The organism is Planctomycetaceae bacterium, assembly GCA_039680605.1.
Taxonomy (GTDB): domain Bacteria; phylum Planctomycetota; class Phycisphaerae; order SM23-33; family SM23-33; genus JAJFUU01.
Window position 1 is genome coordinate 1 of sequence record JBDKTA010000025.1, and the last position, 55,173, is coordinate 55,173.

Genomic DNA, 55,173 nt, shown 5'->3' on the forward strand with positions numbered 1-55,173 from the left:
AGCGGGGCGCATGGACAGTCTGTTTTTCAGATTAACGCCGACGGCGACGTTAGATGGTCTTGTTTTGAGCCATTTGCTTCTCTGCGTACTCTGCGATCTCTGCGGTTCATGCAGTTTTCGGGCTAGCGCATCCTCAGACGGCGTACTCCGCCGAGAGCTCGCGGGCCATGGCGACCCAGTCCCACATGCGCTTCACGTCGCCGCGGACGGTGTGCAGGTCCTTCATCACGACTTCGGGAATGCAGCCGTTGGCGTAGCAGCAGTCGAGCACCTTCTTGAGGTTGGCCCGCAGGATGCTCACGTCCCAGTTCGTCATCCCCATGTCGGCGGGGTTGGGCTTGTACGAGAAGATCGCGCGGCCGCCGAGTGCGGCGGCGCCGCGGAAGGCGTCGGCGCGGGGGCTCATGCTCAGACGCCGCAGGTCCGGAACGTGCTTGAAGATCACGTCCACCTTGTGATGCAGCGGCTCACAGCAGCCGTAGCACTTGAGCGTGAAGAGGTTCAGGAACGGCGCCTCGTACTGCAGGGCGAACTCCTCGTGCATCGCCGGCGAGACTTCCGAGAAGATCTGGGCGGCCGCATGGCCCCACTGATCCTTCATGCGCACGGTGCCGTTGAAGTCCTTCAGCGGCAGTTCGTCCGTCCAGCCTTCGCCGCCGGAGCCGACGAAGCGTGCGTCGTTGTTAAGCGTCATGACGCCCAGGGCCTCGCACTGCTTGAGGCGGTTGATCTCCCAGTCAGCGAAGCGCTTGAGCCAGGCATGCACCCACTGGGGCCGGTCAATCATGTCCAGCATGAGCTGCTCGATGCCGCGCACGGTGATGAACAAATCCAGCGGCGCGAACCAGTGTACCCACACGCCGTTCTTGTAGACTTCCAGGATGCCGTCGTAGAGCTCGGACAATTGCTCGAAGCGGCGGTTGGTCGTCTCCCAATCGACGGTCACGACCGGGTCGGGAATCATCGACGGGTCGGCGTCGTCGTGCAAAGCCTCGTGGAACTGCCGCGAACCGAACTGGTGGTCCGGCCGCGTGGACTTCTCGCTCAGGCCCATCGGCGTGCAGTCGATCTTGATGTCGCACTCGATCTTCGGCCGCCAGACGTGGTCGTCGCGCTGATGTTCCCAGTGATAGATCTGCCCGCGCAGGCCGGCCTCCTGCCCGCGGGCGAAATCGTCGGTGCATAGCAGCTCATAGCGGTTGCCGGTCTCGTGGCCGGTTCCGTCGTACAGCAACATCGGCGGGCGCGTCTTCTGCATCGCGTTGTGGCGCTTCCACAGATCGATGGTCTGCTGCTGGATCGGGTCGGCGGCGATCGCGGCCACCTGTGCGGCCAGGTCGCGAACGATCTTGCGGTCTTTGTCGGACATTGCCATGGCAGGCCTCCAAAGACAGGAACTTACCACAGAGGCACAGAGGGCGCGGAGTAAAAAACCACAAACGGAAGAATGGAATGATGGAATCTTGGAATGTTGAGTATGGAACGCCGGGGCAGGTGCCCGGTGCCATGGCGGCCGTTGTCCAGCCGCCATGTCCCCGCCTGCAAGCGAGGCAGCGCAGGGCAGGAAAGCTTCTTTTCGTAGGCCTGTGGTGCAGTTGGATGGTTTGACAATAGAGATGACCACAGGTCCAACCATCATCGGAGCAATCATCATGACGGCGGCATCGATATCCGCGGGCCAAATGGCCCTTGTCAAGACGGACCGGTTCTCGCTGCAGTTTTCGGCCGACGGCAGGCCGGCATCGCTCAAGACTGCCGATGGCAAAGAACTGCTGAACGTGGCCGACCCGGGTGCGGGGTTTGCCGCGTGCGGGGCCGGGGGGATGGTCATCCCGCTCAACCGCGTGCGCGTCGAGGGGCAGACGCTCATTGCTTCCAGCGACAACGCCACCCAGCAGGTCCATCTTGCCGTCAAGAGCGGCACGGGGCACATCGGGCTGCAGATCGTGCGGCTGATCGGGTTTGCCACCACCGGCGACCTGGCGCTGACGCTGGAGATGAAGTTCGTCGACGATTCCGTGCGGGCGCTGCCGTACGATCCGCTGACGCGCGTGACGAGCGAAGGCAAGACGCTCAAGGTCTCATGGCCGCACCTGTGGCAGCGGACCATCGGCGACGCGCCCGGGGGATTCTCGATCTACCTCTGCACCAGCGACGCCGGCGAGGACGACACGCTCCTGCACATCTGGGCCGACCAACCGCTGCCGCACCCGGCCGTTGAAGGCGCGTGGACCTACGATCGCGCCAAGCAATGGCTGGCCGCATGGCAGAAGCGGTTCGGCGACCGCACGCCCTGGCCGCAGTTCGCGGTCTTCTACCTCGAGCCGACCAAGCCCCAGGACCTCTACGACGGCGCCAAGTACGCCAAGGCCGCCGGCGTCAGCGCGGTCTACCTCATGCCCTGGAGCTGGCGGGGCGAGTACTGGCCCGACCACAAAACCACCGCCGGCATCAATACCGACATCTTCCCCGCCGGCGAGGCCGACCTGGAGGAATACTCCAACCACCTCGCCGCGATGGGCCTGGGCCTCGAGCTGCACTACGTCAGCGGCGGGATCGGCTTTCACAATCCCAGGTACGTCGGCACAAAGCCCGACCGGCGCCTGGCAAGCTGGGGAGGCGGCAAGCTGGCCGCGGCGGTCTCGGCAAGAGATCGCACGCTGAAGTTCCGCCCGGCCGCCGGCGTCGAGGCGCCCTTCGTGCTGTCCGACAAGGTCAACTGGGGCGCCTTCGACTACCGCCCCCCCGCCCTGCCGCACTGGATGGGGTGCAACATCGTGCGCATCGAGGACGAACTGGTGCAGGTCGGCTCGTTCGAGGATACGGATAAAGAAGTCTGGACGCTCAAAGACTGCCGCCGCGGGTTCGGCAGCACCACTGCCGCTGCCCACGGCGCCGGGGCGGATTCGGCCGGCCTGGTCGTCGCGTACGGGCAGAACCTCGTGCCCGAGAACAACTCGACGCTGCTGAGCGAGATCGCCGCGGACTACGCCGGCCTGCTCAATCGCTGCCGCATCACGCAGGCGATTCTCGACGGCATCGAGATCCACAACTTCTTCGGCGCCGGGCATGACGAGAAGTTCGCAGCCGAGGTCTACTCGCGGCTCGATCACCCCACCGTCTGCCACACCAGCAGCGGCCGCGCGCCGCGGGCGTGGCTGGAATACCGCTTCAATTCCACGCGGAAGCTGCAAGGCCCCTCGCGCGGCGGGCACGCGGACATCATCCTCGACCAGCCCTCGCGCCCGGCCAGCAGCATCCTCGACGCTCACCATCAGCTCAGCGCCGCAGCCGCACGCGGAACGCACGCCTTTGGCATCCGCTCCAGCGACCGCGGGCCGACGGTGGAAGCCCTCAAGACTCACGGCCGCACCGACGCGATTATTCAAGCAGTTAACGACTGGCGAGCTGTCAGCTATCTGCTCACCGACGTGCAGCGCGAGAAGTTCACAGCCGCCCCATCGACATCGAATCATTTCGACCCCGGCTGGGCGCAGGGCGATCAGGTTTACGTGCCGCGCAGAACCGCCGGCGGGTGGAAGATCGTCCCGCTGAAAGTACTCACGCGCAAGAGCGGCGACGTGAAATGGTTCCACGGCCAGGAGCACGGCGCCGTCGGTCCGCGGCAGTACATAAAGCCTGGCGAAAAGCTTTCGCTGGAGAATCCGTTCAAGGCTCAGGCGGCCCAGTTCGTCATCCGCGTGCTGTACGCGCACGATTACGACAGCGACAAGAACCTCTCGCTGCAGCCGACGATTACGGAGATCACCAATCCCTCCGACACGCTGATTCGCTCCAAAGGCGCGGGCCTGGAACTGACCCTGGACAACCAGCGGGCGGTCGACCGCTGGGAGGTCAGCCAGTTGCCCGCGTTCCATCGGCCGGTGGACATGCTGCACCGCCGCGCGATCGGCATGTATGTCACCGGCGACGCCGGCGGGGCGACGCTGCTCCTGCACGCCCTGCCCACCGGCGGGCACGGGCGCGACTGGGTCGTCAAGCTCGACTTCAAAGGCCGCCGCTACGTCGAGAGCCCCAGCGGCGAGGCCGCCTGGGCCAACGCCGATTGGGGTTGGCGGTACGCCTGCGCCAAGACGTTCGACTACGGCCGGGCACACGACTTCCTGTTGGGCTACGGCCACGTGCCGCCGCTGACCAAAGCCTCGGCGCTCGTTGAGGGAATTAAGGCCCTGGCCGAGATTCCCGCGATGCTGGAGAACCCCGTCATCCACACCGGCGCGGGCACGCTGACCATCAAGGGCCGCATCGCCAGCGGGCAGTATCTCGAATATACCGGCGCAGCGACGGCCGCCCTCTTCGACGCCAACTGGAACAAACTGGCCGAGCTGCCCGTCGAGGCCAGGCAATACGTGATGCCCTCCGGCGTCTCGGACGTCTGGGTCGCCTCTGCCGCAAAGACTCCCCAGCCCTGGCTGGAGGTGCAGTTCATGGCCGAGGGCGCAGCCATCCTCGTACCGGACAAGAGCAAGCTCTCGTCGCCTCGCGTCGTCAGACGCTGAAAGAACCGTATGCGAAGTGATCGGAATGTTTTTTCTGTCAACGCCGCGGGCGGCGTGGTGAAATCTTGCGCGGTCCGGTTCGGGGTCGGTGAACTGACCGGGCCGGAACACTCTTTCGGAGCAGCATCATGACAACTTCGAACTGTCCCCTGCTGGGGGTTGCCCCCATCGGGAAGTTCGTCTTCTCGCATGAAGACGCCATGGCGTACAAGGCCCGCATCGAGGCGCTGCTGACCCGGCTGGGCGTCAACTACGTCAACCTCGACGCGGCGCTGCCTGATGGAATGGTGCGCGACCAGCGGCACGTGGACGCGGCCGTCAATGAGCTGCGCGGCAAGAACATCGACGCGCTGTTCCTGCCCCACTGCAATTTCGGCACCGAGGGCGCCGCGGGCATGATCGCCCGCAAGCTGAATGTGCCCACGCTGCTGTGGGGTCCGCGCGACGAGGCGCCGCTGGCCGACGGCTCGCGCCTGCGCGATACGCTCTGCGGGCTTTTCGCCTCCAGCAAGGTCCTGCGAAAGCTCGGCGTCACGTTCACGTACATCGAGAACTGCCGCATGGAAGAGCCCGCCCTGGCGGAGGGCATCGTGCAGTTCATGGCCGCGGCGAACGTCGTCAAAGGCTGGCGGCGGATGCGCATCGGCATGGTCGGCAAGCGCATCGACTTCTTCTACACCTGCATCGTCAACGAGAGCGAACTGCTCGAGCGATTCGGCATCGAGATCGTGCCCATCGACCTGATCGACATCATCGCCGCCACCCGCACGCGTGCCGCGGGCGCCCGCAAGAGCTATCTCGACGAGATCGAACAGCTCAAGACGCAGCACCGCCTGGAACTGGAGGGCTTCGACGGCCCCGACGCGTTCATCAACGTGCTGGCCCTGCGCGACGAAATGCTGCACCGCGCAACCGACCTGGGCCTTACGGCATTCGCCATCGAGAGCTTCATGTCGATCTGCAACGAACTGGGCTCGATGATCGAGTTCGTCCACGGCGAATTGGCCCAGAGCGGGATCCCCTGCTCGACCGAGACCGACATCCACGGCGCGATCAGTTGCCAGTTGCTCCAGCACGCCGCAATGGGCGCCGAGCCGACGTTCCTGGCGGACCTGACGATCCGCCACCCCTCCCGCGACGACGCGGTGCTGCTGTGGCACTGCGGATTCCCGCTGAGCCTGGCGCACCCGCAAAGCCGCCGCAGCGTCGGCCCGCACTGGATCCTGCCGGGCATCGAGCCGGGCTCGTGCCACTGGCGCATGAAGGACGGCCCGCTGACCGTGTGCCGCTTCGACGGCGACACCGGCAGCTACCGCCTCTGCAGCGGCCAGGGCGAAACCTGCCAAGGCCCCGACACGCAGAACGTCTACGCGTGGATGAAGGTTGCCGATTGGCCCAAGTGGGAACGCACCTTCATCATGGGCCCGTACATCCACCACGTGGCGGCCGCCTACGGCCATCACGCCGCGGTGCTCAAAGAAGCCTCGCGATATATGAACGGGGTTGAATGGGAATCGCCCGAAGAATAGTTCACCGCAGAGTTCGCAGAGACCGCAGAGGAAGGGAAAAGGATGGATGGATGGATGGATGGGATAGATACCCGCGGTTGGTGCCGTTCATCCAGTCATCCAATCATCCTTCTTCCCTCTCTGCGGTCTCTGCGTCCTCTGCGGTGAATAAAACACAGGAAAAGACAACATGAACGCGACGATCAAGCTCACCGGCAACGCGACCAAGACCGCCAGCCAGATGTTGCTGGCTCACAACATCGAGGCGTGCATCGACACGATTCCCGGCCTGCTGAGCGACCGGCTGGACAATCCCAAGTTTGTCGGCCCGGCGCACCCGGTGACGGGGCTGGCGCCGCAGTGGGAAGGCGGCAGTTGCATGGCCGCCCTCAAGCACAAGCTCGTCAGCGGCGCGGGGATGATGGGAAGCTGGGCGCACTACCTCACCGGCGGGGCCTGCCTGACGCAGAACAAGCGCCAGGTGCGAGCCGGCGAGACGCTCGTCGTCGAGCTCTGGGCCCGCTGCATGGGCGAGCCAGTTACGATCTATACCAACCTCATGCCCATGCCCGCCGCCCGCAAGGTGTACGCTTCTGCCGAGATCGTCATCGACTGCCCGCAGTTCATGCGCTACACGGCGGAACTGACCGTGCCGGTCGACGACAACGACGCGTGCCTGGCCGTGGGGCTCAAGACCGAGGGGCATGTGTGGATCGACCAGATCCACCTGCGCCCTAAGGGGCAGGACCTGCTGAGCAAACCGGTGCTGGACATGATGGCCTCGATGCAGATCCCCGCCCTTCGGTTCCCCGGCGGGATCGTCTCGACCAACTACAACTGGCGGCACGGCACCGGCCCGGCGCACCTGCGGCCGACGGTTCAGGACGCGGCTTTTACGCGCGACTGGTTCATCTATTACGACTTCGGCACTGACGAATATCTGCAGCTTTGCCACGACCAGGGCATCACCCCCACGCTGACGGTGAACCTCGGAACGGGCAACGCCGACGAGGCCGGCGCGTGGGCGAAGTATGTCGCCGACTGGTACGCCGCCCGCGGGATCACGCCGCCGATGATCTACTGGCACATCGGCAACCATCCCTATGTCCAGACCATGGCGTACATGACGAGCAAGATGTACGCCCAGACGGTGCGGACATACGTGCCGGCGATCAAGGCCGCTTATCCCAACTCGCGCATCGTCGGCGTCGGGCCGGGCCTCTCGCATGACCCCAAGGAAGCCGCACCCGAGTGGACCGCCGCCGTGCTCGACGAAGTCGGGCCCATGCTCGACGTCATCCAGTGCCAGACCTACGCCGGACAAGGCCTCCAGCCCGAAGGCGTCAGCACGGACACGTGGGCGGCCGGCACCGTCGAGCCGCGCGAGCAGATGACGCGCGTCGTCGACAGCGTGGTGAACTTCGAGGCCGCGCTGGCCAACTACATCGCCGCCTGCCGGAATCGCGGGCTGAAGACCAACGTCGGCATCGCCGAGTGGAACTACTGGTGCCAGGCCAGCCACCGCGACGGGCATAACTTCGACGAACCGTATTATGTCGTCCACGCGATGTTCGTGGCGGGGATGCTGCACAACTTCGTGCGTCTCTCGCCGGACCTGGAAGTGGCGCACTTCTACAACCTGATCAACACGATGGGCATCATCGTCCACCGCGGCGCCGACGCGACAGAATACTGCCTCGGCGACGTCTTCCGCCTCTACCGCCCCGCCTTGCCCGGGTCCGTCCTGCCGCTGGAGATCGACTCGCCCGCCCTGGGCAACGCCCAGGCCGTCGACGCGGTGGCGCTGCAGAATGCCTCGGGCACATACCTCTTCGCCGTCAATCGCGATGACCGGCAAAGTGCGGAACTCGATCTTGGCGACATCCGCCCCAACGCCCCCGCCGACGCGGCCATGATGTGCGGAGACCTGCCCAGCGGCACTCTTGCGACAGTCCAGCCCCCGGCCCTCAAGGGCGGCACGATCACCCTGCCGCCGCTGTCACTGGTGCGGCTGCGGTGGTAGCCGCCAGCGGGCCGGTAGCTATTGAAGCCTCCGCGGAAGCTTCTGCTCCCGTCACCGCAGTATTGCGCCTTGGCGGGTCGATTGTCTTGACAGCCGATGTGGGGTTACCTATACTTCCTGGTCTGTGAATCGCCAGGCGGCCGGCGTCAGCACTGCCGACCGCCGCCTTTGTTCCAACCATACAAGGGAAACCCACGGTGGCAGAAAAGGCTCGCGTCAACAAAGACAAGAAGGCGGCAAAGTCCTCCAAAGCAGCCAAACCGGTCAAGAAGACCAAGCCTGCGGCGTTCGCGCCCGAGGCATCCAAGCCGGCGGCGTCTCCCAAGGTCAAGTGCCAGTTGAGCAAGGGCGAGTTGGCGGAGGTTCGCCAACTGTTACTCCAGAAGCGACAGTCACTTCTGGGCGATCTGAGCGGGATGGAAGCCACGGCCATGCGGTCTCGTCAAGGTCACGGCGAGCTTTCCCACATGCCCACGCACCTGGCCGATTTGGGCAGCGACAACTACGAGCAGGAGTTCACCCTCGGTCTGCTCGAAAGTGAGCGGGCGCTGCTGGTTGAGATTGACCAGGCCCTGGAACGCATCGACCGCGGAACCTACGGTATCTGCCTGGGTACCGGCGAAGCCATCGGCAAGAGCCGCCTCATGGCCAGACCTTGGGCCAAGTACACCATCGAATACGCCCGCCTGATCGAAAAAGGCCTGGCCAAGCCCGTCGAAGAAATGGCCGCACAGGCCGACGGCGAAGACGAGAACGTCAAGGCTCGTCCCGCCGATGAAGAAGACGTCGACGAGGATGAAGACGAAGAAGATGAAGCCGCTGACGACGAAGACGACGAGAAGGAACGCGACGACGCCCTTGACGACGAGTAGGTGACGGTGAGCCCCGCCAAACAGCGCCCGCCGACCGCGGCCGATCCGCAGCATCGCGCCGATACTGAGCCGGCTGTGAAAAGCCCCTTGGCGGTGATTCTGTTTCTGCTGGTGGCCGCCGCCGGCTTAGCCAGCGATCTGGGGTCCAAACACTACGTCTTCCAGCAACTGCTGGACGATCCTGACCTGGCTGTCAAAGCCGACCGGATCTACGCCCGCCTGCAGGAAGACCACCCCGGCCGTCCCGCTGAACAACTCTCCAAAGAGGTCCTCGATATTCTCTCGCCCCGCACGCAAACCGTCGCCGGAACGCGACTGACGATCTCCACCAATCCCGGCGTGGTGTTCGGTCTGCCCATGCCACGGCTGGTAGTGGCTGCGGTGACGATCCTGACCTCCGGGTTGATTTTCTACTTCTTCGCCGCTTCGGACCGCAAGGCCTGGTGGACGCACGTGGCGATGGCCCTGCTGCTGGGCGGGGCGCTGGGCAATCTGTATGACCGCCTGTTCAGTTGCGTGGCGATCCCCGACGCCTCCATGCCGCCCATACGCTACCACGTGCGGGACTTCGTCGACTGGGGGCAACTGGGCTACCCCTACGTCTTCAACATCGCCGACGCCCTGCTGGTGGCCGGCGTGGCCATGCTGATCCTGCACTGGTTCGCCTCCGCCCGAAGGGAATCCAAGAAACAAAAGAAGTAGTGGATGGATGGATGGATGGATGGATGGAGCGGTTTTCCGTCCTCGTCGTCGTCCTCGTCCTCCTCGTCGTCGGTTTTTTCTTTCTAGTGCCCCGCGCGGTATGCTCGTACTAATGTCATGAAAGTCTTTCTAGCCGGCATCATCCAGGGTTCGCTCGTCGAGGCCGACATCCACTGCCAGGATTGGCGCGTACCCATCAAAGCGGCGCTGGACCGCTGCCTTGCGGGGGCGGAAGTCTATTGCCACTACACGCAGCACCCCCAGAGCATCCGCTACGAGCTGCCCGAAATCCGCCGCACGCTGGCCGAGGGTATCGCCCTGGCGGCCGCGTGCGATCTGCTTGTCGCCTATCTGCCCAGTGCCTCGATGGGCACGGCCATCGAGATGCACGCCGCCGCCGCCAGCGGGGCTGTCGTGCTGACCATCACGCCCCTGGTGGCCAACTGGGTCGTGCGGGCCTACAGCGACCGCATCTTCCCCGACGTGGCGGCCTTTGAAAGCTTCCTGGCTTCGCCCGAGATGACCGCGCTGCTTGAAAGGCGAAAATGATGCCCGCCAGTATTCTCGACATGTCGCGAGACGAACTGCGCCAGGCGGTCACCCACGCTGGGTTTCCCGTCTATCGCGCCGACCAACTGGCCGACTGGGTCTTCGTCAAAGGCATCACCGACCCGGCCGCCATGACCAACCTGCCCAAGGCAAGACAGTCAGCCCCCCCCTCCCCCGACGCCGCCGCAACGTGCGCCCTGGGAGTGGAGATCCTCAGCTCCCGCCTCGTCGCCTCCGACCAGGACGCCGACGGAACGACCAAGCTCTTGATCGAGTTCGCCGACGGCCAGCGGGCAGAGACCGTGCTGATACCCGAACCCTCGCGCGCCACCGCCTGCCTGTCCACCCAGATCGGCTGCGCCATGGGCTGCCGCTTCTGCGCCAGCGGCGCCGGCGGGTTCGTGCGGAACATGACCGCCGCCGAAATCCTCCAGCAAGTGCTCCACCTGCGCCACGCCCTGGCTAATCCGGGTGCCATGGCGGCGCCGCGCATCACCAACGTCGTCTTCATGGGCATGGGCGAACCGCTGGCGAACTATGCCGCCACCATCGCCGCCGTCGGCTCGCTGATCGACCCTGACCGCTTCGCCCTCTCGGCCCGGTCCATCACGATCTCGACCATCGGACCGGCCCGGGCCATCCGCCGCCTGGCCAATGAGAACCTCCCCATTACGCTGGCCATCTCCCTCCACGCGCCGACCGATGAGCTGCGCCGCTCGATCATGCCCGCCGTCCGGGACAGCATCGACGAACTGATGTCGGCCGCGGAATACTTCTTCCAGTCGCGCAAGCGCGAGGTGACGCTCGAGTACGTGTTGATCGATTCGGTCAACGACACCATGCTCTGCGCCGATGCGCTGGCAAATCTCGCCCGGCGCGTGCGGTGCAACGTGAACCTGATCGCTCTTAATCCCACCGACGATTGCCCGTATAATAGGCCCACCAGCGGCGCGGTCCGCAACTTCGCCGCCCGCCTGAAAAACCGCGGCGTCAACGTACACGTGCGCCAGTCGCGCGGGGGCGGACAGTCCGCCGCGTGCGGACAATTGCGCCTGCGAAAGGAACCGCAGGAATAGGACACGGACGGGGGACGGGACAGGGACAGGGACGGGGAGTGCGGGATTGAGAGGATTAAGAGGATTAAGAGGATTAAAAAACGAGAGATGCACGGAGAACGGATTTTCGTCCTCGTCGTCGTCCTCGTCCTCGTCGTCGGTTGTTTCTTCTCCGACCCAATGACAGGGAGTGCGGGATTACTGGATTTGGGGGATTAAGAGGATTAAAACTGAAGACTGGAGATACGGACCGAGACAGGGACAGTGCGATTACACGGATTCGAGTGATTGACAGGATTGAGAACTCTTCGGCTTTAGTTTTTTCTTAATCCTCTCAATCCCCTTAATCCCGCACTCCACGTCCCCGTCCCCGACCGGACGCAAAGCAGGAGCAGTGTTATCGCGACATCAGAACAAAGCAACCCGCGCGCCGTCAAAGGGAACTGGAAGTCCAGCGACCCGGACGTGCAGCTGATGCTGCGTTACCAGGCCGGCGAGGCCGCAGCTTTCGACGAACTCATCGCCCGAAACACGCAGCGCGTACACGCGATCGTTTCCCGTTTCATCCTCGACCCGATCATGGTCGAAGACCTCACGCAGGAAGTCTTCCTGCGCGTCTTCCGAGCGTCGAAACGCTACAAGCCCACCGCCCGCTTCAGCACGTTCCTGTACCGAATCGCCGCCAACTTATCCTTCAACGCCCTGCGGGCCAGAAAGAACTCCCCCACCGTCCCACTCGACGGCTACAGCACTTCGCAGGACGAAGACTACCAAAGGCAGATTCCCGATTACCGCCAGGAAGCCCCCGGACACGGTCTTTCCCAGCACGAAATGAACGACCTGCTCGCCCAGGCCGTCAACGACCTGCCCGAAAATCAACGCATCGCCATCATCCTTAATAAGTATGAAGGCAGCTCCTACCGCGATATCGCCTACGTGCTGAAATGCTCTCCCATGGCCGTCAAGAGCCTCCTCAGCCGAGCGCGAACTTCGCTGCGCGATTCGCTGAAGAAATACATGTCGCACTAGCGGCGCCGGTCCGTCCGGCGGCGATATCGCATTTGAAAATGCCGCAAAAGTGCCCCGTTTCTTCTTGCAAGAAAAATCTTCAAGAAAAAACGAAATCATTAGTCCGGTTCCAGAAGTGGCCGGTTGAAGTCATAGAGATAGGCAATCGGTCCATGCAACCGCACGGGACGGTTCGGATCGATCCGGGTTCTAACGCAGACGAGCAATGAACGAGAGACTGACACAATCACAGCGCGACGAACTTTCCGCCTGGCATGACGGAGAGATCGAAGGCCCCGCGGCGGCCGAAATCGAAGCCAAAGTGGCTGGCGATCCGGTCTGGGCGGCGGCCTATCGCGAGATCGCGGACCTGGAACAAACGCTGGATGCCTGGGCGGTTGAGCCGCCGGCGGCCGACCTTGAGCGGCGGATTATCGCCCGCATCCACCAGCAGCGCGCCCAATCGCGGCGTGTCGTGCTGAGGCTGGTCGGGGCAATGTCGGGCATGGCGGCGGCCGCAGCCATCGTGGTGGCCATCCTCCTGGTCAACAACGAGGGCAAGCAGACCCCAGGCCGCACCGACACGGTAGCCCAGAAGGCCGATCAGACCGTCAAGACCAACCTGGCATCGGTAGAGGGCAGCGACCGGATGATCGTCGAGAACCTGGACTTCTTCCAGAATTATGCTGTCGCGGCAAACTACGATACCCTTGAGGCGATTGACCGCATCGAAGACTCCGCGGGCGGGGGAATGTGATGATGACGACCTGGAGAAACTTTCTGGCGATAGCTGCCGCGGGGATTATCTTCCTGACCGCGCAGGCCGCCTCGGCCGACGACCCCAAACCCGCCGCAGGAAGCATCGCGCGGCAGTTGCTGCTCAAGCGGCGGCTGGAGAAGATCGCCGCCGGAACGCTGTCGGCGTCGCTCGAACACAATCGCCGCCAGTGGGAGCAGCTCTCGCCCGAGCAGCGCGACCAGATGCGCCGCACCGCCTTGGCCTTTGAGAGCGCCAACCCCGCCGAACAGAAACGCCTGCTGGAACGCTACGAACAGCTCAGCCGCATGACGCCCCAGAAGCAGCAGGCCTACCGCGAGCGGGCCAGGTGGCTCCAGGTCGTCGTGGCCAGCTTCACCGCCGAGCAGCGAGCCCAAATGCGGGACATGCCCGCCGACCAACGCGCCAAGATGCTCCTTGACCGCAAGGCCGAGTTGATCCGCGACGGAAAACTCAACGTCGAATCCGCCGCCACACAACCGGCCACCCAGCCGGCCGTGAAACAGGCGCCCTGATAGCCGCACGGTTCAAACAGGATCCTGTCGGCTCTTTCTTAGATTCCCTGTCCTCCTCTGGACCTCTGCGTCTCTGTGTCGCCGGCTGCAAAATCAGGGTGGCCTTGCCTTGCACGATGCGTTTGCGGCAGGTATAGTCCTTGCGGGAGAATACTACCATGACCATTCGACTGGCGTTGATCACGGCGACGGCACTGACAGCCTTGGGCGGATGCACCCAGCAGACGTACCACGTGTCGTATCTGCGGGCCGTTCAGGAATTGATGCTGGCGTATCCGAAGTTCGATTCCCACGCCCCGGATAATCTTTACGGTCCGGCCGACCGGCACCCCGCGTACGATTCATTCTATCCGACGCTGGACGTTCGCCATGAGATCGTCAAACACACCAGCGAGTCGCGCGTGGTCATCACCAACAGCGGGGACAACTACACCCGAAAGACGTATCTGACCGTCACGCGCCAGGATGACGACAGCGTCAAGGCCTGGACCTTCAGCGAGATCACCGGCAAGGGTATCATGATGCCCATGCGCGACCTGAACTGGGAAACCGCCCGACTTAACGATTATACCGCCCGGCTCAAGCTGATCGAGAGCACCAGTGCCGACGGGGGCTCCTCCAGCCCGCTGTCGCCACCGACCAACTCCAACACGCAACTGCTGGCGCCCCAGAAAAAATAAGCCCCAGCCGCCGTCGTGACAGAACCGAAAGACCCCGCCTCTGCGGGGTTTTTCATTTTCAGCGGCAGTGGAGTTGAGAAACCCCTTGATTCTGCTGGCGATAAGGCTAGAATCCGGAGGAATCGAAACGCAAGCGGGCGTAGCTCAATGGATAGAGCATCGGTCTACGGAACCGAAGGTTACAGGTTCGACCCCTGTCGCCCGTAGTGAAGGTAAATAAAGGCCCTCTCACCAGTTGTGAGAACCACCTGTTTGGGTGTGGGCGGCCGTAACTGAAGGCAAAAGTGGTAGTACTACCACTTGCTAACGGAGACGGCTGCCATGAGTACCCTGCCCCCCGATGCCCCTGTCCCTGATCCTGCGTGCGATGTTCAGGAAAACCGCTCGAAAAATACTCCATCCCTCTGCCGCCATAAAAAAACCAACCAAGGCTATGTCATCATCGACGGCCGATGGTTTTACCTGGGCGACTATGACCAGCCCAGGACGAAGCAGCGCTATCACCAACTCATCGCCGAGTGGCTGGCCTGCGGGCGCATGTTGCCCCAGGACAAGAACACCCTGACGATCATCGAACTGGCGGACCTGTTCTGGCAGTATGCCAAGACGTACTACGTCTCCCCCACCGGCAAGCCCACCACCGAGCTGGCGCACTTCAAGCAACTGCTCAAGATGATCAAGAAACTCTACGGATTCTCAAAAGCCGCCGACTTTGGCCCCCTGGCCCTCAAGGCACTCCGCCAGGAGATGATTGATAAAGGCTGGTGCCGCATCAACGTCAACCACCACGTTGGCCGCATCAAACGCATCTTCCGCTGGGCCACCGAAAACGAACTGGTGCCCGGCAACAGCTATCACTCGCTGCAGGCCGTCGTGGGCCTGAAACGCGGCCACTGCCAGGTCCGGGAGGGTCGCACCGTCAGGCCCGTGCCGATGCACATGGTCGAGGCTATCAGGCCCTTCGTCAGCCAACAGGTCTGGGCGATCATCCAGCTTCAACTGTTCACCGCCGCCCGCAGCGGCGAGATCGTCATCATGCGGCCCTGCGACATTGACCGCAGCGGAAAGATTTGGGTCTACAAACCCACCGACCACAAGACCGCCTATCGCGGCCACGAACGCAATATCTACATGGGCCCCAACGCGCAGAAGATCGTTACAAAGTACCTGCTGCGTCCTGGCGAGGCGTATTGCTTCTCGCCCATCGAGGCCGAAGCAGCCCGCAGAGAAAAGATGCACGAAGATCGCGATACGCCGCTGTCATGTGGCAACAAGCCCGGCAGCAACCGCAAAGACAAACCGAGCCGGCTGCGTCACGACCACTACGATCCGCAGAGCTACGGCAATGCCATCGCCCAGGCATGCGAACGTGCGTTCCCACTGCCCGAAAATCTCGGCCGCAAGAAGGGCGAAAGCAGGGACGCCTTTTTCAAAAGGTTGAAGAAGGACCCCGACCTGCGAGAGCAGGTCAAGCAGTGGCGCCGGGAGCATCGCTGGCACCCCCACCAGCTTCGCCACAATGCTGCGACGGAACTTCGAAAAGAGTTTGGTCTGGAGAGTGCCCGCATCATCCTGGGCCACCGCAGTTCCGCCGTCACCACCATCTACGCCGAAGAAGATAATCGCAGAGCCCTGGAAGTGATGGCCAAGTTTGGCTAACGCATCCACGCCGGCGGCAGAGGAGGCGTTGTCCTCCTTTGCCGCCGGTTTTGTGCGCGCTGAGAGCGCCCCTTAATCGTCCCCAAAGCGCCCGCTAAGCGCCCCCTATGCGCCCCCAAGGCCCTTGAACTTCTGTCATGCTAGAGGGTGTTGACGGCACCTGTACTGTGTGCTGCAGGAGTGGGCGATGACAATCGATATCCAGCAGGAAAAACTGATCACTCTCAGACAGGCGGTGGACGCGCTGCCTCCAATAGATGGCAAGCGCCCCCGCGTGAACACCATCTGGCGATGGTGCCGCATCGGCATACACGGCGTTCGCCTGGAATACATCAAGGTCGGCCGCAATATCGTCACGTCACTGGCGGCAATGAATCGCTTCTTTGTGGCGGTTGCGAAGGCTGAAGAGCCGCTGGTGGATTATCACCTTCGACCCAAGCCCAGGGTATTTATGGGGCCGGCGTCCAGGCTTCGAGCCATCCGCGCTGCTCAAAAACGGCTGGAGGAGGCCGGAATCTGATGCACCTTCACAACCCCCATGAGCACATCGGCAGCAATGTCCGCATCCGCTCCCACGGCTCCAGCCAGCACTTTGGCCGCGGGCGGCTGATCCGCATCGAGGGGCAGTTCGGGATCGTCCAGCCATTCCAGAGACACAGGAAGAAGGAGCGTGTGCCATTGACGGACCTACATACGTGGGCGGCGGGCAATGTGAATCACCCGCAGCCGCCACCGTCATCAGAACAACCACAGCAGCCGGAGAAGGCAGAGCCCGTGATTCAAACAGCAACACAGCAGGTCGAGCAGGCAATTCAGGGCGGCCCCTGGATTGTCGCCGACGTGGATAACATGCGGTTCTATGTGTCCCCATACCACGGCTTCAAGCCTGAACTAAATCGTGCCAGGTTGTTCGGCGCACAGCGATCCGCCAATCACTCGGCGTCTATGCTGCGAGCAAGTCGAGGCGCTGAACTGGGAGAAATCCAAGTGCTAACCCCCCCGCAGGCCCAGCAACTGCTTCAGGATCGTTATCAGGATCGGCCGGTTGATGTGGCCCAGGCGCCGGGGCCTTCGACGGCGTCTTCGCCGAGCCTGGCCAGATTCAGCAAAGCCAGCCCAGATGACATTCGCCTGGCGGCGGACATCTTGAAGCGCATGGCCGATGCGGAGGCGATGTACCGAGAATCCCTGGCGGACCTGGAGAAGATCCGGAGCCAATGGCGGCAGTTGGAGGAGCGGATCATGTCGCAGGAGCCCAGGCCATGACGATCCTGACCAACACAGCTTTGGGTACCTACCGCCTCTGCCCTCGCAAGTATCGCAACCGCTACCTCTACAGGCTGGTGCGGGCGCGCAGGGCGGTGGCCTTGCGATTTGGTTCGGCGTTCCATGCGGGCCTGGATATGTTCAACAAGGGCTCGCCCTCAATGGTCGTCTTGGCCTGGCTTAAGTCCGCCTACGACATCTGCCCCGACTGGGCGGAGCCGGCTGATTGGCAGGTCGAGTACCAGACGCTGAGGCAGCTTCTGGAGGCGCACTTCTGGCGGTACTCGAAAGACAACCTTGAGCTGATGGCCAGCGAAACGACCTTCAGCATCCCTCTCGTGGATCCGGCGACTCAGTTGGTAAGCGAGCTTTTCAGCCTAGCCGGCAAGATCGACGCCATCGTTCGCATGGACGACGGACGGCTTGCCCTGCTGGAGTACAAAACCGCCGGCGAAGACATCGGCCCAAACAGCGATTACTGGCAGCGGCTGCACGCCGACAGCCAGCTCTCCCTGTACATCCTGGCGGCGCGGGCGGCGGGCTATGACGTTTCGACGTGTCTTTATGACGTCACCCGCAAGCCCACCATCCGCTGCAAGAAGACCGAGACGCCCGAGCAGTACAGCACGCGCCTCTATGAAGACATCAATGAGCGGCCCGAGTACTACTTCCAGCGCCGCGAGATTCCGACCCTGGAAGATGAACTGCGGGAGTTCCAGGTCGAGCTGTGGCAGCAGATCTGTGCCCTCCAGGATTCGATGGCGCACGGGCGCTGGTATCGCAACATCAATCGAATGACCTGCGCGTACTGCGAGTACAGCGAACTGTGCTTCAACAACATCCACGTCGATCCGGGGCAGACGCCCCTTGGCTTTGAGATTATCGCCGACCCGCATCCGGAACTGTCTGCCTGATGCGGCTGGGCATTTTGTACCAGAAAGGATTCTGTCATGACTGCAGTAGGAGTACCCGCCCGAAGCACAATTCTCCACCGTCACGCGCCGCCCGTTCAGACGGCACAGGACCAAGTCGCCTTTGGGAGCATCCCCTCCGGCGCCGGCCACCGGATCGTTGTCTACGGCCCCGGCGGCGTTGGCAAGACTACGTGGTCCGTGACGGGGCCCCATCCCCTGGCCATCTTTGACCTGGAGGAATCGCTGCCGGTCCTGCGGGGGCAATTGCCCGAGCAGCTCCAGCAAGTGATCAACAACGTCGCGGCAATCCAGGACAGGAGCGGCGCTGAGGGTTGGCAGGGTCTGCGCGATGCGCTGCATATGCGCGGCTGGGATCAGATCAAGACCATCGTAATCGACTCGGCGACCAAGGCCGAAGAGTGGGCGGCCGCCTGGGTGATCAAGAATGTACCCCACGAGAAGGGCAACCGGATCGAGCGGATCGAGGATTACGGCTTCGGCAAAGGCTACTCGCACATCTACGAGACGTTCCTGGCGCTGCTGGGCGATCTTGACCAGCACGTGCGCGCGGGCCGCAATGTCGTGCTCATCGCGCACGACTGCACGGCCGAAGTGCCCAATCCCGCCGGCGAAGATTACATCCGTTACGAGCCCAGGCTCCAGAGTCCCGCCAGCGGCAAAAACTCGATCCGCCTGCGCGTGCGTGAGTGGGCCGATCACGTGCTCTTCATCGGCTACGACCTCGATGCCAAAGACGGCAAAGCCAAGGGCAGCGGTACCCGGACCATCTACCCGGTGGAACTGCCGCACTGCATGGCCAAGAGCCGCACGATGAGTGAGCCCATGCCCCTGAACAAGTTCGATACCGCCGTCTGGGCCCGCCTGCTGGGCCAGAAATAGGAGTTGTGTGCAATGCTTCCTAACCGTGAAGGCCTGTTCAATGCGTACCCGCTCGATATCGGGATCACCCAGAGTGGTCCCAATAACCTGCTGACGTGCTCGATTCTGCTGCGGCTGTATGAGGAGCTTTCCAATGGCAGTTGGATCGACTGCTCTGCAGAAGGCATGGAGATCACCGGCTACTTCTATCTGGAGAAGAAAGACGGCGCTCTCAATACCACTGCCATCGACTCGCTCAAGGCGTCTTTGGGCTGGGACGGGCGCGACCCGTTCTGGATGCAGGACAATGCCGAGAATCTGCGCGAAAAGCCCGTGCAGGTGAAGCTGGGCGCCGAGCAGTACAACGGCAAGACCCGCATCAAGGTCCAGTTCCTCAATCCCCACGGCAGTTCGGCCGCCGGCGTGAGCAAGGGCGACGATGTCCTGCGCCGGACGATCAATACCCGCCTTGGCGCACGCTTGCGTGCCCAGGCTGGCGGCACGCCGGCGCCGGCACAGACCCCGCCCCCGCGGCCTGCTCAGGCTCCCGCGCCGGCGGCTTCGGCAGCTCCGGCGACGGCGACCATGGAGCAGGCATGGGCAGAGTTCTGCAAGCACTGCCCCGCGCCCAAATGGGACCAGCAGGCCATTGAGGGCGAGTGGTTCAGAATCCTCGGTGAACTCTTCCCCGCCAAGCAGCCCGCTGAACTGACCAGTGCCGACTGGGCGGTCATGCTCGCCCAGGGGCCGGGCAGGATCATTCCGTTCTGATCGGGAGTCTGCGCACGGATGAGCGAGGCGTGGGCAAAGGAGTGCCCTATGCGGACCAGAGTCAAGGAAAGGACACTCAAGGACCAGCGCGAGGTCGCGCGGCGGCTGCGGGTGTACGTCTCGCAGGTCGAGCGCTGCGGGCGCATTACGCGCTGGCAGCCCAACGTGATGAACCCCGAGGTCAGGGATGACCGTTATGTGCCGGAACCGTCGAAAGAGGATGATTGAAAAGTCCAAGGCCGCCAAGGAAGGCCGTCGGATGCACGCGTTTTACGTTGGCTTCTGGGCCGCCCGTCGCGGCGGCGGGAGCAACCCCTTCCCTGCAGGCAGCGAGAAAGCCACCTGCTGGCAGGCTGGCTGGGAGTTTGCGCAGGAGACCCAGCAATGAGCCTGCGCGCCTCCGACGTCTTCCGCACCACCAGGGCCAGACAGAAGCCCGAGCGCGAGGTACAGCGGGCGATCCTGGGCTATCTCCGCTCCATCGGGGCACTGGTGGCCGTCACAGACGCCGGGGCGGCATATCGCGCCGGCTCATGGGGTGCTGACACAGTGCCGGCCGGATGGCCGGACATCACGGGTCTGCTTCCCGACGGCCGCTTCATTGGCGTCGAGTGCAAAGCCCCAGGCGGCCGCCAGTCGCCGGTGCAGAAGTTCATGGAGCAGGAGATCGAGCACCGCTGCGGGCTCTACGTGCTGGCCTGCAGTATCGACGACGTGCGGGAGGCAATCGAACGCGATGGATGATCCCGTGCAGGAAATCCTGGAGCGTCTGGACGGGGCCAAGCAGGTCGGGCCAGACCAGTGGCAGGCTCGCTGCCCCGCGCATGAGGATGATCATCCCAGCCTGCGCGTTGGCCGGGGCGCCGACGGGCGAGTGCTGCTCAATTGCCGCGCCGGCTGCGCGACGATGGAAATCTGCAAAGCGCTGGGCCTATCCGCCAGCGCTCTCTTTCCCCCTGGCCAGAAGAAATGCTCTGCCGGCACCACAATCGTCGCCACGTATGATTACCGCGACGCACACGGAAATCTGCTCTTCCAGAGCGTGCGGTTTGAGCCTAAGAAGTTCCGCCAGCGACGGCCTGACGGCAATGGGGGCTGGCTTTGGGAACTGGGCGATACGCCGCGGGTGCTCTATCGCCTGGTCGAACTCCTGGCCGCCGATCCGGCCCAGTGGGTGTTCATCGTCGAGGGCGAGAAGGATGCGGACAATCTCGCCGCGGTGGGCCTGGTGGCCACTACCAATCCACAGGGAGCCTGTAAGTGGGGCAAGCTCTCCGACGACAGCGCGCTGCACGGCCGCCGCGTGGCGATTCTGCCTGACAGAGATGCGCCCGGTCGCAAGCACGCCCAGGACGTCGCCCAGCGCCTCAGGGGCAAGGCGGCACAGGTCAAGGTGCTCGAACTGCCTGGCGACGGCAAAGATGCCTCTGACTGGCTGGCTGCCGGCGGGACGGCGGCAGAACTGCTGGCGCTGGTCGAGGCGGCGCCCGCTTACGAACAGCCCGTCGAGCCTGAAATCGCCGCCGCTACTGCCCCCGATGAGCCCATGGTCAAACTGGGCGAGCATGATCCGGCCACAGGTCGGCTCGTGTTGTCGCCCCGCCGCACGCTGCCCACCGCCGACGCGTTCATCAACGCCTTCCACAGCCACCCTGAGGGCCGGACCATTCATGGCCACGGCGGGGTGTTCATGGTCTGGCGGGATAATCGGTTCATAGAGGCCGAAGACCAGGCGGTGCGCAAGCAGCTCCAGTCCTGGCTGCACGAGGCGCTGCGATATGTGTTCGACAAGAAAACGAACCAGATGGAACTGGTGGACTTCGAGTCCAATCCCACCACGATCAATGCCGCACTGGAATCGCTGCGAGTCCGGGCGCATCTGCCGGCCTCCATCGTTCCGCCGGCGTGGCTGGACGAAAATCCCCAGCGCCCGCCGGCGACGGAGATTCTGCCGTGCAGGTCATACAACCTGCATATCCCCTCAGAGACGGTACTGCCGCCGACGCCGGCGTTGTTCACCACCAACGCCCTGGACTTCGACTTCGACCGCGCCGCCCCCTGGCCGGAAGCATGGCTGGATTTCCTGGCGCAGCTTTGGGGTGACGATCAGCAGTCCATCGCGTTGCTCCAGGAGTGGTTTGGGTACTGCCTGACCGCCGACACCAGTCAGCAGAAGATGCTGCTGCTGGTTGGCCCCAAGCGATCGGGCAAGGGCACCATCGGGCGCATCCTGAGCCGCCTGATCGGCCCAGCCAACGTCTCCGGCCCGACCACCAGCGGCCTGGCCGGGCCGTTTGGCCTGCAGCCTCTGGTCGGCAAGAGCCTGGCCATCGTCTCGGACGCCCGCTTCACCGGCAATGACGTGGGGACGGTGATCGAGCGGCTCTTGTGCATCAGCGGGGAAGACAACCTCACCATCGAACGAAAGTTCCTGCCGGCGCTGACCATGAAGCTGCCGACTCGGTTTGTATTCCTGACCAACGAACTGCCGCGGATTAACGACGCCAGCGGCGCCCTGGCCAACCGATTCCTGCTTCTGACGCTTCGCCAGAGCTTCTACGGCCATGAAGACACGCACTTGACGAGCAAGCTCATGTCGGAGCTTCCTGGGATCCTGCTGTGGGCTCTGCAGGGATGGGTGCATCTGCATGATCGGGGATATTTCGAACTGCCCCAAAGTTCCAGGGACCTGCTGCAGGACGTGGAGGAACTGTCCAGTCCTGTCGGGGCGTTCGTCCGCGACTGCTGCACGGTCGCCGTCGGCAATCGCTCGCGTGTGGAGGATCTTTATGCAGCCTGGAAGGGCTGGTGTCAGAAAGACGGCCGTAACACAACCTCAACTCGCCAGACGTTCGGTCGCGATCTTCTGGCGGCCGTGCCGGGGCTGACAACTCGGAGAAATCAGCATACCGGGCGTTTCTACGAGGGTATCTCGCTGAGCGAGGGGGTCGCATGAGCAAAAAGTACCGCACAGTACCGGACAGGTACCGCACAGTACCGCAGTCACTGCTGGTGAGATACGCCAGACGCAATAAAGACTTACAGCTCAAGTACCGCACAGTACCGCACATTTCCCTATATACCGCGTGTGTGCGCGCGCACGCGCGTACGCGCACGCGCGCGCGATACGCGCCAGGAGACAATAGGAGATACCGCGGTACTTCGCGGCACCGGCCGGCACTGGTCAAAGGGGCCGGTCATGTATGAGTTCTCGACGGCCCGCAAGCCCAAGGCTGCGCCGCCGCCCTCGGCGCCTCCTGTCGTGCCCGTTTGGCCGGTACCCCAGCCCGTGACGCTGCTGCGGTACTGCCGCTGCACGGACTGCCAGAAGTTCTTCAGCTCCGCCGGCCAGTACTACTGCGACGACTATATCGGCGGCACGAAAGTGGTATGGGGCACCGGTGAGAGGTTCTGCGATCCGCCGCCCGATTCCTGGCACTACTGTGCGGGCTATGACGGCCCGCTGATCAGCAAGGAGGTCATGGCGTGGCCCAAGGGCCAAGAGAGGAGCAGCAATGCAGGCACGTGAACTGGCCAAACTGGTCAAGGCGATGCGGGACAAGCAGAAGGAGTTCTTTCGGGCTCACGAGCCCCAGGTGCTCCAGCAAGCCAAGGCTCTGGAGCGTCAGGTGGATCAAGTTATCGAGAAGGCCCTGAGCGGGCAGGCGGGTCTGTTCGAGTAAGCGCGGCAGAGTGCATTCCAGTGCGTATGACCAAGGCCATTTGGATTTTGAGGCCCAAGATGGCCCACAGCACAGAGAATCATGCCGTATCCGACACAGTCCCCAATGCAACGAAGGGAATCCAGATGAGCATCGATATTATGAAAGACGAGCTATTGACGTTGGCGGAAGCAGCTAAATGCCTGCCCCTGATCAGGAGCAAGAAGATCGCTGTGTCAACATTGTGGAGATGGTGCGTGAAGGGTATGGCCGGCGTCTATTTAGAGTACGCAAGGATAGGCCATCGCATTTTCACCTCCAGGGAAGCAATGAATACCTTTGCACTCGCCCATGCGGTGGTCCGTCGCCACAAGTTCGCCAAGGCAGAGGCAGAAGCCGTTGATGCAGCTTTCACGGAACATCTACGAAAGGACCGCCCCAGGACAGAACGCCAACGACAGCGAGACTTGGCGGAAGCAGACCGTATCCTGAATGAGGCTGGAATCTGATAACAAGCTAGATCGGACCAGTCGAACTGCTGTAACCGGACCTGTCTCAGCAAAGCCACAAAGTGTATCGAAGAGGTCTTGTCGGATATGGCCTTCCCTCGAATGGCAATGCTGAGGCAGGTTCGGCTTGGCGGCGGTGTGTTGGAGGCCGACGAGTTGAGCAGCGGATGCAAGCTGTGGGTCCCTCCTGGCTTGTGAAGAGCGAAACCCCTCAGGGGGAACCACCCCGGCAGGGACTAATCTTTCTTTTCGTCGCCCGGTGCTCAGTGCTGCCACGGTCCCGGAGCTTGCCAGCGTTGAGGCAACCGCTGGTTGTCAGCGAGATGAGCCAAAACTGGACCGAGAAAGGCAGCAACGCCGGCAACAACTTCAACGAAGTTATCCGGGACGCCTGTGGGAGCGGATCGACGCACAAAGGCTGCCCACTGGGCCTGCTTTTCTTCCCGGTGCGCAAACTCGTTACTGAACGCAGTGGGATTGGCCGGAATGGGCGTGTTGCGCCGCTCGAACGTGCTGACGATAGCCTGAGCCAGCGTGGAGCCCTCGAATGCGAAGCCCTGTGCGAGATGCCAGATATCGGCGAAGTCCTTCATGCGACTGTTGAGGACATCGCGAGCGACCATGGCCTGGAGCTTCTCGGCAATCGAGGATTCAGGGCGATAGCCCATCATGGACACGCCAGGAAAATCCAGCAGGCCGGGCAGGTCCAATCGCTGAGGCTTTGGGATCGGCCGGTCGCTAAAGCCAATATCGATCTGGATGGATATCCGGGCGTTGCCCATCCGGCCCGTCAGCCTGACGCGCATGCCGTTGTACTCGGCATCCTCGGTGATCGGCACAGCCGTGACGCTCTGGGCATCGAACACGAGCCCGTCAATCGGCACGTCCTGCGCGGCGACTGCCTGGAACACCTTCACCAGGCTTTCCGCTTCGTTGCTTGTATGCCCAAGCAGGTCGATGTCCATGGTTGGCCGATACATCCGGCCGCTGCCGGTCCACGCCAAAAGGGCCAGTGCCCCCTTGAGGGTGAACTGGCCGGCGAAGGGAGATGAGCTCAGGCGGTAGAGAAAACGCTCCATCGCGAAGCGTTGCTGCAGGTCGTTGTAGGGGCGGCCCTTTTCCTTTGCGATCTTGAGCAGACGGTCGTGGACCGACCGCGCCATGTTGCGGACAGTATCGCTCACAGCATTGCCTCCAGGTACGGCGACATGATGTTCTGCACTCGACAGATTCGGGCGAACTCCAGGAACTCGGCGACGGAAGTGCCCTTGCGATCGCGGCAGAACCTCAGGGCTTCCATCGCCACATCTTTGCCGATCTTCTTGCGGTACTTGAAACAGTCGGCCACGGTTTTGGCGGGGCTGTAGATGCGGACCCTCACACCGTCGATGTCGTGCGTCTCGACCCCCGCCGAGTAGGCCTGTCCGCTGAACCAGTATGGCTGGATGGGCGGATACTCGATCTTGGGGCTGTGCGTGTGGGCCGGAAGAGCAAGGTCCACAGCGCGGGGAATCTGCGTAGTGATGTCATGGAATGACAGGGCCGAGACCAGGCAGATCACGCCTTTGGGCGCGGCTTTGGCGACCACGGCAAGGTCTGGCTCGGCCATCTGGTCCAGTTCAGCCAGCCGGTAGCAGCCTCGGCGCAGCATGGTGACTTCGCCGGCGTCGCGCATGGCGTAAAGCACTCGCGGCTGGATGCCTTCGCGAATAACCTCTGCGGTGCGGAGCATGCCGCCATGATGGCGGAAGATCTCCTTGGCCTTATCGATCTGTCTGGGCGTCGGTCTCATGGTGAATAGTATATGCTTTAGTTATCGGTAACTAACGAATATATTATTCAATACATCCTGCCATTTCTGCTGTCCACCTGCCCGGTAAAATCTTTTCAAATCTTTCACCAGCAGTCGTAACCGAATTCCCCACCACAGCTTAGAAGTGGCATAAATCTTACCGCAATTCCGCTATTATCTTGCCATAAATCGTGCTATGTCATATACTTATATCACTAAGACGGTCCATGCAAGATGGGCCTGCAGGCTGGTTGAAAACAGAATCGCGGCGGAAAGGTGACTGACTCCGAAGGGGTAGCCTTCCTGGCAGAACGTATCCGCAAACAAGCAGAACTGAAAATCCCTCTGGGCCTGGCTGTTCAGGCCTGTTCTTCACCCTAAACAAGCGGCCGAGAGGTGCGCAAACACCCCTCGGCCAGACCATAGGAAAGTGAGCCTTCCCAATGATCGCATCAGAATCTACCACGCACGTTGAGCAGTACCAAGACATATTCAAGCGGTTGGCCGGGGCCATCAATGAGCACCTGGAGCTTAAGCAGGACCTGGACGAATCGAAGGTCCGCGGCATCGTCGATGAGGCTGTCGCGGCTGCGCGGTTGCCGCGGCCGGTGGAAGTCCACATGCCCGACGGCACGGTCAACACGCTGTCGGAGCGGACGCATCGGCAGTTTGAGCAGGTGCTGTCCCTGATCGGTGAAGGGCACAGCAACATCATGCTCGTCGGCCCGGCGGGTACGGGCAAGACCACGCTGGTCAAACACGCCGCCAAGGCCCTTGGCCGCAGTTTCGCATTCATCAGTCTCTCGGCCGGCGTGACTGAAACGCACATCTTCGGCCGGATGCTGCCTCAGTCAGACGGCACCTGGGCGTATGTCGAATCGCCCTTCATCCGCATCTACCGCAACGGCGGTGTATTCCTCTTCGATGAAGTCGATGCCGCAGACGGCAACGTCATGGTCTCCATCAATGCGGCCCTTGCCAACGGGGTGCTGTGCAACCCGGTCAATGGCGAGGTGATCGAGCGGCATGCTGACTGCGTCATTGTAGCCGCTGCCAACACGTATGGCCGCGGCGGCGACATGGTCTACGTCGGCCGCAACGCCTTGGATGGTGCCACGCTTGACCGGTTCGTCCTGTCCAAAATCAATGTCGGCTACGACACCGATCTGGAAGCGGATATGGCCACTGCGGTTGGCTCGAAGGGTCAGGCTCTGGTTGACTGGGTGAATCGCCTGCGTGACCGCATTGCGGATAACCGCCTCCGCCGCATCGCCTCCACTCGCCTGGTCGAACAGGGCGTCAAGGCACTGTCGGCCGGAAGAACGCTGGAGGATGTGAAGAGCCGGTTCTTCCAGGACTGGTCAGCGGATGAAAAGTCTAAAGTCGGCGAGGAGGCGTAACATGAACCGGGAATTACTTAACAATCTGCGACAGCGTTACGCCGGCGGTGAAAAGGTCACGGCCCTGGCCAAAGAGGCTGGGATCCCCTGGCAGCGGCTCTGGGGCCTGCTCAAGAGCGGCACCCAGCAACAATCGCGGCAGGAATCCCATCAGGAACCCCGCCAGCAGCGTCGTCAACGCCGCCTCAAGAATCGCCTGCACCGCAGCGAAGGGCAGGTCACTTCGCAGAATCCCGTTCACCGGGACAGCGACGGCATCGACCGCATCACGTTCGATTCAGTCGGCGAGGCTGTGATCGATGCTCTGGCCGATTACGCCCAGAACGATGGCAACCGCACCTTCATCGCAGGCCGCATTGCCGAACATACCACCGGCCACGATGCATGGGCCAATTACTACACCCGCGACAAGCTGCTGGGCTCGATTGCCAATCCGCCGCGGCACTTGCTGGATGCGGTGGAAGACATGCGACGGCAACTGGTGGATGAGATTAGTCCGCCCGTCTGCACGCGCCGGCGTGTTCGCCGCAATCAGGAATGGGGCGACGAACTGGAGGCCGAGTCGGTTCTGGTTCGTAGCCTGACGCCCTGGGAGCGCATGACTCGGGAAACCCAGCCCCGCCGCTCTGTCACCATCGGCGTAAACCTCACGGTCAACGCCGGTCAGCGGTCAGAACATCTTCTGTGGCGTGGCGCCGCGGCGGCGGCTTTGGCGGACATCCTTACCCAGCGCGGCGTCAATGTCGAAATCGTCGCTTTCTGGACGATCAGCCGCATGAGCAGTGAAAGCCGGATGGTGGTCAGCCGCTATGTGGTCAAGCGTGCGGACATGCCCATGGATCTGGGCAGTGTGTCGGTGGCCCTGGCGGAGATCGCCTACTCGCGTCTGGTGGCCCTGTACGGGCTGGCGCGGCACGTTCCCGGTGTCCTCGATGACGGCATGGGCTGCTGTGAGAAGCTGCCCGCGCAGGACCGCAGCGGCATCGATTATCTGGCCGAAGCGGACATCACCAGCCGCAGCGCCGCTGAATCCTGGCTCAAACAGTCTGCCACGGTGCAGGAAAGCGGGGTGCTCCATGTTTAAGCCCATCAAGCCCAGTAAATCCGGCCATCTGCTGGATGCAGAAACGTGGGACGCCCTGCGGAAGGCAGGTGTCCCTGAAGACCAGCTCAGTGCCGAGCAGCCCTTTGGGCCAGTGATCTTCGCCTACACGCGTGCTCAGGCCATTGAAGATGGCGTCTTGGTGGACGTGACGGCCCTGGCGCGGCGGGCGGGGTTCACCATCCACACCGCCATCACCTGCGGCGTCGTGGCTGAGGTGACGGAGGGCATGAGCGACGAGCGGATGAAGCAGGCGGCCCTGTTGGCTGTCCTGCAGACCCTGCGCGACTGCATCCGCCGCAGCCCCAATGCCAACACCGATCGGCTTGAGTTCGACGTGGCCCACTGGAAACTGTGGGCCCACGTGGGCCCCGGCGATGACGCTGCGCCGGTGCTCACGATCATGCTCATCGGCGAAGATTGAGGTCAGAGCCCTCTGAAATCAGATGCGCACTTCCCACAGTCGCATGCAGTGGTCCAAGCGCAATGGTGACCGCTGTCTTCAGGAAAACCCCTGACTGTGATCAGTGAGCCGCATTCAGGACACTTTTCGTCAACCTCATACCCGTTCTGGAACAGCATCAATGCCATCAAGACTGCACGATGCAATTCTGTAGTCCCAAGACGGGTTGCCTCTTGGCGGAAATTCGACATGACAGGTTCAGTTGGTTTCACACAAGCAATTTTACCCATTCTGGCTTCGACAGCCAGGCACAAAAGGAATACCCCATGATCGTAATCGTTGTACGCGGCGGCATTGTGCAGGGCGTCTATTCGGATGAGCCCGAGGAAGACGTCGTTGTCCTGGACTTCGACAACGCCGCCTCTGATCCGGACTCGGAAGTGACGCCCGAGCAGATGGAAATTGAACTCGAACAAGTGGCCCGCGACATGCACGCGGTGCTTTAGGAGTATTGACAATGGCAGACAATGTAAACATCGAAGCAGTTGAGCGTAATCAGGACCGGGCATCATGCGCCCAGGCCGCGGTCGAGGCCTACGCCGGCCTCAAGGTCAACAACACCACCGATATGTGGGACTTTGAGTCCGAGTCCCAGCAGGAGCGGCTGACGGACCTGCTGAGCGACCTGCGGCACTGGGCCTGTCAGAACGAACTGAACTTTGACGAGTCGGTTCGGATCTCCGAGAGCCACTTCAACTGCGAAGTGGACGAAGAGGCCGAAGTGGAAGAGCCGGAGGGAGGTGATGGCCAATGACGTCGATAGACCAATCACTCCTGGACACCATCCGCCAGCGCCGCACAGCCGGGGAGAACTTGGCAGCCCTCGCCCGCGAGGCAGGTTTGACCTGGCAGCGGCTCTGGACGCTGCTGTATCCGGCAGAGCATCTCCCCACGCTCCAGCCATCAGGCACCGGCGCCCTCACGGAAAAGTACCGGCCCACCAGCCTGGACAGCATCTGGGGCCAGGATGAGGTGGTGACGTTCCTGCGGAAGTTCGCCGCGGCCCCTTATCCCACAGCCATGATCTTCGAGGGCGAGACGGGCACCGGCAAAACTTCCGCCGCCCTGGCACTGGCCGCGGCACTGGGCTGCGACATGGCCCAGAAGGAATTCGGCGGCGTCCACGTGATCGCCTCGGGCGAGCAGACAGCAGAGGCCGTGCGGGAAACGACGCGGCTGATGTGGAACCGGCCGTTCTACGGCAGCGGCTGGAAGGTCATCATCGTCAACGAGGCGGACCGGATGCACCCGGCGGCCGAGACGATCTGGCTGGACCGCCTGGAGGCCCTGCCGGCAAAGACCGTGGTGGTCTTCACCACCAACTACGCCGGCAAGCTCAGCCAGCGCTTCCGCGACCGCTGCACGGGCCTGACGTTCCAGTCGGACGCTCAGGAACTGGCCCGCTCGTGCAGGCAGCTTCTGTCGGCGATCTGGAAACGCGAGACAGGCAAGAGCCTGCCGGCGAGTTCATTCAGTCACATAGTTGACCAGGCCACGTGTGACGGCCGCCTGAGCTTTCGTCGGGCGGTGCAGTTGCTGACAGTGGCCTTGGCAAAGGAGTCCTTGGTATGACCATGAGTACGAGCGATTCGACAATTGAACGTGTGCTGCTTTGGATGGTTAGCGGCCTGGCCGGCACTGACCTGGAAAGCGCATGCATCGCAAAGCTGGACGTTGACCCCTCGCAGGTCAAAGCCGTGATCGCCGAGGCGCGCAAGCGCCTGACCCTGGCAGCCGAGTACAACCGCGACGAACTGCTGGGCACGGCCCTGACACGGCTCAATGATCTCTACAGCCGCTGCATCCGCGCAGGCGTCGATGGCAGCGGGCCGAACCTCGCCAAGGCCCTGGACGTCCAGCGGGAAATCAACCGCCTCACGGGCCTGTACCGCCAGCCCAGCCTGTCCGGCATGGACAGCGCTAGCAGCGAAGCGGCCGAAGAGCTGGAAGCCGTGAGTGAGTACCTGACCCCCCTGGCACTGACCAGCCAGTCGTACCCGCTACGGGAACATGCCCGTCTGGCGGCGCAGAAGATCGCAAGCCTTGAAGCCGTCGCGGCATGTGAAGCGGCCCCGGCCTCACAGACAGGAGACAATGAATGACCATCTACACCCTTGGATATACCGGCTGGAAACTTGAAGCCGTTGAGGCCGCCCTGGACAAAACCAACGGCCTGCTCGTGGATGTGCGCATGATGCCCCGGTCGCGCAACCCGATCTGGAACTCGGGCTCACTGGCAAAGCGGCTGCCCGGCCGCTACCAGTGGCTGCGGCAGTTCGGCAACCGCAACTACAAGGCCGGGCCAATCGAGATTGTGAACTTCGAGTCCGGCGCTGCAGAGCTTTTGCGCGAAGTGGCTGGCAGCGGCCGCTCCCCCGTGCTCTTCTGCGGCTGCGCGGACGTGAACATCTGCCATCGCAAGATCCTGGCGGAGTGGTTGGGTGGCCTCTGGCAGGCGGAAGTGGTACATCTGACCAACGAGCCCTTGACAGCCTCCGAGAATGGAGGGGTGAAGGGCCAGCAGAAGCTCTTCTGATTCATGCGCCGCCGGTGTTTGGGCACGCTGACCCACCAGGTCAGAGGACGTGGCCCGCAGCCACGGCGGCGCTGTGCGGAAATCCTTCTTCGTTGCTAGAGTTTCATGGGCTCAGCGGTTCACAAGGGTGCTTCTCGTAATCGATATAGCGAATCTTCCCTGAGTCGTCATGGAGCCACGTCATGGTCTGTCCCTCTGTGGGATACAGCATCTCGTATGGGTAGCCAGTATAGAACGCGAGGTACTTCGCATAAACGGCTTCATCCCAATCACAGAAGTATGGTTTGGCGCTCATGCCACCCAGTGGCATCTGGCGCACCTCGTGAGGGGACTTCTCAATGGTGATGTACTTCGGTGTGCGGGTTGCAATCGACGAACGATAAGAGAAGTGCGCGCAGACCTCGCGGAACTGCAGGGGGTGAAGAGGAAGATCCCTGATGGCTTCATATGCCTCCGCGTACCCCATCTGCGCCCCGCCATCACCCAAGACCCCAATGATGCCCACGGTGCCCATGCGCATGGCTATGAACATGGTCTCGATGTTGTCGCAGAAATCCCACTGCAGACGCAGGTCTTTGGGCGCTTGGCAAGAAAATGTGTAGATGGATCCGGGAGTGAAGTCCACCAGTTTCACCTTCTCTCGTGCTTGCTGGAGAAAGAAAAGGTGTGTTTCGTATTGCCGTAGCATCTCCGGGGTCGCGATGGTGAGTCCGTCTATCTGAGTTCGGTCCAGAAGCAGGGAGAGCTCGCGGTACAGAATTCCGTAGAATATCTTGCCGAGCCATAGGAACAACGTATTCGGCCCGAGCTGACGCACCGCCCCGGCGCCTCTTGGGACAGCGCCGGACATTGTTACCTCGATAGGTTGAAGGCGGTACTTATTACATTCACCACAGCATGGGACGGTCAGCAAGCGGTAGGGAATATTTGTCCCATTAAGGAGAACAAGCCGCTGATCCCATAGTTCAAATCGCTTCTGCAGCCACTTCGGAAAGACATGCTCGGACGTAAGATCGACATCATCGAAGTGATTGGCGCAAAGGAAACAACATGAAGGATCGAACGCGCGTCCGCGCAATCGCTCTGTCAGCGTGCGAAGATCACTGTCTGGATCGACGGGCTTCATCTCCAACCATCGAACCTCATATTACAGGTCTTGTTTGCAGACGGACTTGAACCCAAAAGAGAGTACCACCGTGGGAGAGAGGCGGCAAGCGTATCTGCAAGTAGTGTCGTAGTAGGAACGTGGGCCTTACGCACGCAGTCTCGCCGCGTCCATAGGACGCTTGACACCGGCAGATAATGGCAGCATGTTCATCGGGTCCATCAATCGGTACATGCGGGCCGTGCTGGAGACGGCGGCGCAGCAGTGGCGCGGGCTGCCAGTATACGTCGCGTGCAGCGGCAACTTCACCGTCGAGCGCATCCTCGCGCGCTGCGGCGTCGGGGCGATCCACTCTAACGATGTGTCGATCTACTCCTGCGCCCTGGGCTGGCACCTGGCCGGCAGTGAGCAGGCATACAAGGTCAAGAATCAGGATTTCGCCTGGCTGGGAGAGTATCTGGCGCCGGGGCCGGCGACCATCGCCACGCTGCTGCTAACGGGGGAGATGCTCAAGGTCGGCAAGGATAACGCGTATGCCCAGCGGATGCGGGAGCAGTACCGGCGCCGCTGGCCGGAGCTTCATGCCACGACCGTCGAGCGGGTGACGAAGGCCCTGGCCGGGCTGCCCCTGGCGTCGTACTTCGCCGGCGACTGCCGGGAGTTTCTGGCAGCCGCAGATCGCGATGCAGTTTGCATCAGCTTTCCGCCCACGTACAAGGGCGGGTACGAGCGGCTGTTCAAAAAGCTCGACAGCGTCTTCGAGTGGTCCAAGCCCAGCTACCAGGTCTTCAGCCCCGAAGATTTCGAGCAGTTCAGCCAGAGCGTCCGCAGCTTCAAGCACTGGATGATCTCCAGCGACTCTGAGCAGCCCGCCCTGGCCGGCCAGCACGTCGCCACGGTCCAGACTTCCCTGCGTAGTAAGCCGGTGTTCATGTACTGCGATTCCGCTCCTGCGCGCTACGCGGCCGCCCGTCAGCAGATCGGCCAGAACCCCTGGGCACCGCGGACCGACGAAGTGGTCGAGCCTATCCAGGTGGTGCAGATCGATGCCAAGACCATGAACGCCATCCGCAGCCTGTACCTCTCCCAGAGCATCATCGTCTGTGACGCCCCGCGCAACTATGCGGTGCTGTCGGACGGCAGGCTGCTGGGGGCATTCTCGTTTGCTCTGCCGCGGGGTCCGCTGCCGTGCGATCTGTATCTGCTGTCGGATTTTGCCGTGCGGCCCACGCCGCACAAGCGGCTGAGCAAGCTGATCCTGGCCTGTGCCGTCAGCAGCGAGGTCCGGGCCGATCTGGAGCAGTGGCTCTGCGGCCGCATCCGCACCATCGGCACCACGGCATTTACGCAACGGGCGGTCTCCATGAAATACCGTGGACTGTTCGAGGTCCATAATCGCAGCGAAGGGAAGGTCAATTACCTGGGCGCCGCCGGAAGGTGGTCCTTGCAGGAGGGTTTTGCATGGTGGAAAGCCAATCACAGCCAGTCGATAAGCACAGCGCCAGCTCCGCAGTAAACGAGAAGCTGTCCGGCTCCAGCCTGCGCGTGGCGATGGTGCCCATCGCCGCCTGCGATCTGCTGGAAAAGAACGCCCGCTTCATGCGGGTCGAGCAGTACAAGCGGCTGGTGGAGAACATCCGCCGCGACGGCTGTTTGACCAGCGTGCCCTTCGCGATCCGCCGCGGGGAGCGCTACGCCATCCTCTCGGGCAACCACCGCGTCAAGGCCGCCCACGAAGCCGGGCTGGCGGAGATCATGGTGCTCTACACGGATCGGGAACTCACGCGCGCCCAGCAAGTGGCCATTCAGCTTTCGCACAACGCCATCGCCGGCCAGGATGATCTGGCAATCCTGCGTGAGCTGTACGACGAGATTAACGATGTGGCGCTGATGGAATACTCGGGCCTCGACGACGTGGTCCTGGACCGGCTGAACCCGCCCAGCCTGGACCCGCTGTCAGAGAAGGGCCTGGAGTACCGGATCGTCTCGATTGCATTCCTGCCCGAGGAGGTCGAGCGAGCCGAGAGACTCTTCGCCAAGGTGCTGGAGCAAGCCACCGGCGACGTCACCTGGATCAACCGCTATGCAGATTATGACCGGATGCTGGATGCCCTCACCGCCGCCAAGGAACAGGCTGGGATCAAGAACACCGCGACGGCATTCGGGCTGCTGCTAGATCTGGCGGACAAGCACCTGCAGGACATTCCGTTCGGCACAGGAGAAGGTCAAGCCTTAGATGAAGGTGTCGTAGGCGCAGTTGACGTCGATCTCATGCTCCCCTCCAAGACTGTCGCGTAAGACGAATTGGATCGGGCGCTCTTTATGTGAGCACTTACCAGAGATCAATGGTGTCGGAATGACGATTGTGGTGCTGCCACCGTGCCCTTCTAACGTGACTGGTAACTGCTTAAGCAACGAAATGCATTGCTTGGATCCATTATCAGCCTTTACGAAAAGATCCTGCAGAGTCAAAGGCTGGGCCCCTTCCTTCGCGCAGACAAGGTTGACAGATTCCAGAAACAAACCGCGATCCGTCTTCTGGCGGGTCTTACGAATTGTTATTTTCAGACCTCCCTTTTCCATTGTTTGTTGATCGCGCTGTATCTGTCGATGGAACTCCATAAACTTGTCAAGTTGGTTCACCTCAAATGCTTCCTGACGATCCTGCAACTGCCTCTCGAACTCTTGCTGGGCTGCAAGTTGTTGCTGCCGGAAGACATTCTGCCTTCTGTCCTGCTTATACACTTTGCACAAAGCCCATGCTGCCACTACAGCCGAGACAACAGTAGCACCCGCGCGAACATTCTCTGCCAACGACCATTCAGCGAGCATGGCGGCCTCCCAGCAATTCCGATCAGATCCCAAGCTTGACAAGCCAAGACAATAAACAGCATGAGCTTTTCGCACCAACGAGACTCATCAGCTTACCATATGGCCAAGGACCGCGCCAAGGCGCGCTCGGCGGCGATCACACTGGCTGGGCAGGATATTGCCCCGATCCCGTCCCCCAAAGATGCCCGGCGCCGGGCGCGAGCGGATCGGGACTTCAAGTTCTTCTGCGAGACGTACTTTCCACACATCTTCACGTTGGCGTGGAGCCAGGACCACCTGCGCGTGATCGGTAAGATCGAGCGCGTGGTGCGATATCGTGAGACGCTGGCCGTGGCCATGCCTCGCGGTAGCGGCAAAACTTCCCTATGCCTGGTGGCAGTGATTTGGGCGATCCTCTCGGGCCAGCACGAGTTCGTATACCTAATCGCCAGCGCCCAGGAGGCAGCACTGTCGATGCTGGCCAATATCAAGAGCCACCTGGTAGGCAACGAACTTCTCCTGGCGGACTATCCCGAGGCTGTCTATCCCATCCGGATGCTGGAGGGCGAGGCCCGCCGTTGCACCGGCCAGCGGTACTACGGCGTGCCTACGCGCACCGGCTGGGGGATCGACGAGATCATCATGCCCACGATCCCCGGCAGCCGCTGCAGCGGATCGATCATTCGCGTCAGTGGTATCACGGGCAACATCCGCGGGGCCCTGCACGTGCGATCCGACGGAACGCAGGTGCGCCCGGGTCTGGTGGTCTGCGATGACCCCCAGACGGACCAGTCAGCCAACTCGATGCTCCAGACCCACGAGCGGCTGTCTATCGTCAATGGCGCCGTCAAGGGCCTGGCCGGACCTGGCCAGCGCACGGCCATCATCATTCCTTGTACGGTTATCCAGGGCGGCGACATGGCGGATCAGCTTCTTGATCGTCAGCTCAACCCGTCCTGGCACGGGGAACGCACGCGGCTGCTGTACAGCTTTCCGGCCAGCGATGCTCTGTGGAACGAATACGCCCGCATCCGCCACGAGAGCCTGCGCTCCGATGGCGACGGCCACGAGAGCACCGAGTTCTACGACGCCCACCGCCAAGCGATGGACGAAGGCGCCGTGGCGGCCTGGCCGGCGCGGTATCTGGCCAGCCGTGGCGAGATCAGCGCCATCCAGCACGCCATGAACCTCAAGCTGGACAATGAGCGGGCGTTCTACGCCGAATACCAGAACGATCCGCTGCGGCCCAGCGAACTGCGCAAGGATCTGCTGACGGTGGCGATGGTGTGCCAGAAGACCAACGGGCGGGCGCGCAGCGAGGTCCCTCTGGCGGCCACGAAGCTGACGATGTTCATCGACGTGCACAACAAGCTGCTGTACTACTGCGTCTGCGCCTGGGGCGAGGATTACACCGGGTATGTGGTGGACTATGGCACCTTCCCCGAGCAGACCGAGCGGCATTTCGCCCTGGAGACGTCCAAGCGCACCCTGGGGCGGGCGTTTCCGGGGGCAGGGCCGGATGGGGCGATCCAGGCGGGGCTGGAGAAGTTGGTGACGACGTATCTGGCCAGAGACTTTCGCCGCGGGGCCGGCATTATGCGGATTGACCGGCTGGTGGTGGACATGGGGTACAAGCCGGGGCTGGTGGCGGCCGTCAAGCATAAGGCCGGCGGCGCCACGATGATGCTGTACAAGGGCGTGGGCATCCGGGCTGGGCACAAGCCCATGAGCAGCTACCGCCGCCGGCCGGGCGAGATCCACGGGCACTACTGGTACGTGCCCAGCGTGGCCAAGACCACCGAGTTCCCGCACGTAGCGGCGGATGTGAACTACTGGAAGACCTTCACGCACAACGCCCTGGCCGCCGCCGCGGGCGACCCCGGCAGCCTGACCATCTTCGGCGAAGCCTCAGAATCGCACAGCCGTAACATCCAGCACGAACTGTTCGCCCAGCACATCGCCGCCAGCGAGACCTGGACAGAGACCCAGGGCCACGGCCGCTTCGTGCACGAATGGTCGCTGCTGCCCAGCAAGCCGGACAACCACTGGTTAGACTGCCTGGCCGGCTGTGCCGTCGCAGCGAGCATGGCCGGAATACACGCCCCAGGACAGCAGGCAACCCCCGGCCGCCAGCGAAGACGATACACCCAGCAAGACCTCAGGAGGCGATGACATGGACGCAACTCAGGCCAAACCCGCCGATAGCCGAAAGAAGCTCCCCCAGTCTGATAATCGCGGCCTGGAGTGCCGTCATTGCGGCTGTAAGCACTTCCGTGTCGTCTACACTCGTCCCACCTGGGGTAATCGTATTATACGGCGACGCGAATGCCGCCAGTGCAGACGACGGATGACTACATGGGAATCTTAACATCACAACCGTGCAACGCCTATTCTTTGCATCAGATCCTTGACCTCTTTTATAAGGGCCTCTGGCGGATTCTCACTAGCGGCAACTGCGATAATTCTCTCGACTGGAACCAAAAGCGCATATAGCTTTTTTGAACGGAAAGCCTCCGCTATCCTGCTCCAGTTCTCTATGAGGTTCTCAGCCGTCACAAATACACAAGTATTGCATACTTGCTCATTCTTCTTGAGAACAGCACTATACCTGTCTGCGTCTCTAGTTTCGATAGAAGTCATTATTGGCACGAACAAAACCCTTGCACGTACACCGCGTGTTTTTAAGATACGTATGTCGTGTTCAACCCAAAAGTGACTACCTAACTTACACTCCTGAAGCGATAAGCCCGGGAGAAGTGATATCGCCTTTATGGCGATGTCACATATTTCTGTTGTGGAAGTTACTCTAGTGGGAGAAATACGTTTCAGAGCATTTACTTCAATATACATCTTCAATAGCATTTCTTCGACGCGATGCAGTCCCTCAACTGCCTCCACAAAACGATCTATGGTCGCTGGATTGCTGCTAACATGAGTATTCAAGTATGTCTCAATGTTGTTTAGTATTTTAAGGAAGTCGGAAAGGCGCAACTTGTTTCGAACCAGATCCTGACAAATGGATCCGATCCTAGAGTAATGTTCCAAGTACTCGGGCGTCTTCCTATCCAGGTGCCCAACAAGATGCACCAGATTTCTAAAGGGAGCCATATGACCGCACCCCATCCAGGCACCATAGTAAGCCAAAATAGCCGAAGATGAATGGTGGACACATTCACGGGCAGCATATAAAGATGCGGCGATGTCCCTTTGCCTGTACTCGCGAACGTCGCGTGCATGCACGGCAGCCTTACTGTGATCATAGAGTACTGCCTCGTATTCAAAGACTTTTTGAATCAACCATGGATGAGGCGGCTGCAACGCCAGTTCTTTCACCAGCAAGAGAAGCGCGTCATAGTGGATGCGATACAGATGAAGTCCTTCAACGGCAGACATGATTGAAGCGGCTATCTGTGTCTCCTCATTGTTGGGGAGGAATGGTGCGAACCGGGCAAAACCGGTTTGTGGAAGAATCAAGTCAATCATGTCATGAAGAAGCTTACTTCGGACATATTCGGAGTCAAAAACAGTAATGCAACCATCTGGATAAATGACCTCAACATGGTAAGTGCAGTTGGCATACGTTCTTACATAGCTGTCGCCCCATACCTGTGTCTTTTGTTTGTCGTACTCATCTGATTCGAGTTTGTGAAGAACTGCCGAAACTGCCTTTCTGATATCGCTAGTCGTAAGTAACGTCTGGTTTGAACGAATCAGGTCTGAACGTAGCACGTCGAGTACATCCATCGCAACAGCAACAGGAATATCTAGCTTGACTAGAGAGGAAATGAGCCGTTCACAGGAAAACGGCCGATTCTGATCAGAAGTTTGGGGTGAATCAGGAAACATGGCGTTAATCTCATCGTCAATGGCAGCAAACTTGTTGCGCATTGCCACCCAAAGCTCTTTGAGATGAGCAGCCGAAGGGACTTGACCCTGAATATTTATGTCCCGGCCAGCTTTTAAGTTGTTATTGCCCTTGATGTCATCCATCCCTAGCTCCGATATCGCGCCCGGCAAAAACGTTCCTGTTACCTGTTACATTCGAAGTGTTCTTGATTTTGAGAACTTGTGATGCGACGAAGAGTGAGACCAGCAGGGACGCTATTGAGCAAGCTCCCGCGATGACAAAGAACGTGTCCATGAAAAGCCCTTTCAGAAGAGGTTGAAGAGACTCAATCACGATTATAGGGTATTGGCTGAAAGTTCGCTCGTCAAGCACCTTTCCTATGTCCATGGGTGTAACTATCTGCTCGAAAATCAGTTTTCCCTTTCTTCGGCTGTTGAATTGCGGGCAATAGCTCTTTAGAAAGTGGATGATTTCTCGAACAGATGGAAGGCAAAGAGTGGTCCGTATGTCAGATGAACTAACGATCGCAATCGAACAGAGCGCTCAGGGCCCCAAGCAGGCCAGCGTCGATGGCGTCAGCACACAGCAGCACTCGCTGATCGAGCAGATCGAGGCGGACAAGTACCTGGCTGGCAAGGAAGCGGCGTCGCGTAATCCTGCCAAGGCCTTCACGCGGGTCAAGATTGTCCCGCCTGGGACGGTGTAACATGGTCGCATGGCCCTGGACAAAACGTGTCAGTTCCCGCGTGCGGACGGCCGTTCGGGTCATCCGCGCCAAGTTTGATTCGGCGCAGACCACGCCGGATAATCGTCGCCACTGGGCCAACGCCGATGGCCTTTCAGCGGACACTGCCGCCAATCCCCAGGTACGGCGGATCGTCCGCAACCGCTCCCGCTACGAGGTCGCGAACAACTCCTACGCCCGCGGGATCGTGCTGACTTTGGCCAATGACGTCATCGGCACGGGGCCGCGGCTGCAGATGCTGCTGGATAGTGCCGACTCCAATCGCACCATCGAGCAGGAGTTTGCGGCGTGGGCACGCGCCATCGGCCTGCCCGAGAAGCTGCGCACCATGCGGATGGCCCGGGCGCAGGATGGGGAGAGCTTTGCGATCCTGTCCAGCAATGAAGGCCTGGATGGGCCGGTGAAGTTGGACCTGCGGCTGATTGAGGCCGATCAGGTGACCGCGGCCATGTCGCAGCCGGTGCCGGGAAGCGTCGATGGGATTATGTTCGATGTCTACGGCAACCCCAGCGAATATCTGGTGCTCAAGGCGCACCCGGGCGGCGGGACTGTATCCTCTGGCGCCGAATGCGACCGCGTGGCAGCGGCCTCCATGATCCACTGGTTCCGCGCGGATCGGCCCGGCCAGAGCCGCGGCCTACCGGACATCCTGCCGGCGCTGCCGCTCTTCGCACAACTTCGAAGATACACCCTGGCGGTGATTGCCGCGGCCGAGAGTGCAGCCAATATTGCCATCTTCATGAAGACCAACGCTCCGGCCGGCGGGGAAGCCGCCGAGGTTGAGCCCATGTCGGAGATGGAGTTCTCGCCCAACATGGCGGTCTTTGGTCCGGAGGGCTGGGAGCCTTCGCAGATCCGGGCAGAACAGCCCACCACCACCTACGATATGTTCAAGCGGGAGATCCTCAACGAGATCGCCCGCTGCCTGAACATGCCCTACAACATCGCCGCGTGCAACAGCAGCGGGTACAACTATTCGTCGGGGCGCCTTGATCACCAGACGTACTACAAATCCATCCGCGTGGACCAGGCCCATTGCGAAGCCGTCGTCCTGGATCACATTCTTAGCGCCTGGCTCGCGGAAGCGGTGAAGGTCTTTGGTCTGGGGGATCTGTCGGACACCTCGCACCAGTGGTTCTGGGATGGCCATGAGCATGTGGATCCCGCCAAGGAGGCAACCGCTCAGGCCCAGCGTCTGGAGAGCAACACCACCACCCTCGCCAGCGAGTATGCCAAGCAGGGCAAAGACTGGGAAACCGAGCTTCGCCAGCGTGCCAAGGAAGTGGCGATGATGAAGGAACTGGGGCTGACGGTGGTCCAGACTGCGCCTAAACCCACTCCGGTGGATGAAGAACAGCAGCAAGAAGAGGCGGCGTAGTCTATATGCGTAACGATCTGCAGGCTGTGGGCATTTGCCGCTTGCAGTATTCCAGAGTGGGTGTAATTTTGCGAAAGACAACCTGACCGGGCGGCGCGGCGACTGATCCTCGCTGCGGATGCCAAGAGAACCAAGGCCGTGTGGGGCCACACACTCACGCGGCCTTTTCTCTTGGTCGCCTGGGCAGGCTGCCAGAAAGAGTCAAGGATGACTGAACCCAAGAATATTTCTCTGACGGCGGCACTGGAGATCGATCTTTCCGCGCAGGCGTCTACCCCCGACGCGCCGGCCCTGCCGCGATTCAACATGGTCGCCTACACCGGCGGCACGATGCGCATTTCCGGATGGCGGTATCCCCTTGTGGTGGATCTGGCCGGCCTGGCGATTCCGCGCCAAAACGCCCCGATCCGCGAATCCCATGGCACCCGAGTCGGCCATGCCGAAGCGATCCGCGTCGAGAACGGCCAGCTCATGGCCAGCGGCATCATTTCCTGCACGGGCCAGACCGCCCGCGAGGTGGTCGCCGACGCCAAAAATGGCTTCCCCTGGCAGGCGTCCATTGGGGCGTCGGTCGAGCAGTTCGAGTTCGTCAAAGAGAACCAAACCATCTCGGTCAACGGCCGGGACTTTTCCGGGCCCATCAACGTCGTGCGTAAGGCGACGCTGGGCGAGATCAGCTTTGTGGACCTCGGCGCCGACGGCAACACGTCCGCCAGTGTCGCCGCGGCTAAGGAGAAGATCATGGACGAAGTTACGAGCACCAGCACTGCGACTCCCACGGGCGAACAGGGCAAGGAAGCCCAGCCCTCTACTGTCCAGGCGGCTGTCGGCACGGACGCCGGCGCGCCTGGCATTGTCGCGGCGGATCCCGTCGCCGACATCCGAGCCAAGGCCGTCGTCGAGCAGGAGCGGATCATCGCTATCCGCGATGTCTGCGGCGAGAAGTTCCCCGAGATTGCCGCCAAGGCCATCAAGGAGGGTTGGGACGTGACCAAGACGGAACTGGAAGTGCTCCGTGCGCAGCGCCCCAAGGCCCCGGCCGCCCATATCCCCGACAGCACCATGTCCGGCAGCGTGCTGGAAGCGGCCTGCATGCTCACTGGCGGAATGAAGGGTGATGCCATGGTCAGCAGCTATGGCGAGAAGGCCGTGGAAGCTGCCGAAAAACGATTCCATCGCGGCATCGGCCTGCAGGAGCTTCTGCTGGAGGCGGCCTGGGCCAATGGCTACGACGGCCGCAACTTCCGCGACAGCCGGGCCGTGCTGCGGTTCGCCTTTGGCCTGGGCATCCAAGCTCAGGGCTATAGCACCATCGATATCAGCGGCATCCTCAGTAACGTCGCCAACAAGTTCCTGCTGGAGGGGTTCTTCAGCGTCGAGCGCACCTGGCGGAACATCTGCGCCATCCGCAACGTCAGCGACTTCAAGACCATCACCAGTTACCGCCTGATCGGCAACGATCAGTACCAGGTCGTGGCCCCCGGCGGCGAGCTCATGCACGGCACCCTGGGCAACGAGTCCTACAGCAACAAAGCCGACACCTACGGCCTGATGCTGTCCGTCGATCGGCGCGACATCATCAATGATGACCTGGGCGCCATCACCACGCTGCCCCGCAAGTTCGGCCGCGGCAGCGGGCTGAAGATCAATGATATCTTCTGGACCATCTTCCTGGCCAATAGCGCCTTCTTCACCGCCGGCAACAAGAACTACGTCACCGGCGCCGACACGGTGCTGGGCATCGACGGCCTGAGCAAGGTCGAGAAGGCCTTCGCTGACCAGACCGACAGCGACGGCAAGCCCATCGGCATCCAGCCGGCGATCATGCTGGTGCCCACGGCGCTGAGCGCCATGGCGACCATGCTGTACAAGAGCCTGGAGATCCGCGACACCACCGCCAGCACGAAGTACCCGGTGGCCAATCCCCACCAGAACAAGTTCCGCGCCGAAGTCAGCCGCTACCTGTCCAACGCCAGCTACAGCGGCAACAGCGAGAAGGCCTGGTATCTGCTGGCCGATCCGCAGGACCTGCCGGTGATCGAGGTGGCGTTCCTCAACGGCCAGGAATCGCCCACCATCGAGACGGCCGATGCGGACTTCAACGTCCTGGGCATCCAGATGCGCGGGTATCACGATTTTGGCTGTGCCCTGCAGGATCCCCGCGGCGGCGCCAAGAGCAAGGGCGAGGCTTAAACGGTTGCTTCTTCTTCGTCGGAAGGGCTTGTCGGCAGGCGTTGTAGCCGACCCCAAGGGAGCCTAATGAACCTTGCGTTACAGACAAGGCATTCGCGATGAGCACCGAGCACAGAGCGGCCCTTGTATTCCGTGGAGCCGTAAGTACCGGTAGCTCCAAGCGCACGAGAACCACACTCCGGGCAACGCCATTGCCAAAAGGCACAAAAAAATGAAATCGCAACACCGATTGCAAGCAGAAGCGCAACGGAACCAAGCACGACGATAACGATGATGCTCAAAACCAATTTCATAAAAGAGATTTTACACAGGAGACAAACCTATGGCACGGGCGACTTTTGTACAGGACGGCAACTCGGTTGACTACACGCCGGGCTCTGCTGTGGCCGCCGGCGACGTGATCGTTCAGGGCACCCTGGTCGGCATTGCCCGCACTCCCATCGCGGCCAGCATCCTGGGCAGCCTGGCTGTCCGGGGCATCTTTGATGTCGTCAAGGCGGCGGTCGAGATCGCTGCCGGCGCGGCTGTCTACTGGGACGCTGACGGCGATCCCGTGGGCGGCACGGCCGGCACCGGCGCCGCGACTACCACGCGCACCGGCAACACCTTCATGGGCTTTGCCGTCGCGGCCGCTGCCGACACGGCTGCCACAGTCCGCGCCGATCTGCGCAGCGTCGAAGCCGCCGCGGCTGAGACGCTGGGCCTGGGCGATCTGTCCGATGTCGGCCCCGTCAGCTACACCGCCGGCAAGGTGCTCGTTGCTGATGGCAACAGCCTGGAGACGGTTGCCGTCTCGGGCAACGCCACCCTGGCCGCCACTGGCGCCCTGACTGTCACCGGCGCGGCCGTCGGCGACACCAAGGAGATCACCTTTGGCACCAGCAAGCTCGTGCGCAGCGGCAACAACGTCATCGCCACGCTGCCGACGGTTGATCCGGCCGTCGCCGGAGCGTTGTGGGTCGATGGCGTTGCGGTGAAGGTCTCGGCCGGCGAGTAATCGGTAATGGCTGACATGCTGGAACAGGCTGTGAATTGGCTCAATGAAGTGCGCGGCCAGCACCTGTCCCGCCAGGTCAGCTACAGCCGCGGCGGCCAGTCGGTACAGGTCGCCGCCACGCTGGGCAGCACTCGCTACGACGTGGTTGACGACACCGGCGCGGTGATGCAGGCGCGAGCGACGGACTTCATCGTCTCGGCCGCGGACCTGATCCTGGGCGATGCCCAGATCACGCCCCGGCCGGGCGACCGGATCAGCCTGGATGGCAAAGTCTTCGAGGTGCTGGCCCTGGCCGGCGGCAGTCATTACCGCTGGTGCGATCCGGCCGGGGCAATGCTGCGGATTCACAGCAAGCAGGTGGAGTAGCACGTGAACGACTTCATCACACAACCGATCGTGCAGTACGGGTTCCTGGGCTTCTCGGCAGTTCTGCTGGGCCTTGTGATCTGGCTGATCCAGAAGCTCCTGGGCGTACTGGAGGCCAATAACTCCATTATCACAGCCAACACCGAAGCCGTGCGCGACCTGGCGGCGATGACCGCCGATCTGCTCAAGCTCAATCGCTCGCTCCATGACAAGATCATCTCGCGGCCGTGCATCGCGCGACGGGAGGTCTGCGATGGCCAATAAGAAGGTATGGCTGCGGGCGGCGGACGTGATGATCGACGAGCAGACCGGTGCGATCCTGGTCCAGATCGGCGGTAGCGTTGCCATTGATCCCCAAGCCATGATCGACGGCCTTGGCGCGGGCAAGACCCTCGCTGATCTCAATGCCACCCTGGCGAATCTCTCGCGGATCCCGGCCCTGGGGCAGGCCCTGGCAGCCGCCTCCGTTCCGGTGGTGTTGACGGCGGCGCAACTGGCCGGCCTCACCTCCAACATGCCCAGCGGCGTCAGCACTCCGCTTGCGGCCCTGGCAACAACCAACGCCTGGGACGCCAATGGCGAGTTGGCCATCCCCGCCGGCTCGCTGTTCCTGCATCTGTACCTGACCGAAGATATGTTCCTGGTCGCCAGCACCTCTGCGGACGAACCCGCCGGCGGCGCGGACGGGGCCTTCTATCCCAAGGGCCAGGTGCATCTGATACCGTGCCGGGGCCAGACCAAGCTGCACAACAAGAACGCCACCGCCGCCGCGGGCACGATCTACGCCACGGCCTTTCTGGCGGAGGGAGCGTAGCCCATGAGCGCCCGGAAAACCGACCTCTACAAGCTGCTGGCCCGCCCGCCCAAAAACGTGCAGGCCGAACTGCAGGCGGCATGGGATGCCCTCGTGGCTGCCTTTGGTGCGCTGCCCAAGGCCAAGCGCAAGAAGGTCCAGCAGGAGATGGATGACGATCTGATCGCCAGCCTCCCGCCCCCGTGGCGCGTTCGCATTGCCGCAGCCCTTACCGCCAAGCGTGAGAAGGAGTATGCCTGATGAGCACCTTCACCTGGCGGGGCAATGACAATCGCTGGAGCTACGCCGGCAACTGGATTGAGAATCAGGTGCCGCCGGACGGCTCTGACGTGGTGATCGATGCCGGCAACGTCATCGTCACGTGGCCTGCCCTGGCCCCGACGGCTCCAGTCACGCTCAAGAGCCTGACCATCAACCTGAGCGACCGCGCCGGGGCCGCTCAATTGATGAACAATGGCTTCCCCAATGGAGCGATCTCCGTCGCTGAATCGTTCACGCTTACCAATGCTGTCGGCGCCCGGCAGGATATCACCCTGGGCACCTACGATGGTGCGAAGATTCAACTCCTCGACGGCTGTGTCGCCAGTGTCGTTCTGGACTGCTCGTTGAACACGGCGGCCCTCTTTATGAACGTCAACAGCGGCGCCTTCCTGGAGATGACCGAACAGGTGCCCGGCGTCGTCGGCGTTGGCGGGCTTTATCTTGCGGATGAGGTAGCCCACCAGGGCACCATCACCTGCCATTCCCTTGGGAACATCAGCTTTCCGCAGGTGCTGGGAGAGGGGTGCATCCTCAATATGCATGGCCCTGCCGCGATCTGGGCGGGATTCCAGGTCGATGGCCAGGCCACGGTCAATCTGTTTGATGAGTCCACGATTCTGGGCATGAGCGTCAACTCGCACTTCACGATCAACGCCAGGCAGGGAGTCTCCCTGACATACTGCGCCGTGAATGAAGATTTTATCATCAACGCCGAGGGGCCGGTGCTGATTGCGGGGGCGACTGGGGCCGCGGGCAAGGCTATCGGCGTCAATATTCTCTCGCCGCAGGCCGAGTGCCTCCAGATGGAAATCGCCGACGTGGCCGTGAATGTCCTGGGCCGCTATGCCCGCGGCATGTCAGGCACGATGGCCAGGTGCTGACCCAATGGCAACGATCATCGACATTGCGGATGCGGTTGCAGCGGCGTTGAACGCCCACACGTTCAGCGCGCCGCTGACTGCCCGCCGCTCGTATCGGCCGGTCTTTGATCTCAAGGAAATGAAGACCCTGCACGTGACGATCGTGCCCAAGGGCGCGGAGATGACCGCCGCTGGCCGCGGGCTGGAGCAGACCGACGTGCAGATCGACGTGGCGGTGCAGAAGAAGCTCTCGGCCGATACCGCCGCCGAGACCGGCGAGATCGATGCCCTGATGGGCCTGGTCGAGCAGATCGCGGCCGTGATCCGCCAGAAGCGCCGCTTCGCGCTGCATGGCGGCGGCGATGCGGTGTGGATCAAGACAGACAACGTGCCCATCTTCTCCCAGGAGCACCTGGGCGAAATGCGGCAGTTCACCAGCGTCCTGACGCTGACGTTGCGGGTGATTGGATGAGTGCTGAGCGAGCAAAGCGAGTCGAAGCATGATCGGCATGGACATTAAACAAGCCAAGGCAATGTTCTTTGACCCCAAGAAGGTCATCGACGCTGCCGAGCGGGCGACGCAGAAGGTGCTGTCGAAGTTCGGCGCCTTCGTGCGCCAGACGGCGCGGGGCAGCATTCGCTCGGGCAAGAAGCCTGCCGCGCCGGGCCGGCCGCCGCACTCGCACACCGGGCTGCTCAAGCGGTTCATCTTCTTTGGCTATGACCGCCAGAGAAAGAGCGTCGTTATCGGCCCGGCCAAGCTCAATGCTCGGTCCAGTGACACGGCCCCTGAAGCCTTGGAGTACGGCGGCGACACGAAGGTCATCGCCGGCTCGCGCCGCCGCGGGCGGGTCGTGAAGAAAGTGTCTATCGAAAGCCGGCCCTTCATGGGACCGGCATTTGCCAAGGAACAGCCCAAGCTGCCCGCCATGTGGCGAGACAGCGTGAAGTAGGAGTATCCCCATGGGAAAAATCACAGGCGCCGACTGCAAACTCTATCACAACACCGGCACGCATGCAGTGCCGGTCTGGGACGAGGTGCCCAACGTCAAGGATCTGAACCTGACGCTGGAGAAGCCCGAGATCGACATGTCCACCCGCGGCAACGGCGGCTTCAAGGCCACCGGCGTGGGGCTCAAGGACGCCACGGTCGAGTTCGAGATGCTCTGGGACACCGCCGACACGGACTTCACCGCCTTCCAGACCGCATGGAACGCCGGCACGCCCATCGAGCTGGCGGTGATGGACGGCGATATCACCGTGCCGGGCCATCACGGGCTGTGGGCGACGATGAACGTGCTGAAGTTCAGCCGCAAGGAGCCCCTGGAGGGGCCGGTGGCTGTGGATGTCTCGCTCAAGCCCGCCCCGGCGGCTGTCACCCCCGAGTGGTACGTCGTGCCCGCGCCCGAGCCTGAGGAGTAGTCGCATGCGAATGTTCAAGGATACCGAGAACCGCACCTGGCAGGTGGCCGTGAACGTCGGCTCCATCAAGCGCGTGCGTGACGTGCTGGGAATCAATCTCCTGGAGATGATCGAGTCCAAGGAAATGCAGGCCCTGATCACCGACCCGATGCAGGTGGTGGACATCCTCTACGTCATGTGCGGCGAGCAGATCGAAAGCCGCAGCCTGTCCGCCGAGCAGTTCTACGCCGGCCTCGTCGGCGACGTGCTGGGCGACGCTGCCGACGCGCTGCTGGAGGATCTGGTGGATTTTTTCCCGCGGGGCCGCCGCGAGCTGCTGCGCAAGGCGGCCGGCAAGTGCAGGACGCTGGTGGACCGTGTCCTGGCGGCGGCGACAGCGAGGCTGGACAGCGGCCAGATCGAGACGGAACTGGAGAGCCTCTTGCGACAAGAGTATGGGCCAACGTCTGGCACTACGCCGGCGTCCTCGGAGTCGATCCCCGCCCCCTGACGCTGCGGGAGCTGGACCTGATGGTGCAGGGCCGCCTGCGCAGCACTTGGGCGCAGACGAGCCTGCTGGCGGCGCTGATTGCCAACACGGTGCGGGATGAAAAGAAGCACCCCGAGCCGTTCGTGCCGGCCGAGTTTGATCCGTATGCAGATAGCCCCCGGCCGCAAAAGCGCGGCACGCCGATCACGGCGGACAATATCGAGATTCTGAAAGTATTCGTTAGCGGCCAAACGCCGCAGAAAGGACGCCGAACATGAACGGATGCATGAAGATCGTTTTGGTCGTGCTGCTGGTGCTGGTGCTGAATAGCGCCGGCTGCGGGAATGTCTACCTCCACGGCGAGGCGGCCACGGCCGTCGAGACCTCGGCGATGGACAGCTACCTGGCCACTCAGAAGGCCGCCGCCGATCCGGCCGTGCCCGATTGGTCGAAGGCTTACTTCGAGGAGAACTTCCGCCAGTGGCGATCGTTCGCGCGATCGGCTCGCCGCGATACCAACTGGGGTCCCAAGCTCCCCAGTGAAGTCGCCGCACAGGCCCCGGCTGCCGGGGGTGCCCAATGACGGACACCTCTGACCGCATCCAGGCGATCCTGGACAAGATCCCGCCCGAGCAGAAGCAGTTGGCTGCTGATCTGCTGGCCCAGTACGGCAGCAAGCTGCTGTCGATGGCCCGCGAGGATGCATGGGCCTACCTGCGCCGGCTGGGGGCGGGCGACCTGCAGGCCGCGGCCGAACTCGATGCGCAGCTCAGCGACGCGGAGTTCATCGCCCGCATCAAGACCAACACGGCCCGCTGGGAGAGCGTCGAGCGGTACAACCAGGTCCGCGAAGACATGAAGACGGATTTTCTGCTGCGGCTGGCGCCGGCGATGGCGTCGATGCTTGCAGCCATGGTGGGTCTTTAACGCAAAGGAATGCGACATGAACATCAGCAAGATTCGCGAGTTCTTGAAGGGCAAGAAGGCTTACATCACCGCCGCCATCGGGTTGCTGGGCGCCCTGGCTGCCTGGGCGGATGGCCAGATCGACATTCTGGCACTGCTGGCGGCGATCTGGGCGGCGGCACAGACGTGCTTCATCCGGGCGGGCATTGCCAATGAGGTACAGAAGACGTAGCTGTGTACGACCCAGAAACTACCAGAATCGCCACCACGGCTTCTTGGCATTGGCCGCCTCGACGAGAGTCTTCTCGGGATAGTAGCGTACCTGGCCTGTTTCATCGACCGTCAGTTGGCGATTGCGCCCAAACTGTGTGGCGCCGGCTGCCCGGTTCCAGGCTTGCACAAATGCATCGCGATCCTTCCACCGGCTGAGACAGGTACGATGCACGACAGAGTCGTCAAGAGGCTGGATGAGCGGGTCATAGGAGCCTAGGAAAGTGAAGCCAATGATATCGTCACTCTCCGACACGACACAGCCGCATAGCGGGCATTTTGTGCTATCTGGTTCGAAAAGAGCCATTGGATGATTCTCCGAATCGGCCAGGTGAATGTAGCAGATGCCTTCGCGCCATTCAATCAATCCGGGACAAGAGTCTGGCCAGAAGGCAAAAAAAAGACCGGCCCATCAGTGACAGGCCGGTCGGGTGTCCGGTAGGCGGGGGGGGACCTCCGGACAGGTTTCAATGTACCACGCTGCTCCCCAGCGTCAATAGGAATTAGCGGGCAAGAATGGCTGACACCAAAGGCATCCGGGCCGGGCGGGCGTATGTCGAACTCTTCGCCGATGGGACGAAGTTGGCGGCCGGGCTGCGCGCCGCGGCGGCCAAGCTCAAGGCCTTCGGGGCGGCCGTCTCGGGACTGGGTATAAAGATGATGGCCGTCGGCGGGGCCTTGGCGGCTCCCTTTATTGCCGGGGCAAGGGCCTTCGCATCGTTCGACGATCAGATGCGCATGGTCTCGACGATGCTCGATGATGCCGATGCGCACATGGCCGCATTCCGCGATGGCGTGCGGCGGCTGGCGGTCGAGTTCGGCGAAAGCACCGCCGTGCTGTCCAAGGGCCTCTATGACCTGCTGTCGGCGTCTGTCGATCCCGCCCAGGCCCTGGACGTGCTGAAGGTGGCGACGAAGGCGGCCAAAGCCGGGATGACGGACACGTCCGTTGCGGTCGATGGCCTTACCAGTGTCCTCAATGCCTTCCAGATGTCGGCGGACAGGGCCGGCCACGTAGCCGACGTTATGTTTCAGACGGTCAAGCGGGGCAAGCTGACGTTTCCCGACCTGGCGGCCAATATCGGCAAGGTCGCCCCCATGGCGCGGGCGGCGGGCATGTCGATGGAGAACATGATGGCGGCCATCGCGACGATGACCCGCCAGGGCCTCTCCACTGAAGAGGCGACGACGCGCCTGGTCAACATCCTCAAACAGGTTCCCGAGCAGGCGGGCGATCTGGCGGCCCTGGCTGCCAAGTACGTCGGCAAGAACCTCTCGCAGATCCAGATCGACTTCCCCGAGGTCCGCGCCGCCGGCGGCATTGCCGCTCTGGCCGCCGACATGGGAGGGTTCCGCAAAGACCTGGCGCTGATGCAGCAGGCCGCCGGCAGGACAGACGAGGCGTTCGGCCGCATGACCGGCGGCGTGTCGTTCGTGATGGCCAGGGCCAAACAGGCGCTGGAGGAGGTGATGACGGTCATCGGTGAGGCTTTGGCGGATGACCTCAAATCGCTGGCGGACCGGCTGACCCGGATCGGAGCGGGGGCAGCGCAGTGGATCAGCCAGAACCGGGAGCTGGTGGTGACGGTCGCCAAGGTCGCTCTGGCGACTGTGGCCGCGGGGGCGGGCGTGTTCGTGCTGGGCAAGGCCATCGCTGGTCTGGGCAGTGTGCTCGGTATGGTGGGCACGGGCATCAAGTTCGTGATCGCGGCGCTGGGGGCGCTGCTGTCGCCGGTGGGTTTGGTCATCGCCGGGATCGTCGGCGCCGTGGCGGCATTCTTGCTCTTGACCGACACCGGCCAGAAGGTCCTGGAGTGGCTCAAGGGCAAGTTCGGCGAACTGGCGGACGAAGCCAAGGCCACGTTCGGCGCCATCGGCGAGGCCCTGGCTGCGGGCGATCTGAAGCTGGCCGCCCAGGTGCTGTGGGCGTTCCTCAAGCTCCAGTGGGCCAAAGGCACCGGCTGGCTGCTGGGCAAGTGGTACGACTTCAAGGAAAAGCTCGTCCAGTGGGCCACGGAGGGCTTCTATGGGATCTGGGCAGCCTATGAGATCGTGGCCGCCAAGCTCAAGCAGGCGTGGGCGGCTTTGAAGCTGGCGTGGCGCACTGTCATGGCCACGATCCAGAACAAGGCCAACGAGATCGCCATCAACATCGCCCTGGACAGCAAGCTCAAGGAGGCAGAAGAGAACTACGCCAGCGGCAAGATCTCCAAAGCCGGATATGACCTTGCCGTGCGGTCCGTCAACGAGCAGCGGGGAACGTCGCTGAATCAAAACAACGCCGACTATCAGGCCGAGCTTGCCGCCGCGGCCGGTGAGGCAGCCGCCAAGAATACCCAGATCGAGCAGGAGAAGAACGCCACCCTGGCGGACATCGGCAACCGCAGCGCGTCGGCGCGGCTGGAGTTTGAGCGTAAGCGCCAGCAGGAACAGGAAGCTCTGGACGCTGACGAGAAGAAGGCCCGCCAGGAGTGGACGGACGCCGTCGAGCAGTCCGCCAAAGCCCGCAAGGCCGCCGAGGGCGCCGCTCCGCCCGCGTTGGGCACGCCCGGCAAACTCGTGCAGGACCTGACGGACCTGATGGCGCCGGGGCTGGCGCAGGACCGCATCAGCGCCGTGGGCACCTTCAGCGGCGGCGCCCTGGCGGGGCTGGCCGGCGGGGTCGAGCAGCGGGCCGTCGTCGCCGCCGAGAAGACCGCAGAGAACACCCGCAGGATCGTTGACCTGGCCAAGCAGCCGGGGGCGAGGTTCGCATAGGAGCAGCCATGGCCATCACCGTGCAGGAGAAGTTCGATTCGCAGGAGATAGCCAAGGATCAGGCCCAGCGCACGTACCTGGTCAGCGGGACCGACTGGGCTGATGCCGCCAAGGCCCAGGTGGATACGCTGCTGGGCGGCAGCACCTTCGACGCCAAGCCGTACTCGCACTGCCAGGTGGAGTACTATGGCCCGGCGACGTGGAAGGCCCAGGCGTACTTCATCGACCCCGAGAAGGCCGAGAAGCCCATCGGCGAGTCCAGCTACGAGTTCGATACCACCGGCGGCACGCAGCACATTACCCAGAGCAAGTTCACCACGATGAAGTTCGCCCCGCCGGGCAAGGTCGCTCCGGACTTCGGCGGAGCCATCGGCGTGACAAAAGACAGCGTGGACGGCTGCGATATCACCGTGCCGGTGTACGCCTTCAGCGAGACGCACGTGCTGGCCGATGCCGCCGTGACGCCTCAGTACAAGGCCATCCTCTTTGCGCTGACCGGCAAGGTCAATGACGCGATGTTCAAGGGCCTTAACCCGCAGGAGTGCCTGTTCCTGGGCGCCACCGGCTCCAAGCGCGGCAGCGGGGCCTGGGAGATCACGTACCGCTTCGCGGGCAACCCCAGCGTCGATGGGATTACCATCGGCGACATTGTCAACGTCAGCAAACTCGGCTGGGAGTACCTCTGGGTGCGCTACCAGGACGTGGAAGACGCCAACGCCAAGAGCATCGTCAAGCGCCCCCAGGCCGCGTACACGGAGAAGGTGTACGACTCCGCAAACTTCGCCTTGCTGGGGATCGGGACATGAGCGCCGGCCTAATCAAAAAGGTCCACAGCGGCGACCCGATGGTCATCCCGGCCTCGATGTACAACTCGATGGTGGACCTGGTGAACCAGTCCCGCGGCGGCAAGCTCGCCGGGGGAGCCGCCGCCAGCCAGACCGCCGCCCCAGCCGGCCAGGTCCTGATCCGCAACGACAGCGGCGCCGACCGCGCCCGCTACGACATCCTGGGCATCGACGGCCTGGTCTTCACGCCCGACGACGGCCTGGAAAACTTCCACAACCGCGTGACGCTCAAAGGTTCGACGCCGACGGAGGCCCACAAAGGCAAGTTCGTGATCCTGGCCGAACCCGCCGCAGCCGGAGAACTCGCCCGCGCCTACATCAGCGGCCTGTGCCCCGTGCAGTTGAAAATCGGCAGCGCCGACCACAAATACGCCGACATCGCCGCCAGCCAGTCCGGCTACCTGGCCACAGCCGAGACCGGCGCAGCCCAGATCCTCTACGCCGCTGACACTTCGGGCACCGTGTGGGGCGTCGTGCGCTTCGGCGCAGGCGAGAGCTTCGGCTCAGGCTGGACAATGAAGAAGCAGTACCGCCTCAAGCTCACGCCGGCAACCACGGACGGCAGCGTCATCTTCGACAGCCGCGACTGGCGGGAGCGTCTGATCCACTGCGAGATCCAATGCGTCTACGCCGCCCCGCCCCCGATCACACCCGAAAAGACCTACATGGACGCGATGTCCTCGACAAGCGTCCTGAAGGACACCCTATGGTGCGGTAACGACATCGGCAGCGCCCCCGAGTGGATCCCCCTCTGGTGGATCACCTTCGGCCTGCCCGGCTTCACATTCTGGCTTGAGATCGAGAAATCCACCGGCCGCCTCCGCTTCCGCTGGCAAAACTGCTCCGCACTCCCCGACCCGACCTGGTTCATCGGCCGATTCCTGGCGATGGAGCCGGTTCCTTCGGATGATTTCGGCGCCTGAGCTGCATTTCCGCCGAGCCGCAATTATTCCGAAGAATTCGGTCCAGACATGACCATATCTGTCATAGCGGGCTCCGATAATACGTGCAGAGGCATCGAGAGTGCGCGAGGGCACTGGCCCGACGACCGCACGGCAACCTGCTCGACAGAGTAAGGTGCCAACGCCAGCCCAGAGATGGGAACGATGTGGCCCGGCGGTATTGCCGGGCAATGCAGGAGCAACTATCTGCTCCGGCCGTCTCTCCTGGCTTTGATGACCTTCGGGATCAGTGCATTGAAAGGAGCGACAGTCATGGCACCGATGGGTCAGATTATCCGCGAGCTGATGGCAGAACGGGCGATCAAGTGCGAGAAGGTCAGCCGCTACAGCGTGACCGCTGACATCAGTGGCCGCAGCGGCAAGTGGCGGTGGATGTTCCTGTGGAATAAGACTGAAAGCATGATACTCAGCCTCAACTTCCTGCCAGTAATCGTGCCCCAGGAACGCCGGACGGAAATGTGCCGGTTCATGGCGAAGGCGAATGCCGACATTACCTTCGGCAACTTCCAGATGGATTCCTCTGACGGCTGGGCGTGCTTCCGGACGGGGATGCCCATCCTCAACTCCCGCCAGAAGAGAAGGGCCATCGCCGCGGTAGTCATTGATGGGTTGTGCACGATGGGCAAGTATCTGCCGACGCTCATGTCACTCGCCAAGGGCTTTGAGCCGGTGGATCAGCGTCCGCGGCACGAGCGATCAAAGAGCAAGGCAGCCATGCGCCGCCAGCGTGTAACGCAGTTCCGAGAGTATTTGCTGCTGATGAAGAAGCGGGCTCACGAAGAAGTCGGGGGGGCCTGCTTCCTGACCTTTTCAGCAGAGGTGCCCGAAGACCAAGTGCCCGAGGGGCTGGAGTCGCGGATGGTTCAGTTCATTTTCGAGGAGAAGTGGTTCGCCCTGGGACGTCCCCAACACGAGCATATTGCCCCAGGAGGCCGAACGTACCCTCAAGGAACGCTGCGGGTTCTACCGCGAAGCCGCCACGCCACAGGCCAACGTCAGCGA

General features: G+C 62.2%; 62 protein-coding genes, 1 tRNA gene and 1 riboswitch (1 of these 64 only partly in view). Of the genes, 56 read left to right on the top strand and 7 right to left on the bottom strand.

Going from position 1 to position 55,173, the window contains the following annotated elements; genetic code table 11:
• Positions 1–133: 133 nt before the first annotated feature.
• Positions 134–1,375: a hypothetical protein gene (locus tag ABFD92_07595; protein MEN6504385.1), complete on the bottom strand. Its 1,242-nt coding sequence runs from the start codon at positions 1,373–1,375 to the stop codon at positions 134–136.
• A gap of 277 nt (positions 1,376–1,652) precedes the next feature.
• Here ABFD92_07595 and ABFD92_07600 point away from each other — a divergent pair, with 277 nt between their 5' ends.
• The 24 genes from ABFD92_07600 to ABFD92_07715 all read left to right on the top strand — a co-directional run bounded on the left by ABFD92_07600 (position 1,653) and on the right by ABFD92_07715 (position 23,870).
• Positions 1,653–4,520, top strand: a complete 2,868-nt coding sequence (locus ABFD92_07600) for a hypothetical protein (protein ID MEN6504386.1) — start codon at positions 1,653–1,655, stop codon at positions 4,518–4,520.
• Positions 4,521–4,648: 128 nt separating this feature from the next.
• Entirely contained in the window at positions 4,649–6,049 is a 1,401-nt protein-coding gene (locus ABFD92_07605; protein ID MEN6504387.1) for a fucose isomerase, read from the top strand.
• A 169-nt stretch (positions 6,050–6,218) separates the two neighbouring features.
• A complete protein-coding gene (locus tag ABFD92_07610; GenBank protein ID MEN6504388.1) occupies positions 6,219–8,051 on the top strand; it encodes a hypothetical protein in 1,833 nt (610 codons plus the stop codon).
• 197 nt (positions 8,052–8,248) lie between these two features.
• The gene (locus ABFD92_07615) at positions 8,249–8,923 is read left to right on the top strand and encodes a TraR/DksA C4-type zinc finger protein (protein ID MEN6504389.1); all 675 of its coding nucleotides are present in this window, start codon (positions 8,249–8,251) and stop codon (positions 8,921–8,923) included.
• Positions 8,924–8,929: 6 nt separating this feature from the next.
• Positions 8,930–9,625 (top strand): signal peptidase II, encoded by a 696-nt coding sequence (locus tag ABFD92_07620; protein MEN6504390.1) that lies wholly within the window; start codon positions 8,930–8,932, stop codon positions 9,623–9,625.
• Between the two features lie 117 nt (positions 9,626–9,742).
• On the top strand, positions 9,743–10,174 hold the full coding sequence (locus ABFD92_07625) for a hypothetical protein (GenBank protein ID MEN6504391.1): 432 nt from the start codon (positions 9,743–9,745) through the stop codon (positions 10,172–10,174).
• Positions 10,174–11,250 (top strand): 23S rRNA (adenine(2503)-C(2))-methyltransferase RlmN, encoded by a 1,077-nt coding sequence (rlmN, locus tag ABFD92_07630; protein ID MEN6504392.1) that lies wholly within the window; start codon positions 10,174–10,176, stop codon positions 11,248–11,250. Before ABFD92_07625 ends, rlmN begins: the two co-directional genes overlap by 1 nt.
• Before the next feature lie 453 nt (positions 11,251–11,703).
• On the top strand, positions 11,704–12,258 hold the full coding sequence (locus tag ABFD92_07635) for a sigma-70 family RNA polymerase sigma factor (GenBank protein MEN6504393.1): 555 nt from the start codon (positions 11,704–11,706) through the stop codon (positions 12,256–12,258).
• 205 nt (positions 12,259–12,463) lie between these two features.
• Positions 12,464–12,994 (top strand): hypothetical protein, encoded by a 531-nt coding sequence (locus tag ABFD92_07640; protein ID MEN6504394.1) that lies wholly within the window; start codon positions 12,464–12,466, stop codon positions 12,992–12,994.
• A gap of 2 nt (positions 12,995–12,996) precedes the next feature.
• On the top strand, positions 12,997–13,530 hold the full coding sequence (locus ABFD92_07645; GenBank protein MEN6504395.1) for a DUF3106 domain-containing protein: 534 nt from the start codon (positions 12,997–12,999) through the stop codon (positions 13,528–13,530).
• A gap of 158 nt (positions 13,531–13,688) precedes the next feature.
• The gene (locus ABFD92_07650; GenBank protein ID MEN6504396.1) at positions 13,689–14,210 is read left to right on the top strand and encodes a hypothetical protein; all 522 of its coding nucleotides are present in this window, start codon (positions 13,689–13,691) and stop codon (positions 14,208–14,210) included.
• Between the two features lie 133 nt (positions 14,211–14,343).
• Positions 14,344–14,416: transfer RNA gene (locus ABFD92_07655), tRNA-Arg, on the top strand.
• 115 nt (positions 14,417–14,531) lie between these two features.
• Positions 14,532–15,869: a tyrosine-type recombinase/integrase gene (locus ABFD92_07660; GenBank protein MEN6504397.1), complete on the top strand. Its 1,338-nt coding sequence runs from the start codon at positions 14,532–14,534 to the stop codon at positions 15,867–15,869.
• Positions 15,870–16,056: 187 nt separating this feature from the next.
• Positions 16,057–16,389, top strand: coding sequence for a DUF1580 domain-containing protein (locus ABFD92_07665; protein ID MEN6504398.1), 333 nt, complete (start codon positions 16,057–16,059; stop codon positions 16,387–16,389).
• Entirely contained in the window at positions 16,389–17,135 is a 747-nt protein-coding gene (locus ABFD92_07670) for a hypothetical protein (protein MEN6504399.1), read from the top strand. Before ABFD92_07665 ends, ABFD92_07670 begins: the two co-directional genes overlap by 1 nt.
• A complete protein-coding gene (locus ABFD92_07675) occupies positions 17,132–18,049 on the top strand; it encodes a PD-(D/E)XK nuclease family protein (protein MEN6504400.1) in 918 nt (305 codons plus the stop codon). Before ABFD92_07670 ends, ABFD92_07675 begins: the two co-directional genes overlap by 4 nt.
• 36 nt (positions 18,050–18,085) lie before the next feature.
• Positions 18,086–18,949 (top strand): ATP-binding protein, encoded by an 864-nt coding sequence (locus ABFD92_07680; GenBank protein MEN6504401.1) that lies wholly within the window; start codon positions 18,086–18,088, stop codon positions 18,947–18,949.
• 12 nt (positions 18,950–18,961) lie between these two features.
• Positions 18,962–19,699 carry a hypothetical protein gene (locus tag ABFD92_07685; GenBank protein MEN6504402.1) on the top strand — a complete coding sequence of 246 codons (738 nt, stop codon included), beginning with the start codon at positions 18,962–18,964 and terminating at the stop codon, positions 19,697–19,699.
• 48 nt (positions 19,700–19,747) lie between these two features.
• Positions 19,748–19,927, top strand: coding sequence for a hypothetical protein (locus tag ABFD92_07690; protein ID MEN6504403.1), 180 nt, complete (start codon positions 19,748–19,750; stop codon positions 19,925–19,927).
• A gap of 156 nt (positions 19,928–20,083) precedes the next feature.
• A complete protein-coding gene (locus tag ABFD92_07695) occupies positions 20,084–20,443 on the top strand; it encodes a VRR-NUC domain-containing protein (GenBank protein MEN6504404.1) in 360 nt (119 codons plus the stop codon).
• Positions 20,436–22,655: a phage/plasmid primase, P4 family gene (locus ABFD92_07700; protein ID MEN6504405.1), complete on the top strand. Its 2,220-nt coding sequence runs from the start codon at positions 20,436–20,438 to the stop codon at positions 22,653–22,655. Before ABFD92_07695 ends, ABFD92_07700 begins: the two co-directional genes overlap by 8 nt.
• Positions 22,656–22,898: 243 nt before the next feature.
• Positions 22,899–23,228, top strand: a complete 330-nt coding sequence (locus ABFD92_07705; GenBank protein ID MEN6504406.1) for a hypothetical protein — start codon at positions 22,899–22,901, stop codon at positions 23,226–23,228.
• Positions 23,215–23,382: a hypothetical protein gene (locus ABFD92_07710; protein MEN6504407.1), complete on the top strand. Its 168-nt coding sequence runs from the start codon at positions 23,215–23,217 to the stop codon at positions 23,380–23,382. Before ABFD92_07705 ends, ABFD92_07710 begins: the two co-directional genes overlap by 14 nt.
• Positions 23,383–23,507: 125 nt before the next feature.
• A complete protein-coding gene (locus ABFD92_07715; protein ID MEN6504408.1) occupies positions 23,508–23,870 on the top strand; it encodes a DUF1580 domain-containing protein in 363 nt (120 codons plus the stop codon).
• Positions 23,871–24,133: 263 nt separating this feature from the next.
• On the opposite strand, the gene ABFD92_07720 is transcribed toward ABFD92_07715, so the two are convergent.
• Both ABFD92_07720 and ABFD92_07725 read right to left on the bottom strand, forming a co-directional pair.
• Positions 24,134–25,054, bottom strand: coding sequence for a nucleotidyl transferase AbiEii/AbiGii toxin family protein (locus ABFD92_07720; protein MEN6504409.1), 921 nt, complete (start codon positions 25,052–25,054; stop codon positions 24,134–24,136).
• Positions 25,051–25,662, bottom strand: coding sequence for a type IV toxin-antitoxin system AbiEi family antitoxin domain-containing protein (locus ABFD92_07725; GenBank protein ID MEN6504410.1), 612 nt, complete (start codon positions 25,660–25,662; stop codon positions 25,051–25,053). Before ABFD92_07725 ends, ABFD92_07720 begins: the two co-directional genes overlap by 4 nt.
• A gap of 443 nt (positions 25,663–26,105) precedes the next feature.
• Between ABFD92_07725 and ABFD92_07730 the strand changes: the two genes are divergently transcribed.
• The 8 genes from ABFD92_07730 (at position 26,106) to ABFD92_07765 (ending at position 31,163) form a co-directional block, all read left to right on the top strand.
• Positions 26,106–27,062 (top strand): AAA family ATPase, encoded by a 957-nt coding sequence (locus ABFD92_07730; protein MEN6504411.1) that lies wholly within the window; start codon positions 26,106–26,108, stop codon positions 27,060–27,062.
• Between the two features lies 1 nt (position 27,063).
• A complete protein-coding gene (locus tag ABFD92_07735; protein ID MEN6504412.1) occupies positions 27,064–28,146 on the top strand; it encodes a hypothetical protein in 1,083 nt (360 codons plus the stop codon).
• Positions 28,139–28,588: a DUF6573 family protein gene (locus ABFD92_07740; protein ID MEN6504413.1), complete on the top strand. Its 450-nt coding sequence runs from the start codon at positions 28,139–28,141 to the stop codon at positions 28,586–28,588. Before ABFD92_07735 ends, ABFD92_07740 begins: the two co-directional genes overlap by 8 nt.
• Before the next feature lie 305 nt (positions 28,589–28,893).
• A complete protein-coding gene (locus ABFD92_07745) occupies positions 28,894–29,073 on the top strand; it encodes a hypothetical protein (protein MEN6504414.1) in 180 nt (59 codons plus the stop codon).
• Between the two features lie 11 nt (positions 29,074–29,084).
• Positions 29,085–29,381, top strand: coding sequence for a hypothetical protein (locus ABFD92_07750; protein ID MEN6504415.1), 297 nt, complete (start codon positions 29,085–29,087; stop codon positions 29,379–29,381).
• Positions 29,378–30,199, top strand: coding sequence for an AAA family ATPase (locus ABFD92_07755; GenBank protein ID MEN6504416.1), 822 nt, complete (start codon positions 29,378–29,380; stop codon positions 30,197–30,199). The genes ABFD92_07750 and ABFD92_07755 overlap by 4 nt, the downstream gene beginning before the upstream one ends.
• On the top strand, positions 30,196–30,729 hold the full coding sequence (locus ABFD92_07760) for a hypothetical protein (GenBank protein ID MEN6504417.1): 534 nt from the start codon (positions 30,196–30,198) through the stop codon (positions 30,727–30,729). Before ABFD92_07755 ends, ABFD92_07760 begins: the two co-directional genes overlap by 4 nt.
• Positions 30,726–31,163: a DUF488 domain-containing protein gene (locus tag ABFD92_07765; protein ID MEN6504418.1), complete on the top strand. Its 438-nt coding sequence runs from the start codon at positions 30,726–30,728 to the stop codon at positions 31,161–31,163. The genes ABFD92_07760 and ABFD92_07765 overlap by 4 nt, the downstream gene beginning before the upstream one ends.
• Positions 31,164–31,266: 103 nt before the next feature.
• On the opposite strand, the gene ABFD92_07770 is transcribed toward ABFD92_07765, so the two are convergent.
• The gene (locus tag ABFD92_07770; GenBank protein MEN6504419.1) at positions 31,267–32,289 is read right to left on the bottom strand and encodes a hypothetical protein; all 1,023 of its coding nucleotides are present in this window, start codon (positions 32,287–32,289) and stop codon (positions 31,267–31,269) included.
• A gap of 184 nt (positions 32,290–32,473) precedes the next feature.
• Here ABFD92_07770 and ABFD92_07775 point away from each other — a divergent pair, with 184 nt between their 5' ends.
• Entirely contained in the window at positions 32,474–33,784 is a 1,311-nt protein-coding gene (locus tag ABFD92_07775) for a hypothetical protein (GenBank protein ID MEN6504420.1), read from the top strand.
• Positions 33,730–34,566 (top strand): ParB N-terminal domain-containing protein, encoded by an 837-nt coding sequence (locus tag ABFD92_07780; protein ID MEN6504421.1) that lies wholly within the window; start codon positions 33,730–33,732, stop codon positions 34,564–34,566. Before ABFD92_07775 ends, ABFD92_07780 begins: the two co-directional genes overlap by 55 nt.
• On the opposite strand, the gene ABFD92_07785 is transcribed toward ABFD92_07780, so the two are convergent.
• Positions 34,501–35,100: a hypothetical protein gene (locus ABFD92_07785; GenBank protein MEN6504422.1), complete on the bottom strand. Its 600-nt coding sequence runs from the start codon at positions 35,098–35,100 to the stop codon at positions 34,501–34,503. The genes ABFD92_07780 and ABFD92_07785 overlap by 66 nt on opposite strands.
• A gap of 99 nt (positions 35,101–35,199) precedes the next feature.
• On the opposite strand from ABFD92_07785, the gene ABFD92_07790 reads away from it, so the two are divergent.
• Positions 35,200–37,251, top strand: coding sequence for a terminase gpA endonuclease subunit (locus ABFD92_07790; protein MEN6504423.1), 2,052 nt, complete (start codon positions 35,200–35,202; stop codon positions 37,249–37,251).
• 198 nt (positions 37,252–37,449) lie between these two features.
• On the opposite strand, the gene ABFD92_07795 is transcribed toward ABFD92_07790, so the two are convergent.
• Positions 37,450–39,069, bottom strand: coding sequence for a hypothetical protein (locus ABFD92_07795; protein MEN6504424.1), 1,620 nt, complete (start codon positions 39,067–39,069; stop codon positions 37,450–37,452).
• Between the two features lie 362 nt (positions 39,070–39,431).
• Between ABFD92_07795 and ABFD92_07800 the strand changes: the two genes are divergently transcribed.
• The 17 genes from ABFD92_07800 (at position 39,432) to ABFD92_07880 (ending at position 49,569) form a co-directional block, all read left to right on the top strand.
• Entirely contained in the window at positions 39,432–39,632 is a 201-nt protein-coding gene (locus tag ABFD92_07800) for a hypothetical protein (GenBank protein MEN6504425.1), read from the top strand.
• A gap of 1 nt (position 39,633) precedes the next feature.
• Positions 39,634–41,049, top strand: coding sequence for a phage portal protein (locus ABFD92_07805; protein ID MEN6504426.1), 1,416 nt, complete (start codon positions 39,634–39,636; stop codon positions 41,047–41,049).
• A 207-nt stretch (positions 41,050–41,256) separates the two neighbouring features.
• Positions 41,257–43,242, top strand: a complete 1,986-nt coding sequence (locus tag ABFD92_07810; protein MEN6504427.1) for a hypothetical protein — start codon at positions 41,257–41,259, stop codon at positions 43,240–43,242.
• A gap of 322 nt (positions 43,243–43,564) precedes the next feature.
• The gene (locus ABFD92_07815) at positions 43,565–44,239 is read left to right on the top strand and encodes a DUF2190 family protein (GenBank protein MEN6504428.1); all 675 of its coding nucleotides are present in this window, start codon (positions 43,565–43,567) and stop codon (positions 44,237–44,239) included.
• Positions 44,240–44,245: 6 nt separating this feature from the next.
• The gene (locus tag ABFD92_07820) at positions 44,246–44,605 is read left to right on the top strand and encodes a hypothetical protein (protein ID MEN6504429.1); all 360 of its coding nucleotides are present in this window, start codon (positions 44,246–44,248) and stop codon (positions 44,603–44,605) included.
• 3 nt (positions 44,606–44,608) lie between these two features.
• Positions 44,609–44,869, top strand: coding sequence for a hypothetical protein (locus ABFD92_07825; GenBank protein ID MEN6504430.1), 261 nt, complete (start codon positions 44,609–44,611; stop codon positions 44,867–44,869).
• Positions 44,859–45,419: a hypothetical protein gene (locus ABFD92_07830; protein ID MEN6504431.1), complete on the top strand. Its 561-nt coding sequence runs from the start codon at positions 44,859–44,861 to the stop codon at positions 45,417–45,419. Before ABFD92_07825 ends, ABFD92_07830 begins: the two co-directional genes overlap by 11 nt.
• Positions 45,420–45,422: 3 nt before the next feature.
• Positions 45,423–45,659 (top strand): hypothetical protein, encoded by a 237-nt coding sequence (locus ABFD92_07835; GenBank protein MEN6504432.1) that lies wholly within the window; start codon positions 45,423–45,425, stop codon positions 45,657–45,659.
• Positions 45,659–46,561, top strand: a complete 903-nt coding sequence (locus tag ABFD92_07840) for a hypothetical protein (GenBank protein ID MEN6504433.1) — start codon at positions 45,659–45,661, stop codon at positions 46,559–46,561. The genes ABFD92_07835 and ABFD92_07840 overlap by 1 nt, the downstream gene beginning before the upstream one ends.
• Positions 46,562–46,565: 4 nt before the next feature.
• On the top strand, positions 46,566–47,012 hold the full coding sequence (locus tag ABFD92_07845) for a hypothetical protein (protein MEN6504434.1): 447 nt from the start codon (positions 46,566–46,568) through the stop codon (positions 47,010–47,012).
• 37 nt (positions 47,013–47,049) lie between these two features.
• Positions 47,050–47,493 (top strand): hypothetical protein, encoded by a 444-nt coding sequence (locus ABFD92_07850; protein ID MEN6504435.1) that lies wholly within the window; start codon positions 47,050–47,052, stop codon positions 47,491–47,493.
• Between the two features lie 10 nt (positions 47,494–47,503).
• A complete protein-coding gene (locus tag ABFD92_07855; GenBank protein ID MEN6504436.1) occupies positions 47,504–47,962 on the top strand; it encodes a hypothetical protein in 459 nt (152 codons plus the stop codon).
• Positions 47,963–47,966: 4 nt separating this feature from the next.
• Complete coding sequence (locus tag ABFD92_07860) at positions 47,967–48,452, top strand: hypothetical protein (GenBank protein ID MEN6504437.1); 486 nt, start codon at positions 47,967–47,969, stop codon at positions 48,450–48,452.
• A 20-nt stretch (positions 48,453–48,472) separates the two neighbouring features.
• Positions 48,473–48,709, top strand: a complete 237-nt coding sequence (locus ABFD92_07865) for a hypothetical protein (GenBank protein MEN6504438.1) — start codon at positions 48,473–48,475, stop codon at positions 48,707–48,709.
• Complete coding sequence (locus tag ABFD92_07870; protein MEN6504439.1) at positions 48,706–49,014, top strand: hypothetical protein; 309 nt, start codon at positions 48,706–48,708, stop codon at positions 49,012–49,014. Before ABFD92_07865 ends, ABFD92_07870 begins: the two co-directional genes overlap by 4 nt.
• A complete protein-coding gene (locus ABFD92_07875; protein ID MEN6504440.1) occupies positions 49,011–49,358 on the top strand; it encodes a hypothetical protein in 348 nt (115 codons plus the stop codon). The genes ABFD92_07870 and ABFD92_07875 overlap by 4 nt, the downstream gene beginning before the upstream one ends.
• A 16-nt stretch (positions 49,359–49,374) precedes the next feature.
• Positions 49,375–49,569, top strand: coding sequence for a hypothetical protein (locus ABFD92_07880; protein MEN6504441.1), 195 nt, complete (start codon positions 49,375–49,377; stop codon positions 49,567–49,569).
• Positions 49,570–49,587: 18 nt separating this feature from the next.
• Here ABFD92_07880 and ABFD92_07885 read toward each other — a convergent pair whose 3' ends face one another.
• Positions 49,588–49,737, bottom strand: coding sequence for a hypothetical protein (locus ABFD92_07885; GenBank protein ID MEN6504442.1), 150 nt, complete (start codon positions 49,735–49,737; stop codon positions 49,588–49,590).
• A 386-nt stretch (positions 49,738–50,123) separates the two neighbouring features.
• Here ABFD92_07885 and ABFD92_07890 point away from each other — a divergent pair, with 386 nt between their 5' ends.
• The 4 genes from ABFD92_07890 to ABFD92_07905 form a co-directional block, all read left to right on the top strand.
• Entirely contained in the window at positions 50,124–52,364 is a 2,241-nt protein-coding gene (locus ABFD92_07890) for a phage tail tape measure protein (protein MEN6504443.1), read from the top strand.
• An 8-nt stretch (positions 52,365–52,372) separates the two neighbouring features.
• A complete protein-coding gene (locus ABFD92_07895) occupies positions 52,373–53,170 on the top strand; it encodes a hypothetical protein (protein MEN6504444.1) in 798 nt (265 codons plus the stop codon).
• Positions 53,167–54,132: a hypothetical protein gene (locus ABFD92_07900; GenBank protein ID MEN6504445.1), complete on the top strand. Its 966-nt coding sequence runs from the start codon at positions 53,167–53,169 to the stop codon at positions 54,130–54,132. Before ABFD92_07895 ends, ABFD92_07900 begins: the two co-directional genes overlap by 4 nt.
• An 88-nt stretch (positions 54,133–54,220) precedes the next feature.
• Positions 54,221–54,322: riboswitch (SAM riboswitch) on the top strand.
• Between the two features lie 101 nt (positions 54,323–54,423).
• A protein-coding gene (locus ABFD92_07905) for a hypothetical protein (GenBank protein ID MEN6504446.1) crosses the window boundary here: on the top strand, positions 54,424–55,173 show its 5' portion. The gene runs 57 nt beyond the window's last position; the window shows 750 of its 807 coding nt (coding positions 1–750); it begins with the start codon at positions 54,424–54,426; its stop codon lies off the right edge, out of view.

Excerpts from the sequence above, each read along its gene's own strand:
- ABFD92_07595 (MEN6504385.1), bottom strand. The coding sequence starts at position 1,375 with ATGGCAATGTCCGACAAAGACCGCAAGATCGTTCGCGACCTGGCCGCA.
- ABFD92_07600 (MEN6504386.1), top strand. The coding sequence starts at position 1,653 with ATGACGGCGGCATCGATATCCGCGGGCCAAATGGCCCTTGTCAAGACG.
- ABFD92_07605 (MEN6504387.1), top strand. The coding sequence starts at position 4,649 with ATGACAACTTCGAACTGTCCCCTGCTGGGGGTTGCCCCCATCGGGAAG.
- ABFD92_07610 (MEN6504388.1), top strand. The coding sequence starts at position 6,219 with ATGAACGCGACGATCAAGCTCACCGGCAACGCGACCAAGACCGCCAGC.
- ABFD92_07625 (MEN6504391.1), top strand. The coding sequence starts at position 9,743 with ATGAAAGTCTTTCTAGCCGGCATCATCCAGGGTTCGCTCGTCGAGGCC.
- rlmN (MEN6504392.1), top strand. The coding sequence starts at position 10,174 with ATGCCCGCCAGTATTCTCGACATGTCGCGAGACGAACTGCGCCAGGCG.
- ABFD92_07635 (MEN6504393.1), top strand. The coding sequence starts at position 11,704 with ATGCTGCGTTACCAGGCCGGCGAGGCCGCAGCTTTCGACGAACTCATC.
- ABFD92_07640 (MEN6504394.1), top strand. The coding sequence starts at position 12,464 with ATGAACGAGAGACTGACACAATCACAGCGCGACGAACTTTCCGCCTGG.
- ABFD92_07645 (MEN6504395.1), top strand. The coding sequence starts at position 12,997 with ATGACGACCTGGAGAAACTTTCTGGCGATAGCTGCCGCGGGGATTATC.
- ABFD92_07650 (MEN6504396.1), top strand. The coding sequence starts at position 13,689 with ATGACCATTCGACTGGCGTTGATCACGGCGACGGCACTGACAGCCTTG.
- ABFD92_07660 (MEN6504397.1), top strand. The coding sequence starts at position 14,532 with ATGAGTACCCTGCCCCCCGATGCCCCTGTCCCTGATCCTGCGTGCGAT.
- ABFD92_07665 (MEN6504398.1), top strand. The coding sequence starts at position 16,057 with ATGACAATCGATATCCAGCAGGAAAAACTGATCACTCTCAGACAGGCG.
- ABFD92_07670 (MEN6504399.1), top strand. The coding sequence starts at position 16,389 with ATGCACCTTCACAACCCCCATGAGCACATCGGCAGCAATGTCCGCATC.
- ABFD92_07675 (MEN6504400.1), top strand. The coding sequence starts at position 17,132 with ATGACGATCCTGACCAACACAGCTTTGGGTACCTACCGCCTCTGCCCT.
- ABFD92_07680 (MEN6504401.1), top strand. The coding sequence starts at position 18,086 with ATGACTGCAGTAGGAGTACCCGCCCGAAGCACAATTCTCCACCGTCAC.
- ABFD92_07685 (MEN6504402.1), top strand. The coding sequence starts at position 18,962 with ATGCTTCCTAACCGTGAAGGCCTGTTCAATGCGTACCCGCTCGATATC.
- ABFD92_07690 (MEN6504403.1), top strand. The coding sequence starts at position 19,748 with ATGCGGACCAGAGTCAAGGAAAGGACACTCAAGGACCAGCGCGAGGTC.
- ABFD92_07695 (MEN6504404.1), top strand. The coding sequence starts at position 20,084 with ATGAGCCTGCGCGCCTCCGACGTCTTCCGCACCACCAGGGCCAGACAG.
- ABFD92_07700 (MEN6504405.1), top strand. The coding sequence starts at position 20,436 with ATGGATGATCCCGTGCAGGAAATCCTGGAGCGTCTGGACGGGGCCAAG.
- ABFD92_07705 (MEN6504406.1), top strand. The coding sequence starts at position 22,899 with ATGTATGAGTTCTCGACGGCCCGCAAGCCCAAGGCTGCGCCGCCGCCC.
- ABFD92_07710 (MEN6504407.1), top strand. The coding sequence starts at position 23,215 with ATGCAGGCACGTGAACTGGCCAAACTGGTCAAGGCGATGCGGGACAAG.
- ABFD92_07715 (MEN6504408.1), top strand. The coding sequence starts at position 23,508 with ATGAGCATCGATATTATGAAAGACGAGCTATTGACGTTGGCGGAAGCA.
- ABFD92_07725 (MEN6504410.1), bottom strand. The coding sequence starts at position 25,662 with ATGAGACCGACGCCCAGACAGATCGATAAGGCCAAGGAGATCTTCCGC.
- ABFD92_07730 (MEN6504411.1), top strand. The coding sequence starts at position 26,106 with ATGATCGCATCAGAATCTACCACGCACGTTGAGCAGTACCAAGACATA.
- ABFD92_07735 (MEN6504412.1), top strand. The coding sequence starts at position 27,064 with ATGAACCGGGAATTACTTAACAATCTGCGACAGCGTTACGCCGGCGGT.
- ABFD92_07740 (MEN6504413.1), top strand. The coding sequence starts at position 28,139 with ATGTTTAAGCCCATCAAGCCCAGTAAATCCGGCCATCTGCTGGATGCA.
- ABFD92_07745 (MEN6504414.1), top strand. The coding sequence starts at position 28,894 with ATGATCGTAATCGTTGTACGCGGCGGCATTGTGCAGGGCGTCTATTCG.
- ABFD92_07750 (MEN6504415.1), top strand. The coding sequence starts at position 29,085 with ATGGCAGACAATGTAAACATCGAAGCAGTTGAGCGTAATCAGGACCGG.
- ABFD92_07755 (MEN6504416.1), top strand. The coding sequence starts at position 29,378 with ATGACGTCGATAGACCAATCACTCCTGGACACCATCCGCCAGCGCCGC.
- ABFD92_07760 (MEN6504417.1), top strand. The coding sequence starts at position 30,196 with ATGACCATGAGTACGAGCGATTCGACAATTGAACGTGTGCTGCTTTGG.
- ABFD92_07765 (MEN6504418.1), top strand. The coding sequence starts at position 30,726 with ATGACCATCTACACCCTTGGATATACCGGCTGGAAACTTGAAGCCGTT.
- ABFD92_07770 (MEN6504419.1), bottom strand. The coding sequence starts at position 32,289 with ATGAAGCCCGTCGATCCAGACAGTGATCTTCGCACGCTGACAGAGCGA.
- ABFD92_07775 (MEN6504420.1), top strand. The coding sequence starts at position 32,474 with ATGTTCATCGGGTCCATCAATCGGTACATGCGGGCCGTGCTGGAGACG.
- ABFD92_07780 (MEN6504421.1), top strand. The coding sequence starts at position 33,730 with ATGGTGGAAAGCCAATCACAGCCAGTCGATAAGCACAGCGCCAGCTCC.
- ABFD92_07785 (MEN6504422.1), bottom strand. The coding sequence starts at position 35,100 with ATGCTCGCTGAATGGTCGTTGGCAGAGAATGTTCGCGCGGGTGCTACT.
- ABFD92_07790 (MEN6504423.1), top strand. The coding sequence starts at position 35,200 with ATGGCCAAGGACCGCGCCAAGGCGCGCTCGGCGGCGATCACACTGGCT.
- ABFD92_07795 (MEN6504424.1), bottom strand. The coding sequence starts at position 39,069 with ATGGATGACATCAAGGGCAATAACAACTTAAAAGCTGGCCGGGACATA.
- ABFD92_07800 (MEN6504425.1), top strand. The coding sequence starts at position 39,432 with ATGTCAGATGAACTAACGATCGCAATCGAACAGAGCGCTCAGGGCCCC.
- ABFD92_07805 (MEN6504426.1), top strand. The coding sequence starts at position 39,634 with ATGGTCGCATGGCCCTGGACAAAACGTGTCAGTTCCCGCGTGCGGACG.
- ABFD92_07810 (MEN6504427.1), top strand. The coding sequence starts at position 41,257 with ATGACTGAACCCAAGAATATTTCTCTGACGGCGGCACTGGAGATCGAT.
- ABFD92_07815 (MEN6504428.1), top strand. The coding sequence starts at position 43,565 with ATGGCACGGGCGACTTTTGTACAGGACGGCAACTCGGTTGACTACACG.
- ABFD92_07820 (MEN6504429.1), top strand. The coding sequence starts at position 44,246 with ATGGCTGACATGCTGGAACAGGCTGTGAATTGGCTCAATGAAGTGCGC.
- ABFD92_07830 (MEN6504431.1), top strand. The coding sequence starts at position 44,859 with ATGGCCAATAAGAAGGTATGGCTGCGGGCGGCGGACGTGATGATCGAC.
- ABFD92_07835 (MEN6504432.1), top strand. The coding sequence starts at position 45,423 with ATGAGCGCCCGGAAAACCGACCTCTACAAGCTGCTGGCCCGCCCGCCC.
- ABFD92_07840 (MEN6504433.1), top strand. The coding sequence starts at position 45,659 with ATGAGCACCTTCACCTGGCGGGGCAATGACAATCGCTGGAGCTACGCC.
- ABFD92_07845 (MEN6504434.1), top strand. The coding sequence starts at position 46,566 with ATGGCAACGATCATCGACATTGCGGATGCGGTTGCAGCGGCGTTGAAC.
- ABFD92_07850 (MEN6504435.1), top strand. The coding sequence starts at position 47,050 with ATGGACATTAAACAAGCCAAGGCAATGTTCTTTGACCCCAAGAAGGTC.
- ABFD92_07855 (MEN6504436.1), top strand. The coding sequence starts at position 47,504 with ATGGGAAAAATCACAGGCGCCGACTGCAAACTCTATCACAACACCGGC.
- ABFD92_07860 (MEN6504437.1), top strand. The coding sequence starts at position 47,967 with ATGCGAATGTTCAAGGATACCGAGAACCGCACCTGGCAGGTGGCCGTG.
- ABFD92_07865 (MEN6504438.1), top strand. The coding sequence starts at position 48,473 with ATGGTGCAGGGCCGCCTGCGCAGCACTTGGGCGCAGACGAGCCTGCTG.
- ABFD92_07870 (MEN6504439.1), top strand. The coding sequence starts at position 48,706 with ATGAACGGATGCATGAAGATCGTTTTGGTCGTGCTGCTGGTGCTGGTG.
- ABFD92_07875 (MEN6504440.1), top strand. The coding sequence starts at position 49,011 with ATGACGGACACCTCTGACCGCATCCAGGCGATCCTGGACAAGATCCCG.
- ABFD92_07880 (MEN6504441.1), top strand. The coding sequence starts at position 49,375 with ATGAACATCAGCAAGATTCGCGAGTTCTTGAAGGGCAAGAAGGCTTAC.
- ABFD92_07890 (MEN6504443.1), top strand. The coding sequence starts at position 50,124 with ATGGCTGACACCAAAGGCATCCGGGCCGGGCGGGCGTATGTCGAACTC.
- ABFD92_07895 (MEN6504444.1), top strand. The coding sequence starts at position 52,373 with ATGGCCATCACCGTGCAGGAGAAGTTCGATTCGCAGGAGATAGCCAAG.
- ABFD92_07900 (MEN6504445.1), top strand. The coding sequence starts at position 53,167 with ATGAGCGCCGGCCTAATCAAAAAGGTCCACAGCGGCGACCCGATGGTC.